Consider the following 53876-nt stretch of genomic DNA (forward strand, 5'->3'; position numbering starts at 1 on the left):
CGGATTTTGCAATGCTTGGTCACATGGAGTAGCCATAGGTGAAAGACGACCATAGCAAAAGGAGAGGTACTTCCCTGAGGGTCAAACCTCTAAAACTGCTTTTCGATATGCCGGCACGGACGCTTCTTGCATGGCGCGGGATGCATCTTACCGCGTTTCATGTGCCGGCATAAAGCAGATTAGACGATGCCCTACAATTCATCTGTACGAGGAGCGAATACTTTTATGACAAGTCAGGAGCGCCATGAAGCACGATACCAGCGCCGCCGGGCAGCACGCCGAGCCAGACAGGAAGCCCGTTGTGCCGCCCTCGGTTCGTTGGAAGAAGTGTTCAGCTACCACACGATGTTCAAATACGGCCGGAAATGCTGCAACGGTGTACGCTGGAAGCAGAGCACGCAGAACTTTGAGCGGCATCTGTTTTCCAACACAGCGAAGCAGCGGCGGCTTATTTTGGCAAAAAGGTGGCGGCCTAAGAAATACGTTCATTTCACGGTCTGCGAACGCGGCAAGATTCGTGGGATTGACGCTCCTCATATTACAGACCGACAAATCCACAAGGTCATCAGCAAGGAAGTGCTGGAGCCGCTTTACGACCCCAGCATGATCTATGACAACGGTGCAAGCCGGATTGGTAAGGGACTGCACTGGCAGATCAAGCGCATCAAACAGCAGCTGGCACGGCATTACCGCAAGTATGGCCGTGCGGGCGGGGTGTTACTGCTCGACCTGAAGAAGTTCTTTCCTTATGCACCCCATTCTATCATCTATCAGCGGCACCAGCGGTATATCCTGAACCCTGATTTTCGGCGGATAGCAGATACCATTATTGATACTGCTCCCGGCGAATTTCCGGGCCGTGGGATGCCGCTGGGCGTTGAGCCGAGCCAACAAGAAATGGCGGCAATGCCCAGTGCTGTGGACAACTGGATCAAATGCCAGATGTCCACGCATAGCGCCGGACACTACATGGATGATTACTGCATCATTCTCCCGGATATCGAAGATCTGAAAAAGCTGGGCCGCGCTATCGTGCGCCAGTTTGAAATCCGCGGCATCCCGGTCAACAAGAAGAAATGCAAGATCATCCCTCTGACAAAGCCTTTCCGCTGGTGCAAGGCTCGTTTTACCTTGACCGAGACCGGGAAAATCAAAGTCAATGGTAGCCGTGACGGCGTGATACGCGCACGGAGGAAACTGAAGCTGTTCCACCGTGAATGGCTGGCCGGGAAACGTACCCTGCAGGAGGTAGCGCAGTATATGAACTGCCAAGAAGCCTACTATAAAAATTTTGATGACCATGGGCGGCTGCTGCGTCTGCGGCGGCTTTGCTATGCAATTTTTGGAGGTAGAGTGCCTTGTTCAACAAAATCATCAAAGCCAGTGATGGCACCGTCCTTGCCTTGACCGAGGACGTGACCTACATCAAAAAAGCCGACAACGGCTGTTATATCCTCTGCCCGGAGCCTGATGCTTCGGGCATTTCTTATGCCGGCACTCCGTACCACCTGTTTGGTCGGAAGCCTCTGGATGATGCAGAGAGCGTCATTCTGGAGCCGACCGACATTGGTGGCTGGATTATGGGGGCGAAAGCTGCCATCGAGGATGCCGACGAGATGAACGTGGATCAGGCTTATCGCCTGACCCTTCTGGAGTTGAATGTCTCCGATACGGATGACACTGAGAATACCTGATAGGAGGAAAAGGCAATGAGCAAAGCAACGGAAATGGTTCTGTATCGCACCTGCAAGCGCATGATCGAGCGCGGCAGTACCGATGGTCTGGCGGAGAAGATCGATATTTTCTACGCCGCCGGCAAACTGACCGATGAGCACTACGCCGAGCTGACCGGTATGCTCGCCGAGAAGAAAGAGCAGGTCTAACCTATGGAGCATGAACGCTTTATCGCCCGCCGTCGGGCCCGCTTCGTCGGGATTGACGGGCGTGTGAACATCCCTTATGGAACCGTCCTGAGTAATCAGGGCGGTTTTCTTATACACCAGAATAAGCGCGTATGCACTGTGAGCAGCCAGAACGCTCTGGACTACTTCGTGCAGGACGACGACAGCGCTGGTGACCTGCGGGGGAAGCTGGTTGACAGCATCCAGCGGTGCCTTGAGCGCCGGGATGCAGCCTACCAGACCCGCTGGAACCGGGTTTGGGCATCGGCACTCTGCCAAAAGTACCGCCGCCCGGAGTCCGAAGACTACTGGCTGTGGGCGAGAGCGTTTTTTGATGCTCCGATTTTTGATTTGCAGGCAATCGCCGCGCTGGTTCAGTGAGGGGGATGGCTGTGAATCTGAAAGAATTGTTCTGGAGCGGTGGCGGGATGGTTTTGGTGCTGCTCTCGCTCATTGAGGTTTCGCCCATCAAGATCAATCCGTGGAGCAGGCTTGCGAAAATCATCGGACACGCCCTGAATGCTGAAGTGCTGGAACAGCAGAAGCAGACCCAGAAAAAGCTGGAGGAGCATATCCAAGTTGATGATGAGCGCAATGCCAATCTTCTGCGTACCCAGATCCTGCGCTTCAATGACGAACTGATTGATGATAAGCACCACACGAGGGAGCATTTTATCGAGATTTTGGCCGTCATTGATGCCTATGAGGACTACTGCCGCAGTCACCCCGACTACAAAAACAACCGCTGCATCTGTGCGGTAGCGAATATCAAACGGGTGTACAATGAGCGGCTTCAAAAGCACGACTTCTCTTGAAGGAGGTTTTCTACATGAGAGTCATCGTCTATCAGGCCAGCGACACATCTGCCCTGAGCAAGAACTTCACCCGCAAGGACTTCAAGTGCCCCTGCGGGTGTACTCGCCAGATGGTCGATTCGGAGCTGGTCGAAAAACTTCAGGCCATCCGGGATAAGCTGGGCAAGGCCATCAAGGTGACCAGCGGATACCGTTGCATCACGCACAATGCCAGCAAAACCGTTGGCGGAAGCCCAAATTCCAAGCACCGCTATGGTATGGCGGCAGACTGGCGCATGGTGAACCGCAGCATCAATCCTGTGGCCTTGGGCATCATCGCCGCCCAGTATTTCAAGGCGGTGGGCATCTACTGGTATGACGGCTGCGCCATCGTACACACCGATACCCGCGATGCAAAGGCAACGTGGCTGTGCGATGCCCCGCGGCACTACCCCAGCACCACCTACCAGAAGTTCATTCTGCCGACCATCCGCCGGGGTTGCACCGGGGATGCAAACCGTGCAGCCACGAAGATGCTCCAGCGGCTGCTGGGGCTGACCCCGGACGGCATTTTCGGCGAGGGCACCGAGAACGCTCTGCTGAAAGCGCAGGAGGCGCACGGACTGGCCGTGGACGGCATCTGCGGCCCTGCCAGTTGGCGGGCAATTTCTGGGGCCAACAAGTATCTGTGACATAGGAGGAAACCATCATGGAAGCTGTTCTGAGTTTTATTCCCGTGCCTGTCGCTGTCATTCTGATGGCGGCGGGTTTTATTTCGCTGGCAGTCGGCGGTATTCGGTTGGGCTACAAGGCCACCGTCAAGGATCTGGCTCTGGAGCTGGTCGAAAAGGCCGAGCTGTCCATCATGGGCAGCGGGCAGGGTGCCAAAAAGAAGAAGCAGGTGTTCGCCGCTCTCCGAGCCAAGTGCCCGGCGGCTATCCGCTGGGCCATCACCGACGAGGTGCTGGATGCTGTCATCGAACACGCCTTTGATGTTATGACCGCAGCACTGGGCAAAAAGTCTTGACTGCTGCATGAGTGCCGTGTAAAATATAGGCACTTGAAAAGCTTCGGCTTTTGTAGAGAGCGGCCCGGCATGGTCCACTCTTGATTTTATATTTGGCTACCTCGGTAGCGCGCAAAAATCCCCCTGCATTGACCTTCGGGCCAGTGTAGGGGGATTTTTTGTTTGTTAGAACTTCATCTGTGCAGCGTCTTCAACACTCACGTCGTCGAAACACCGGGTCAGTTCATCAAGGACTTTGCGCTGTGTTTTCTCACTCAAACCGGCGTTGCGCATCGCCATGACACAGTAGCCGATGCAGGCTGCGTTTGACCACGGTCCATTCAGTGACAGGAGCATTTCTTCCATATCGATTACCTCCGAAGATCTCCATTGTATATGCGAACAAGCACCCAGTCAGACAGGGGCTTGACGTTGCCGCCCCAGTCCCGGAGGGCTTCATCGGTGCCGCAAGCCTCACAGATGTACACGCCATTGGCGTGGCGACTCAGTGCTCCGTGGGTCAGCTTGTCCGGCATCCTCTCGCCGCAGCGGGGGCACAGCGGCCAGCCCTGCTGCTGGTCATAGACCATCTTCTCAATAGCTTTTTCGTCCGTCATTGTACTTCCTCCTCAAACGTCTCGGCTAACCGAGTGATATGCAAACCAGTGACCACGCCGCCGGAACAGATAGAACCAATTCGTGAACTCCTGCCCTGTGCAGTCATAGGGGCTGTTGTAACTCTTCAAATAATGATGGTTAAGAAACCAGTTGGTAGCGTCCATCTCGTGCGCCTCGTCCAGCTTATCGGGCAGCTGAACAAGCTCCAGACGGCCGTCATAGTCGGCACAGATGATATGCACATCAGGGGCGGGGCGGTTATTGTAGGCCCGGATCTCCATCTTAACGGTTGCCGCCAAGTTTTTCACGGCAGCCCTCTTTTCGGCAGAGGCGGGAATGTCGCTCTGCATGAACATCAAGAGTGCGTACGCATCCCGCAGCCTCTCGTTATCGGTAATACTGAACATGGTCACCACCTCCTTACTTCATGTTCTGGCGTTCCCAATCGGACCAGCGGTAAATTTCCTTGCAGGACATGGATTCCGGCTTGCTGGTCTGGATATAGTCCTGCTGGCCGAAGATCTCCAACTGGTCGATGTTGTCCGGGCTCTGGGTGATGATTTTCGCCGGGCGGCCAACCTCACCGCCGGGAATCTCAATGCGGCGCAGATACAGGTTGCTGTCAAAGTACCAATCACTCTTGATGTATCGCTCTTCGGCATCGGTTCCCTCGATGGCCTCAATGTACTTGCCGAGCGCACCGAAGACTTCCAGTCTGGTTGGTGCTTTGTCGAAGTCGGTCACATCAAAGAGTTTGATATAGGAGATTCGGCCGCGTTCAACGGCAAGCTCCTCGATGGTACCGGAGTATTTGTAAAGTTTCATTGTCATATCCTCCAAATGCCCGTATAGCCAGATAGCGCAGCTTTTCGGTTTTTAGGCGGCGGTATTTTCGCTCTCGGCCTCTGTCAAAAATGCAGAGGTGAGATGCAGGCGGGCGGTCTTGAATTCCGGGCCTCTCATGCCAAGACGCTTGGTGAGCACTCGCATCATCAAATCGTGCTTCTGCTGCTGGGTGTAACCGCTGATGGACTTGAAGTGAAGGTTGTCGTGGTCACAGTTGATAGCCCATGCGCTCATTGCCAAGCAGAACTGAACGTATGCTTTGATGCGCCCGGCGTGGGTGGTTCCGTTGAACAGCCGGAACTCCACGGTGCCCTTTGTGAAGAATGCATGGAGGTTGATTCCGTGATACCGGGTGCTGTTGTAGTGGGAAGAATCCACACCTCCATCATATCCGTCATTCACTACGCTGTACCAGATGCGCTCTGCATCGTTCCGGCTTGCTCGGCCGTTCTTCTTCATTTCACGGAACAGGGCAGGGTTGATTTTGTGGCACCAGTGGTCTGCGCGGCTGCCGATCTGCAGGGCTTCGTAGAACAGATCCTGCCGCCCGGTGGCGAAGTTCAGCAGCCGGCAGAGGCTTTCGGGCGTGTGGTTCGCACCGTCAACGTGGACGTGGATACCACAGGAGCTGTTCGCCATGGCACCCTTCTTGACCAGTGCCCGGATGACCTCTTGCAGGTCGGTGATGTCCTCATACTGGAGAATCGGGGTCACGACCTCGCAGCGGTAGGTATCGTCTGCCTCTACGATTGCACCACCTCTGCGCCGCCGAGGAGTGATGGAACCGTCTCTCATGCACTTCCATACGCGGCCTTTGCTATCCTTGGCCTCGTACGTCTGGTAGGTGCCACCTGCAAAGTGGATACCGCCGACACCGAAGTAGTTGGCGATGACGGAGGCGGCTGTTCCGCGGGAAACGCCCGTCATTTCAATCTCAACGCCGAAGTTTTGGCTCTGAATCGTAACCATCTTTGCGCCCTCCCCTTAGTGCAGCTGTGCAGCGTGCTTGTGGTAGGTGACGGTGTAGCGGCCACCGTGCTTGACGACCTTGATGTCGTCCATCTTCACGCGCCGGACACCGAACTTCTCGTGGATGTACTTTTTGACCATCGGAGCGGCCTTTGTGGTCACATCCAGCGCACTGTCATTGCTGCGGCGGCTCTTGTAGCGGTCAAACCGCTTCTCCTCGGCGGCGTTTGCTTCCTCCTCTGTGCCGTAGAATCCATCCTGTGCGCGGTTGTTCAGACGGTAGAACTTCTTGTTGCTGATGACCTCCAGACGCTCATTCCAGACGGTGTTCCAGCGGTCTTCCTGATTGGGCTTGATGTCGTCCTTGACCCGGCCAACAATCAGCTCCACACCCTCGGTGCCAAGGTAGTTGTTGAATGTGGTGAGCAGCACCCGGATGATCTCGGTGCCGTTTGTGAGGTCGATGTGAGCGACCTCGCCCTGGCTTCCGCCCATCGTTCCGGCGTTGATGTAGTAGCCCTGCGCCATGTAGCTGTTGGCTGCTGCGGTGAACTCTCGGTTGATGTCAATGAACTTCATGCTGAAAACCTCCGATTTACTCTTGACAAATCTTCAATAAAAAAATAAAATGGAGGTGCAAGGGGCTTGTGGATAACGGGCTTTTAGCGGTTAGCGGTTCAGGGTGCGATCCTGAGCCGCTTTTTTGTATGCTTCAAAGCGGGCTACCTGCTCGGCTCTGGTGAGCTTTGCAAATTCCTTGCTTGTCATGGAGCATCACCCCCTTTGGGTTGCTCCCTTGCACCTCGTAACCTCCTCTCTATGTCTATATTATACAACGAATTTCGTTGTATGTCAATAGTAAAACAACATTTTTCGTAAATATTTTTACGAAAAGCGTTGCAATTTTCAGGTAAGTGTGATATAGTGAAGAAAAGGGAGGTGCTTACATGATTCGCATCAAGTTGAAAGCCGTGCTTGCCGAAAAAGGCATCAAACAAAAGGATTTGGTCGCAATGACTGGGATTCGCCAGCCCACTCTGTCGGGCATGAACAACAACTCCGTCAAGCATATTCCGTTGGACGTTCTGGACAAGCTGTGCACCGTTCTGGACTGCCAGCCCGCAGATCTTCTGGAATTCGTGCCGGATGAGAACGAAAAAAGCCCGGACGCTTGACGCATCCGGGCAGGAGAGGTTATTTCTTGCGAGACTTGTTCACGGTCTGAGGGATGTGCCGCACCTCTTTGACCCTACGCTCCGGGTTGGGTTCTCTCACGATGAGGTCATCCAGTTCGCAGTCAAGGGCCTCGCAAATGAGGTCGAGATCATCCAGGCTGACTCGCTCTGCAAAATCGTGGTACAGCTCATTGATGGTCTGGGAGCGAATCCCTGTTGCACGTGCAAGTTCGCTCTGTGTCATCCGTCTTTCGCCGAGGCGGGTAGACAGCAAAATCCTAATCATAGCCTTTGGTCTCCTTTGTTGCTGATTTTAGCCGATTCATGGTCGGCTTGTCTGCATTTTGGCAAGAAACCCTCTATTCCGGCAAGTTTTTCCGTATTTCGGAAAAATCTAACAGGAAATAAAACAAAAAAGACCCAAACCTCGCATGAAATGAGGTTTGGGTCTTTTTTACTTACTTTCTTATTTTCGGTAGGGAACAAAACAAGACGAACACTGAACCAACCATCTCGATTGTACTGTGTTCGCCTAGTTCTCTTTTGGTTGGGGATGAGAGAATCGAACTCCCACAAGTAGAGTCAGAGTCTACCGCACTACCACTATGCAAATCCCCAATATTCTGTTGTGTTTTGCGGGGTGAGCCGCTCAACGTGTGCTATTATACGGGAAAAGCCCGGAGTTGTCAAGCATATTTTTGAAAAAAGTTGTACTTTTTTGGAAAATGCCGCAGCAGCGATGAATGTTTTGCAAAATCAGTCGGTGTGTTTTTCACCGTCCGGTTCGTCCGGCAGATAAACGGCAACTTCTTCAAGGGTGCAGTCCAGAATTTTGCAGAGAGTATTAAGCGTATAGGTGCTGACATTCTCATTTTTGCGTAAACGGCTCAGTTGCCCCGCACTAAAATGGTAATCCTTTAATAATTTATATTGGGAGACCCCACGTTTTTTCATTGTCTCCCAAAGCGGGTCGTATCGAATCATAACATATACCATCCTTGGTGGGTTTTCATAATTAAAGAATAAGAAGTTGGCCGCATATTGACAATTAGCGATAATTGGGGTATTATCAATATGCGGGTAATGCTTTGCAAAATAGGGAAGGATGGCGTCATATGACAGCAGCAGAAATCAAAGAATATCTTGGTATGTGTATTGAGCTTGAAAAAGAAGTTTATACACAGAACCGCGCAATTGCACAACTTCGATACAACATTTCCCTGTTGGGAAACTATAGAATAATCAATGAACCGACCGCACCTGGTAAGACGGTTAATGAAAACGGTATAAACACAATGTTTTGGGGAATGATCCTTGCAGTTACCGGTGGGATTTCAATCGTAATTGCATTGCCTATCAGTTCAGACTTTTTTCTCATCAGTGGCGTTTTGGCATTGCTTATTGGTGGTGGATGCTGGTTTTTCGGAAGGATAATATATGACGAAGACTACAAAAAAGCTGTTAGAAACTATAACAAAAAGGCTGAACAATATAAAGTAGAAATACTTAACGATGCAAAACGTGTAGACGCGGAGAGAATAAAAAAAGCAGTGCTTCAATCAAATATGAACACGCTAAGCGAAGCAAACAAAAAATCGAGAAGATGCTTGCAGCAACTCTATGCTAAAGATGTTCTGTATTCTAAATATCGTAACTATGCATGTGTATGTACACTGTATGAGTACTTTGCTTCTGGCCGCTGTACAACGCTGGAAGGCCATGAAGGGGCATATAACATTTTGGAAAGTGAACTGCGCCTGAACCGGATCATCACGCAGAACGATCAAATCTTAGCAAGCTTAGAAGAAATCAAACTGAATCAGGAAATGCTGTACGATTCGATTCAAGATGCAAATCGAAAGGCAGACCAAATCATTCGCAACTGCAATTATATGTCCAACCAGCTGAACGGTATTCAGGCACAAGGCGCAGAGCTGAATGCCCGCATTGAAAGACTGCAAACAACTTCTGACCTGAACCTTTATGTAAATGCCTGCGCAAAACGTGAAATTGAGTACATGAACCGCGCAAATCGCATTTTCTAAGCGCTTTCTTATAGCCGCTCCCCGGCCTGTCCGGCGGGGCGACTTTTTATGCCTGCCCACGCTTCGGCAGGTTCTGCGCACCGCACCGCCTATACTGGAAGGTACAAAACCTTGCAAAGTACCAGAAGGAGGATGCCTATGCCGGAACGAACTACACAAAACGCCCAGACCCTGCTTTCGCCCCGCGTCCCGCGGGACACTGAGCACGAGCGCTACCATCCGGAACTGGAGGAGGAGCTGAAGGAATGCCTGTTCTGTTTGAAGCGCAACGAGATGATGTTTGACATGGAGGTGGATACCGACCTCATCGAGCAGCGCATCTACGAGCGGCAGGCACTGCTGTGCCGTTACCGGTACTTACTGGCGCGAGCCCGGGAGCTGGGGCTGCATACGGTGCTTACCCGCTACCAGCCCATGGGCGGGTGAAAAGGCTTAGCGAAAAAATCTTGACAAAAGGCGCGCTGCGTGATATCCTATTAGAAGATAAAAGCGTACCGGAACTATGTCCGGCGCGATAAATTTTTGAGAGTTAGAGAGGTTTCTATCATGGAGCGTATCAAGACTATTGCTACTCGTGACCTGACCAAGAGCGTTAAGACCGGTGGCTGCGGCGAGTGCCAGACTTCCTGCCAGTCCGCCTGCAAGACTTCCTGCGGCGTGGCTAACCAGCAGTGCGAGAACAGCAACAAGTAATTTCTGCAAACCTTATGCCGCCTTTGCCGGGCGGCATTTTTTTGTGTAATCTGGAATGGAGTGTAAAATGGTACATCAGTATCAATTGAACGGTTATAACATCGTGCTGGACACCTGCAGCGGCTCGGTGCACGTTGTGGACGAGGTGGCCTACGATGTCATCGCCATGTACCCGGAGCATACCGCAGACGAGATCGTTGCCGCCATGCTGGCAAAGTACGGCAGTCGCCCGGATGTGACCGAGGAGGATCTGCGCCAGTGCATCGACGATGTGACCAGCTTGAAAGAAAACGGCAAGCTGTGGAGCCCGGATGTCTATAAGGACATGGCCTTCGACTTCAAGAACCGCAACACTGTGGTAAAGGCGCTGTGCCTGCACGTTGCCCATAGCTGCAACCTGAGCTGCTCTTACTGCTTTGCTTCGCAGGGGCGCTACCACGGCGACCGCGCCCTGATGAGCTTTGAGGTGGGCAAGCGCGCCATGGACTTCCTCATCGAGAACAGCGGCACCCGCCGCAATCTGGAAGTGGACTTCTTTGGCGGCGAGCCGCTGATGAACTTTGACATGGTCAAAAAGCTGGTGGCCTACTGCCGCGAGCAGGAGAAGATCCATAACAAGAACTTCCGCTTTACCATGACCACCAACGGTGTGCTGATCGATGATGATGTCATCGACTTCTGCAACAAGGAGTGCCACAATGTGGTGTTGAGTCTGGATGGCCGCAAGGAGGTCAACGACCGCTTCCGCGTGGACTGCGCAGGCAACGGCAGCTACGACCGCATCGTGCCCAAGTTTCAGGAGTTCGTCAAGAAGCGCGGCGACAAAAACTACTACATGCGCGGAACCTATACCCACTTTAACACCGACTTTACCAACGATATCTTCCACATGGCAGACCTCGGCTTTACCGAGCTGAGCATGGAGCCGGTGGTCTGCGATCCCAGCGACCCCAGCGCCCTGACTGAGGCCGACCTGCCCATCCTGAAGGAGCAGTACGAGATCCTTGCCAAGGAGATGATCAAGCGCGACCGCGAGGGTAGAGGCTTTACCTTCTACCACTACATGATCGACCTGACCGGCGGCCCCTGCATCTATAAGCGCATCTCCGGCTGCGGCTCCGGCACCGAGTACATGGCGGTTACCCCCTGGGGCGATCTGTACCCCTGCCACCAGTTCGTGGGCGACCCCAAGTACCTGCTGGGCGATATCTGGAAGGGTGTCACCAACACCGCCGTGCGGGATGAGTTCAAGCACTGCAACGCCTACGCCCGCAAGGAGTGTCAGGACTGCTGGGCAAAGCTGTACTGCTCCGGCGGCTGCGCTGCCAACTCCTACCATGCCACCGGCAGCATTACCGGCGTGTATGAGTACGGCTGCGAGTTGTTCAAAAAGCGCATGGAGTGCGCCATCATGATCAAGGTAGCCGAGAATCAGGAACTGGCAGCCAAGGGCATTGAGGTGCCCATTGAGCTGGGCTCTACTTGCAACGCCTGCGCTGACGGCGAAGCCTGCGAATGAGCATGACCACCCCCATCGTGGATTTTGTGCGCAGCTATGCACAGTCCGGCACCGCCCGGCTGCACATGCCCGGCCACAAGGGACAGAGCCTTTTAGGCTTTGAGCCGCTGGATATCACCGAGATCTGCGGTGCGGACGAGCTTTACGCGCCGGAGGGCATTATTGCCGAAAGCGAAGCCAACGCCACCCGGCTGTTTGGCACGGCGCACAGCTATTACAGCACCGAGGGCTCGTCCCAGTGCATCCGCGCCATGCTGTTTCTGGCGCTGCAAGGCGCACCGCAAAACGGCAAGCGCCCGGTGCTGCTGGCTGCCCGCAACGCCCACAAGGCGCTGCTGTACGCGGCGGCGCTGCTGGATTTTGACATCTGCTGGCTTTGGCCGTCTGCGCAGGCAGAGGGCGCACTGTGCAGCTGCCCCGTCACGGCCGAAGCGCTGACCGGGGCTTTGCACGCGCTGGCGCAGCAGGGGATAAGCCCCTTTGGCGTGTACGTCACCAGCCCGGATTATCTGGGCGGTGTGCAGGATATCCCGGCGCTGGCCGCTGTCTGCCGGGCGCAGGGCGTGCCCCTGCTGGTGGATAACGCCCACGGGGCCTACCTGCGCTTTCTGCCGCAAAACTGCCACCCCATCGCGCAGGGCGCGGCCATGTGCTGCGACTCTGCCCACAAGACCTTGCCGGTGGTCACCGGCGGCGCGTATCTGCATCTGGCGCACGATGCCCCTGTGCAGGACGAAGCCGCCGTGCGGGGTGCGCTGGCACTGTTTGGCTCTACCAGTCCTTCTTACCTCATTTTGCAATCGCTGGACGTGTGCAACGCGGTGCTGGCAGGGGAATACCCCCAGCGGCTGGCACAGTGCTGCGCCACGCTGGAAAGTCTGCGCCGCAGCCTGAATAAGGCCGCAGCGGCGCGGCAGTGCCCGGTGCCGCTGGCAGTTGCCGGGGCACAGCAGGAGCCGATGAAGCTTACACTGGACGCCGCCGCCCTTGGCTGCACTGGCACAGCGCTGGCAGAAGCCCTGCGCCGCGCACAGCTGGAGTGCGAGTATGCCGACCCCCGTTATGTGGTGCTGATGTTCACCCCGGAAAACCCGCCGCAGGACTTTGAACGCCTGCAAACCGCGCTGGAGCAGCTTTTAGCTGCCGTGCCCGCCGGACTGCCCTGCCCCGAGAATCGGGCAGGGGAGTTTGCCGCTTTGCAGCAGCAGGCGGTGCAGTGCTGCACCATCCGGCAGGCGGTGCTGGGCGCACAGGTGCGCATCCCGGTGCACAAGGCACTGGGACGGGTGTGTGCTATGCCTACGGTGTCCTGCCCGCCCGCCATCCCTGTGGCGGTCAGCGGCGAGGAGATCACCCCGGCGGCCATCGCCCTGATGCGGCGCTACGGCATTGAGGAACTCTCGGTGCTGCGATAAAGATTTTATAAGAAGAGAACCCGGAAGGTCTGCGGACCTTCCGGGTTCTCTATATTTATTCTTAAATATCCGTCCGGGGTGTGGCGCACATCTCCCAGAAGTGCAGCTCGTGCTCCGAGCAGGCGTGGAAGATCGCGCGGCAGCGAGCGGCGCGCTCCGGCGAAAGGCCGGTGCAGGCTGCTTCAGCGCGTTCTGCCCATGCGCGGCAGGCGGCATCGTAGCCGGGGCCGGCGTAGTCCAGCACCAGTGCGCCGTAGTAGGTGTCCTTTACGGCGGGGGAGCGCTGCAAAAGCTTCTGGAACAGCCAGCCGTAGCTCAGCATACAGGGCAAGCAGGCCATCAGGCACTCGGCCTCGCCCTCACCGTTGCGGGCGGCATCGATCATGCAGTCCAGATAAGCGCGGTTCTCCGGCCGCAGGGGCAGGGACTGGATATCGGCTTCCCGCAGACCGTACTCTTCCAGATATCGCAGCCGGGTCAGGTCCTCGTTCTCCTGCACAAAGGACAGCAGGGAATAGTAGGTGCGCATGGCAGCCATGGTGGTGGCCTTGGTCATGCCCCATGCAAAAATTTTGGCGTACTCCCGCAGATACAGGCTGTCCTCTACGAGGTAGCTTTTAAAGCAGTCCTCGCTCAGGGTACCGTTTTCCATCTTTTGCAGAAACTCGGTCTGTAAGCACTGCTCCCACACAGGCAGGTCTGCCTGCACCAGCGCCGAAACAAAGGGCAGGTCAGTCACGGACAAAATCTCCCTTCAGGTTGAAGGTGTGGTCCATGGGCCCGGAGCCGTGCCCCAGATCCAGCATGGCAGACAGACAGCCGGAAATGTAGGCCTTGGCGCGCTCCACAGCAGTATCAAGGTCGTAGCCTTTAGCCAGATTGGAGGCAATGGCGCTGGACAGGGTGCAGCCGGTGCCGTGGGTGTTGGGGTTTGCAATGCGCTTGCCCTTGAACCACTTGCCGGTGCCGCCGCGCCACAGCAGGTCGTCGGCATCGTTGATCTGGTGACCGCCTTTGCACAGTACGGCGCAGCCGTAGCGCTCGCTGATGGTGCGGGCAGCAGCCTCCATGTCGGCGGCGTTGGCAATAGTCATGCCGGACAGGATCTCAGCCTCCGGGATGTTGGGGGTAAGCACCTCGGCCAGCGGCAGCAGCTTTTCGGTCAGCGCCTGCACAGCATCGTCCTGCAGCAGCTTTGCGCCGGAGGTGGCCACCATCACGGGGTCCACCACGATATGCTTTGCGCCGTAGAAATGCAGCCGCTCGGCAATGGTGTCGATGAGCGGGGCAGAGGATACCATGCCGATCTTCACCGCGTCCGGGTAGATATCGGTGAACACGGCGTCGAGCTGCTGTGCCAGAAACTGCGGTGTGGTGTCAAAAATGGCGGTCACACCAGTGGTGTTCTGTGCCGTCAGGGCGGTAATGGCGCTCATGGCAAACACGCCGTTGGCGGTCATGGTCTTGATATCGGCCTGAATTCCGGCGCCGCCGCTGGAATCACTGCCGGCAATGGTCAATGCAGTTTTCATGGATGAAATGCTCCTTTGCAGAAAAAATGCGGATATGCCCGCAAAGACATATCCGCAGATAAAAGCGCTATCTCCCTACGTTGGCATGATCCAAATCAGGTCACAGGTCAGGACAGTACAGCCCACTCTCAGCCCGCTTGCACGGGCTCCCTTTTTATAGTAGAAAGCATACCACAATCGGGGAAAAGATGCAAGAAAAACAGGCTGCGCAAAATGCACCGCTTACTCGCCCAGTGCGGTGCGGATGTTGTCCAGCACCTTTTTGCTCAGCAGCACAAAGGCCTGCTTGGTGCGGCCTGCGGACACATTGGCGCAGCGTACGTTTTCCCGGGCAAAAAAGTCCTCGGCAACGGGGCCTGCGGCGGCGCGGGTGTCGCAGAAGAAGCGGGTGCCGGGCAGGTCAAGCCACTTTTCCAGTGCAGCGGAGTCAAAGCCGGGGCCGATGGAGGTGTTGAATAGCACCTTGCCTGCGCCTAGCTGGGCAAACTCGTTTTCGCCCAGCAGCAGCACGTTCTTGTTCAGGCAGGTGAACACCACCTCGCTGTCCGCCAGCAACTGGGGCAGGGGCTTGAAGGTCATACCGGCAGCCTCGGCGTCCGGCTTTGCGCTGCGGGCAAAGTAGCTGATCTCTGCGCCCATAAATTGCAGCGCATCGGCGATCATCCGGCCGGAAACGCCCAGACCCACAATGCCCACCTTCAGACCGGTGATCTCTACCGGCTCGTCCCGCAGCATGGGCATTCCAAAGCCGTGCAGCAGGCCGGTCAGCTCGTGCAGAACATACTCCACAACGCCGCGGTCGCCGTAGTCCCGGATGCCCAGCACCTTGATGCCCCGGGTGCGTGCGTAGGCGATATCCACGTTGGCGCTCTCCTCAGAGTACAGGCTGCAGCACATGCCGATATAGCGGATGTTGGGGCACTGCGCAATGACTTCCTTGCCCATGCGGGAGGTGTAGCTCAGCAGTACGGCATCGGCGTCTCCGATGCGGCGCACCATCTCGGCGTCGCTGGCGGGTACGTCACGGTACAGCACCACCTCTTTGGCGTAGCGGTGCAGCTCTTCCTCGGCAGAGGGGATCAGACTGACAGGCTCAATGGCAACAAGCTTTTCAAACATGACGGACTCCTCCTTATATTAGTAGAAGCAGACGGGCGAGGACAGATTGCGCAGCAGAGAGACGGCGCTCCAGCCCGCAATGGCGCTGGTGGAAGAGCAGATATCCACCACGGCCTTCACGCCCTCGATCTCGGCGGTGATGCAGTGGTCGTCGCCCACCCAGCCGGGCACAGAGTGCATGGTCACGCCGGTGATCTCGGGGCCGGTAGTAGCCAGAGAGGTAGCCACCGCCACGTTCACCCGGCGGGGGAAGGTAGCAATAGCCTGCTTTGCGTTGCCGGTGAACACGGTGGTCTTTTCGGTGTCGGTCAGCAGGTGCTCTGCCCACACCGGGGTGTTGCGGAAGCCCTTTGCACCGGTATGGGTCTCGATGCCGGCAGTCTCCGGCAGGCCCTGCGCCTGTGCCATCAGGGTGACAGTCTGCAACACGTCAAAGCCGCCAATGGCACCGCTGGCCAGATGCACCTTGGAACCGCCCTCCACGGCAGCTGCCTTGACCTGTGCGTAGAAATCCAGATCCGCAAAGGCACCGATGGATAGAATGACCAGATTGACGCCCCGCTTCAGCACCGGGATGGCCATAGCACGCACCGACTCCACCGAAGCAGCCTCCACGATATACTCCGGCTCAAGTGCCAGCAGTGCGTCCACATCCTCACAGACGGTGCAGCCGACATTGGCGGCGGTCTTTTCGGCCGAGGCGCGGGTGCGGCTGGTCACGCCCACCAGCTCGTAGTCCGGCAGCAGACCCTTCTTCCACGCGTCAGCCACGATGTTGCCCAGAAAACCGCAGCCCACAATACCCAATTTTGTTTTCATACCGTATCCTAAACTCCTTTTTTCTGCCTGTGGCAGCATATTCATAACCAGTATACCATATCGGGTACAAAAAGGAAAATGATGTTTGCAGCAGCCCGGCGGGGCAGGACATAAAAAGTTAACAAAATAAATTACAAAAAAATTACAAAACCCTATTGCAAAATGGTTTCAAAAGAGTTACAATATGGTTACAGCAAGGGCAAAGCCCCAAGGCTGTGTGTGAAATCTTTTTCTTCTTGTTTTTGGGATACTGGGCGCGGATCCTCCTCCTCCGGCTGTTCTCCTTCACAGCTATGATCCATGCGCCGCACAGGCAGTGTCCCGCTTCGTGTGCAAAAGGGCTCGTCCGGTATTCTGGACGAGCTTTTTTGCATTCTGCAAGCCCTGCTTTGCCCGCAAAAGTGATACTTCAAAAATCAAAGTATGACCAATGCCCGAAAACGCTTGGCAATTTGTCTGTTTTTCCGCAAAGGACAATTATAAAGTTTGGCGCGGCAGGGGTTTGTATTCTTGCGGGCTTTGTGGTAAAGTATATACAATCAATTTATAGGCAGCAAACATGAATGATTTTGATGCTGATTTGTATCGGATGCGTTAAGAGAAAAGGAGTTTGATTATGGCTTATTTCTACGAAGAACCCTCCCGCACCTTTGGCGAGTACCTGCTGGTCCCCGGCTATTCCTCTGCGGAGAATGTGCCCACGGCGGTCAGCCTGAAGACCCCGCTGGTCAAGTACCGCAAGGGGCAGGAGGAGTGCCCGCTGCAGATGAATATCCCCATGATCAGCGCCATCATGCAGTCGGTCTCCGGCGATAAGCTGGCCATTGCACTGGCTCGTCAGGGCGGCGTTTCCTTTATCTATGGCTCTCAGAGCATCGAGAACGAGGCCGCCATGGTGCGCCGCGTCAAGAGCTTCAAGGCCGGTTATGTGGTGTCCGATTCCAATCTGGCTCCCACCGCCACCCTGCATGATGTGCTGGAGCTGAAGGCACGCACCGGCCACTCCACCATCGCCATCACTGCCGACGGCACTCCGGGCGGCAAGCTGCTGGGCATCGTGGCTTCCCGCGATTACCGCATCAACCACACCCCGGACGATGCCTGCGTTACCACTTTTATGACCCCCGTTGAAAAGCTGGTCACCGCTCCGGCCAACACCTCTCTGCACGACTGCAACAACATCATCTGGGACAACAAGATCAACACCCTGCCGCTGGTGGATGCCGAAGGCAATCTGGTGTATATGGTATTCCGCAAGGACTACGATTCCCACAAGGCAAACGTCAACGAGCTGCTGGATAAGAACAAGAGCTACGTTGTAGGCGCCGGCATCAACACCCGCGACTACGCCCAGCGCGTGCCCGCACTGGTAGAGGCCGGTGTGGATGTGCTGTGCATCGACTCCTCCGAGGGCTACTCCGAGTGGCAGAGCCGCACCATCGGCTGGATCCGCGAGCACTACGGCGACACCGTCAAGGTGGGTGCCGGCAACGTGGTGGATGCTGAGGGCTTCCGCTTCCTCGCTGAGGCTGGTGCAGACTTCGTGAAGATCGGCATCGGCGGCGGCTCCATCTGCATCACCCGTGAGACCAAGGGCATCGGCCGCGGTCAGGCTACCGCTGTCATCGAGGTTGCCAAGGCTCGTGACGAATACTACAAGGAGACCGGCATCTATGTGCCCATCTGCTCCGACGGCGGTATCGTCCACGACTACCACATCACCCTCGCTCTGGCTATGGGCGCAGACTTTGTCATGCTGGGCCGTTACTTTGCCCGCTTTGACGAGAGCCCCACGAACAAGGTGCGCATCAACGGCCAGTATATGAAGGAGTACTGGGGCGAAGGCTCCAACCGTGCCCGCAACTGGCAGCGCTACGATCTGGGCGGCTCCACCAAGCTGAGCTTTGAGGAGGGCGTGGACAGCTATGTGCCTTACGCCGGTCCTCTGGCGGACGGCGTGCAGACCACCCTGTACAAGGTGAAGAGCACCATGTGCAACTGCGGCGCTCTGTCCATCCCCGAGCTGCAGCAGAAGGCCAAGCTGACCGTTGTTTCCTCCACCTCCATCGTGGAGGGCGGCAGCCACGACGTTGTGCTGAAGAACGCCACCCCCAGCATCATGAACGGCTAAGCCTGTTCTGAGCAAACGATTCCTTTGAACACAGAGACCGCTGCACAGCGTTTGTGCAGCGGTTTCTTTTTGCACAAAAATACTTGCACAGGCAGGGAAATCGTGCTATCATGGTAGAAACGCTCTGTCTTGACAGGGCAGAGAATCCCCCTGCCGGGCAAGCGGCAGGCGGCGCAGTGGGGAAGACCCCCGCGCCGGGCATAAATAGAGAGGAAAACGTTCATGAACGAGATCAAGGTCGAGCCTTATATCCCTGACGAGGACTACGATAACCCCGCGATGGTGGTGGACTTTTACGAATTCACCATGGCGAACTGCCTGTTCCTGCATGGTTTTAAGGATACCACGCTGGTGTTTGATATGTTCTTCCGCAAGAACCCGGACAATCAGGGCTATTCCATCAGCGCAGGCCAGCGCAAGCTGACCCGTTTTTTGCTGGACTATCACTTCAATGAGCAGGATATCCACTGGCTGCGCACCAAGGGCATGAGCGAGGAGTTCTGCGAGTATCTGCGCACCTACAAGTGGAAGGGTGATATGTACGCCCTGCCCGAGGGCACGGTCTGCTACCCCCATGTGCAGATGGTGCGCATCGAGTGCGATCTGGTGGGCGCGATCCTCATCGAGACCTACCTGCTGCAGACCATGAACTTCCATAGCCTGATCGCCACCAAGGCAACCCGCGTTACCGGTCTGAATACCCACACCCCTCGCAGCGTCATGGAGTTCGGCACCCGCCGCGCACAGGGCGAGAGTGCCGGTAACGATGGCGCTTACGCAGCAGTGCTGGGCGGCTGCATCGGCACGGCCAACTGTCTGGCCGAGATGAAGTTCGGTGCAGAGGTCAAGGCCGTGGGCACCGTGGCACACAGCTTTATCGAGTTTTTCCCCACCGAATTCGATGCCTTCAAGGCCTTTGCCGATACCTACCCGGATTCGGTCAGCCTGCTGCTGGATACCTATAATATTATGGAAAGCGGTCTGCCCAACCTGATCAAGCTGGACGATTATCTCATTGAGAAATACCCCAACGATCCCAACCGCCGCGTCAAGAGCGCCCGCATCGACTCCGGCGACCTTGCCCGCGGCTCCAAGCGGCTGCGCAAGGCACTGGATGCCGCCGGTAAGCCCTACATCAAGCTGGTAGCCTCCAACGGTCTGGATGAGAAGAAAATCGCCAACATGGAACTGTACGAGCACGCACACTTCGACTCCTACGGCGTGGGTGAAAACCTCATCACCTCCGCCTCCGACCCCGTGTTCGGCGGCGTATACAAGTTGGTGGCAGTGAAGAAGCCGGACGGCAGCTACACCCCCAAGATGAAGTGCTCGGACTCCGCCAGCAAGGCTATCATCCCGGGCAAGAAGATGCCGTGGCGTCTGTACGATGAAAACGGTCAGGCACAGTGCGACCTGATTGCCATGGACGGTGAGGTCATCGAGGCTGGTAAGCCTGTCACCATGGTCAATCTGGACTCGGACGCCATCGAGCGCACCATCACCTTTACCCCCACCGCTGTGCGCCCGCTGTTGGTGCCGCATATTCTGGGCGGCGAGCTGGCCATTGACCTGCCCTCTATTGCAGAAAAGAAGGCCTATATTGCAAAGCAGCTCACCGAGGAGACTTGGGAAAGCGAGCTGCGTCTGGAGTGCCCCCACAAACACTACGTCAACATGACCCCCGCAGTGGCCGAGTGCCGCTCCCGGATGTACGCCGATCTGCACGGAGGCAAGGTGTAAGCGGCACCGAATAAGCGGTTTTTCTTGACAAAACAGGGAAACTATTGTATCATAAAAGCCGCTGATTTTAATAAAAATGTTAATACCACCAGATTGCGAATAGCAGTGTGGTTGTAATAATTTTTTCCTCACACCTGTTATTCCCGGCTCCCTCTCAAGCCAGAGGGCAGCAGGGCTTTGTAAGCCGGGGTTGCGCCGCTGTGGTGAAATTGGCAGACACGAGGGACTTAAAATCCCTTTCTGGAGACAGAGTACGGGTTCGACCCCCGTCGGCGGCATGTAAAAGCCCAGAATCATTCGTTGATCCGAATGATTCTGGGCTTTTTCTTTTATGCTTTGCGGGGAACGGGCGGGGCGCTGTTGTCCGTCAGGCCAAGGATATAATCGGTACTGGTATGGTAGAGGCAGGCAAGTTGGATCAGTACCTCGGTGGGGATATCCCGCTTGCCGGTCTCGTAATTGGAGTAGCAGACCTGTGTGCATTTCAGATACGCCGCAACATCCTTTTGCAGCAGATCACGATCCTCCCGCAGATCCCGGATACGTTGATACATGGTGTTTACCTCAAAGGCTTTATTTAAGGTAAAGTATAGGCATAACGAAATGTTATATTGACATATAAAACAAAATGTTATATCATAGAATCGCGCCGGGAACAGCCGTGAATCTCCGGCGCAAAAGGGGAGAACATCATGAAACTGGAATTCCGGCAGACGGTGACCTGCAACCATCTTACGCTTGCAAGGGTCTGCAAAACCATCGACTGGCAGCAGCCGCTGCCCCGGTGCGGAGAATATGTGACCGGGCTGGATACGCTGGACGGCGAGCAGGAACTGCCGGTGCGCAAGCTGCTGCACCGGGCACAGGACGGCAGCTGCCTTGCGGAGCTGCCGGGCTTTAACATCGCGCAGCTGCGGCTTTCTTACCGGGAACTGGAGCAGTTGGCAGCACAAAAGGGCTGGACGCTGCAAAAGCTGTAAAAAACTTAAATTTTCCTCTTGCATTCTGCCTGATTCGTGCTATAATAGTAAGGCAATCGTTTCCAAGGCCGCTCGACGGGGTAGCCGATATTGAAGGTTGTGATGGGCACATACATTAAATATGGCCCCAATACGTCAGAACCAGAATTGAGGTGAAAAGAATGAAACAGGGTATCCATCCGAACTACGTTGACTGCACCATTACCTGCGCTTGCGGTAATGTCATCAAAACTCGTTCCACCAAGCCCGAGATCCACGTCGAAGTTTGCTCCAAGTGCCATCCTTTCTACACTGGCAAGCAGAAGCTGGTTGACACCGGCGGACGTGTTGAGCGCTTCAACAAGCGTTTCGGCCGTAAGTAATTATAGGCTATCTCATGCCGCTTCCTTCGGGAGGCGGCATTTTTGCTTTTTGCGTGGGCAAATATTTCGTTTTCCCACACAGGATTGTCTTAATTTAAACACATTTTCCATCTAAACTATAGCAGTTCCAAACCGGAAAGCGCTGGCTCTACGCTGCTTTCCGTAAAACAGTTTCTGAAACAAAGGAGAGTTTGCTGTGATCGAAGTTTCTCACCTGAGCAAGTCCTACGGCAGCCGCCCTGCCGTGCAGGATCTCTCGTTTACGGTGCCGGACGGCCAGATCTACGGCCTGCTTGGCCCCAACGGCGCGGGCAAATCCACCATTATGAATATCCTTACCGGCTATCTTGCCCCCACCCAGGGCGAGGTGAAGGTGGCCGGGTTCCGTCTGCCGGAGCAGTCGCAGCAGGCTAAAGCCTGTGTGGGCTACCTGCCGGAGCAGCCGCCGCTCTACCCGGAAATGACCGTGCAGGAGTATCTGGACTTTGTGGCAGAGCTCAAGGGGGTCAAGCGTGCGCAGCGCAAGCAGCATGTGCTGGCCGCTGCCCGCCGCACCGGGTTGGAGGAAGTGCTGCCCCGGGTCATCCGCAGCCTGTCCAAGGGCTACCGTCAGCGGGTGGGCATCGCGCAGGCGCTGCTGGGCAGCCCGCAGCTCATCATTCTGGACGAGCCCACCGTAGGGCTGGACCCCGCGCAGGTCATCGAGATCCGCAACCTCATCCGGGAGCTGGGCAAGGCGCACACGGTCATTCTGTCCAGCCACATCCTCAGCGAGGTGCAGGCCGTGTGTCAGCAGGTGCTCATCCTGTCTAAAGGGCATCTGGTGGCTGTGGGCAGCCCGGAGGAGCTGGGCGAGACTCTGAATCCCGGCAGTCGTCTGCGCGCTACCGCGCAGGGCGAGCCCGACACCGTGCTGGCCGCTGTGCGCAATGTGCCGGGCATCTGCCGGGTAGAACTGGAAAGCGTCGCAGACGGTCAGGTCACCTTTACCGCCGAGAGCGAGGACGCCGCCGACCGCCGCGCCGCCGTGTCCCGGGCACTGACCGAGGCCGGCTGCACCGTGCTGGCACTTGCCGCCGAGAACCGCAGCCTTGAGGAGGTATTCCTTGCGCTGACCGAAAAAAAGCCGGAGCAGGAAGCCCCGGCAGAAGGGGAGGAGAATTGAGATGCTGGCCATCTTTAAACGAGAGCTCCGCAGCTGCTTTCACGGCATGATCGGCGCGGTGCTTACTGCCTTTATGCTGGCGGCTACAGCTATCTATTTTGTGGCGCTGAATCTGGGCTATGGTCTGCCGGATTTTGGCTACTACACGATGTACCGCACTATTTTTGTGCTGCTGCTCTACATTCCGGTGCTCACCATGCGTTCCTTTGCGGAGGAACGCCACAGCCGCACCGACCAGCTGCTGCTCACAAGCCCGGTGTCGGTGGGCGGCATCGTGCTGGGCAAATATTTTGCGCTTTGCGTCATTTTTGCGCTGCCCTGCCTTGTGGATGTGGGCATGATCCTTGTGCTGAAGGTGCTGGGCGCTACCGGCACCAGTACACTGGCCAATTTTTCCGCGCTGCTGTGCTATTACCTCATGGGCTGCGCCGCCATTGCTATCGGGGTGTTCCTTTCCAGCCTGACCGAAAACCAGATCATCGCCGCCGTGTCCGGTGTGGCGGCGCTGCTGCTGGCCTATATGATGCCCAGCCTGCGCACTATGTTCACCACCGGCAGCGCGGTGGCGCTGGCACTGTTCACCGCCATTGCCGCCGTGCTCAGCGTGGTGGCGGGGCTGCGCAGCAAAAGCTTTACGCTGGGCTGTCTTTCCTTTGCGGGGTGCTGCGTGGCGCTTACGGCGCTGTTTCTGCTCAAGAGCAGCTGGCTGACCGAGGCCTTCAGCGCGGTGCTCAGCGCCCTGTGCCTGTTTACCCCCTTTGAAGAATTTGTCAACAGCAGCTTTTCCATCCCCACACTGGTCTACTACCTGACCGTGGCAGCGGTGTTCCTGTTTTTCACCGCACAGGGGCTGGAAAAGCGCCGCTGGAACTGAGAGGAGGCCACAACGATGAAATGGAACAAGAACGCAGCCTCCCAAAAGGGCAGGGTGTTCCGCAGTGGGCTGCTGTCCACCGCCATGCTGGCGGCAGTGCTGGTGCTGGCGGTGCTGCTCAACCTGCTGGTGCGGGCCATCCCTGCAAAATATACCGAGTTCGACCTCTCCGAGGCCAAGATGTACACCCTGAGCGACAGCACCAAAACACTGGTGGAGGGGCTGGAAAAGGATGTGCACATCTATTACCTCTGCGAAACCGGCAGCGAGGATGCCATCATCACAAAGCTGCTGGATCACTACGCCGCCGAGAGCGGACACCTGAGCTGGGAACAGAAGGACCCCACCCGGTACCCCACCTTTGCCGCCAAGTACGGTGCGGAGAATGTTTCCTCCGGCAGTCTGATCGTTACCTGCGGGGAGAACAGCACTGTACTGGATGCCGCCGACCTGTACGAGTACGACTATACCGATTACTATACCACCGGCTCTGCCAGTGTGACCTTTGGCGGCGAAAAGCAGATCACCTCTGCCATTTATAAGCTTACCGCAGCCGGGCAGAGCCACGCCTACTATACCACCAACCACGGCGAACAGACCCTGACCGACTCTTTGATCGATGCACTGGACGCCCAGAATATCGACGCCCAGCCGCTGGATCTGCTTACAAGCACCATCCCGGAGGACTGCGACCTGCTCATCATCAACGCACCCACCACCGATTTTACTGCAGGGGACGGCCTTGTGGACGAGATCAGCCAGCTGCAAAATTATCTTGCGGCGGGCGGCAAGCTGCTTTTGACCAGCAGCGTCTACGCCCAGACCCCGCAGCTGGATGCCGTGCTGGCGCAGTTCGGCCTTGCCCGCGCAGAGGGCATGGTGGTGGAGGGTGACAGCGGCAAGGCGCTGTATAACTCTGCATGGTCGCTGCTGCCGGACTACGGCACGCCCACCGAGAGCACCGCGCTGAACGGCGTGAATACCGGCACTCATGTCATGCTGTCGGTGGCGCAGGGCATCACGGTCACTGAGACCGAGGATGTCACCGCCGAGCCGCTGCTGAACAGTTCCTCCTCTGCCTATGCCAAAGCCGACATCAACGACCTTACCACCATGGAGCGGGAGGACGGAGACGCAGACGGCCCCTTTGCGCTGGCCGTCTGGGCACGGAACGAAGATACCGGTGCCGAGGTCCTCTGGATCGGCTGTCCCAACATGGATAACGAGCAGCTTTATCAGTCCATGCCCGGCAATCTGACCTTTTTGCAGGGCTGCGCCGCCTCTCTGGTGGGGCAGGATATCCTTGTGGACACTAAGGCGCTGGAAGCCGAGCCCATCACGGTGGCAGGCTCCACTGCCGCAGCACTGGGGCTGACCTTTGTGTTCGTGCTCCCGGCGGCGGTGCTCATTGCCGGGGCAGTGGTGGTGCTGCTGCGCCGCCGCAGATAAGGAGACCGCCATGAAAACAAAACAGCGTGCCCTGCTGGCGCTGCTGGCAGCGGCAGTGCTGCTGGGCGCGGCACTGTGGGCGGTGATGCGCGGCAACGCCAAGGCCGAGCAGAACGCCAGTGCCGCCGCCGAGGGCAGTATCCCGCTTTCCAGCTTTGCCGCCGAGGACTTGGAGCAGATTGAGTACACCTATAACGGCGAGACCTACACCCTGCAGTATTCCGGTGACAGCTGGCAGCTGGCACAGGACCCCGCCTATCATCTGGACGAGAGCGCCTGCAACACCATGCGCACCGCCCTGATGGCACTGAATGCCAAGCGCAGCCTGACACCGCAGGCAGGGGAGGACTACGGGCTGGACAGCCCGCAGCTTACCGTTACGGTAACGGCGGCAGGGCAGAGCACCACTCTGACCTTCGGGGCAGAGAACCCGGTCACCGGGGATCTCTATGTGCAAAAAGCCGGGGACGATGCCATTTATACCGTCAGCGGCAACAAAGCCGCCTGCTTTCAGCTGGATAAGGCCGGGCTCTTCGGCAGCTTCTGCCCCACTGGGCTCACAGCCTCGACCATTACACAGGTAGCCTATACGCTGGCAGACGGCAGCTCCGTCACCCTGAACGCCGTCAGCGAGCCGACCGAAAGCGCCGACAGCGCTTCTTCCGCTGCCTACGAGACGGTGTGGCGGCTGGCCTCTGACCCCGCCGCCAGCCTTGCGCAGGATAAGGTGCAAAGCATGCTGTCTGCCTTGTGCACCTATGCCACCGCCCAGACCACGGACGCAGACCTTTCTGCCTGCGGTTTTGATGCACCGGTATTCACTGCCGCCGTTACCAGCGAGGACGGCTCCACCGTGCAGCTGGCCTACGCCTGCGGCACGGACGGGTGGTATTTGCAGGTGGAAGGGGAACCTTCGGTATACACGGTGGATACCAGCACTGTGCAGGCGCTTCTGCTGACGGAAAACGACCTGAAAACGCAGGAATAATTGCTTTTGTACGCTGCACCGAAACCAAGGTGCAGCGTATATTTTTTTGCAGCTTTTTATAAAGTTGCGGCAAACATCGGCAGAGTGATTGACAATCCGACTGTGATTGTTTATTATAAACCGTGACAGGGTATGTCCGCCGCGCAAGATCATGCTGCTGCGCGGGGCGGAGCATCCCTTATACGCAAAAAAGATGGGGCAGGTTCCCTGTCTTTTTTCGTATCTGAGAACAAGGAGGATAACATATAAAATGGACAACTCGGTGGTCGTTTCACTGCGGGATATCGTAGTGGAATTTGATGGACAGCGCATTCTGGATGGGCTGAATCTGGATATCCATGACAAGGAGTTCGTGACGCTGCTCGGTTCCTCCGGCTGCGGCAAAACCACCACCCTGCGCCTGATCGCAGGTTTTCTGGAGCCAAACGCCGGTAAGGTGCTGCTGAAAGGGAAGGACATTACCGGTGTGCCGCCCTACAAGCGCCCGGTGAATACCGTGTTCCAGAAATACGCGCTGTTCCCGCACCTGAACGTGTTCGAGAACGTGGCCTTTGGTCTGCGGCTCAAAAAGCTGGACGAGGACACCATCCGCCGCAAGGTACGCGATATGCTGGAGGTCGTGGGCTTAAAGGGCTTCGAGCGCCGCAGCATCAGCCAGATGTCCGGCGGTCAGCAGCAGCGCGTGGCCATTGCCCGCAGTCTGGTCAATGAGCCGGAGATTTTGCTGCTGGACGAGCCGCTGGGCGCACTGGACCTGAAGCTGCGCAAGGAGATGCAGCTGGAACTCAAGCGGTTGCAGCGCGAGATGAACATCACCTTTATCTATGTCACCCACGATCAGGAAGAAGCGCTTACCATGTCCGATACCGTCGTTGTCATGAACGGCGGCAAGGTACAGCAGATCGGCACCCCGGAGGATATCTACAACGAGCCGAAAAACGCCTTTGTGGCAGACTTTATCGGCGATTCCAACATTGTGGACGGCGTGATGCACAAGGACTTTCTGGTGTCCTTCTCCGGCGTGGATTTCCCCTGCGTGGACCGCGGCTTTGCCCGGGAGCAGAGTGTGCAGGTGGTGGTGCGCCCGGAGGATATCGAGGTGGTATCCCCGGTGGAAGGCCAGCTTGTGGGTGTGGTGAACGATGTCATCTTCAAGGGTGTGCACTTTGAGATGCACGTCGAATGCGAGGGCCGCGAGTGGCTGATCCACTCCACCCGCGCCTGCACCCCCGGCGAGACCATTGGTATGCGCATCGGCCCCAACGAGATCCATATCATGGCGCGGAGCGAGGGGTGATGTGCCATGAAGATCTATGATAAAAAGCTGGCCTATCCGTACTTTGTATGGATGGTGCTGTTTACCGTTGTGCCTCTGTTCATTGTGGTGTACTACGCCATGACGGACGCCGAGGGTAACTTTACCCTGAATAACCTTACCTCCATCAGCGGCTACGGCTCAGTGTTTGCCCGCAGCCTGCTGCTGGCGCTTATTGCAACCGTTATCTGTCTGGTCATCGCATTCCCGGTGGGATATTTTCTGTCCCGGTTGCGGGTGAACAAGCAGCACATCATGCTTATGCTGGTCATGCTGCCCATGTGGATGAACTTTTTGCTGCGTACCTACGCATGGATGGGTCTGCTCAGCGTCAACGGCCCGGTGAACACCCTGCTGGGCTTTATCGGCCTTGGCCCCTATACCATGCTCAACACCTCCGGCGCGGTGGTGCTGGGCATGGTGTATAACTATGTGCCCTACATGATCCTGCCGCTGTATACCAGCATGACCAAGATCGACCAAAGCCTTGTGGAAGCTGCGCAGGATCTTGGTGCCAACACCACCAAGACCCTTGTGCGGGTGCTTATCCCCATGAGCGTGCCGGGCATCAGCACCGGCATCACCATGGTGTTTGTGCCGGCAGTGTCTACCTTTGTCATCAGCCGTATGCTGGGCGGCGGCTCCAACCTGCTGATCGGCGACCTGATCGAGATGCAGTTTTTGGGTAACAGCTATAACCTGAACGTCGGCTCTGCCATGAGCTTGGTGCTGATGATCATCGTACTGCTGTGCATGAGCTTTACATCCAGCTTTGACGAGGATGAAATGGAGGGCGTATCCTGATGAAAACAAAACATCTGCGCCTGATGCAGCGGGTCTATATCATCCTGTTCTTCTGCTTCATGTATCTGCCCATTGCCTACATGATCGTGTTCAGCTTCAACCAGAGTAAGGGCTATTCGCTGTTCACCGGCTTTACCCTCAAGTGGTACCGCAGCCTGTTCACGAATGCGTCCATCCTCCATGCGCTGTGGGTGTCCGTTGAGGTGGCAGTGCTGTCCGCCATCATCGCCACGGTGCTGGGCACGGCAGCCAGCCTTGGCATCGCCTCCATGAGCCGCAAAAGCCGCCTGCTGGTGACCAACATCACCTATATCCCGGTGGTCAACCCGGAGATCATCACCGGCATTTCCCTGATGCTGCTGTTCGTGGCTTACCAGCGCTTTGCCGCGCAGTCCGCATGGCTGCCGGACAACATCATGGGTCTGCCCACGCTGCTTATTGCGCATATCGCGTTCAATGTGCCCTACGTTATCTTCAACGTAAGCCCCAAACTTAAACAGCTGGATATCAAACTGTACGAGGCAGCGCTGGATCTTGGCTGTGATCCCCGACAGGCTTTCTTCAAGGTCATCCTGCCGGAGATCAGTCCCGCTATCCTGTCGGCGTTCCTCATCTGCCTGACCTATTCCATCGATGATTTCATGATCTCCTACTTCAACTGCGGCACGGTAGAGACCCTGCCCATTGCCATCTATTCCATGACCCGCAAAAAGGTCAGCCCGGAGATCTACGCGCTGTCCACCATCATGTTTGTGGTCATCCTCAGCGTCATTCTGGTGTCCAATGCCATGGAGAGCCGCAGCTACCGCAAGGATCAGAAAACGCTGCGAGGGGAGGGTGCATAATGAAACGCATTGCTGCATTGCTGCTGACACTGGCTGTGGCGCTGTGCGCTGCACTGCCGGTGCTTGCCGCCGATACCATTGAGGTGACCGAGGACGTCTCGGTGTCGGACGATTACGACTGGACCCGCTTCAAGGGGCAGAACGTCACCCTGAACGTCTATAACTGGGGCGAGTACATCTCCAACGGCTCGGATGACAGCGTGGATGTTGTGGCCGCCTTTGAAAAGCTGACTGGCATCAAGGTGAACTACACCACCTTCGACTCCAACGAGTCCCTGTACGCCAAACTCAAGTCCGGCGCAGCCAACTACGATGTGATCATCCCCTCCGACTACATGGTGGCAAAGATGATCAATGAGGGGATGCTTGCACCCCTTGACTATGACAATATCCCCAATTTCCAGAAGATCGATGCAGGCTATCGCAACCCGGATTACGACCCGCAGAACGCTTACACCGTGCCCTATATGCTGTGCACCACCGGCATCATCTACAACACCACTATGGTAGACGAAGCCCCCACCTGCTGGGCAGACCTGTGGGATGAGCAGTATGCGGGCAACATCCTGATGTTCAACAACAGCCGCGATGCCTACGCTATCGCTGCATTTAAGAGCGGCCACAGCATCAACCCCGCCACCCCGGAGGAGGTAGACGAGGTGGTGGAGCAGCTCAAGGCACAGAAGCCGCTGGTGCAGGCCTACGTCATGGACGAGATCTTTGATAAGATGATCGGCGGCGAGGCTGCTATCGGCGTGTACTACTCCGGCGATGCCATCACCATGATCGATGATAACCCAGACTTGGCTTGGGTGTTCCCGGAGGAGGGCAGTGTGCTTTCGGTGGACTGCATGGCTGTGCCTGCCGCCAGCGAGCACAAAGAGGCCGCCGAGATGTTCATCAACTTCATGTGCGAGACCGACATCGGCAAGGCCAACAGCGAGTACATCGGCTACACCACCCCCATGCACGATGTATGGGAGGTACTGGACGAGGATCTGAAAACCAGCGAGATCGCCTATCCGTCTGAGGAGGACGCCGCCCGCGAGAAGGTGTTCACCGCCCTGAGCGATGAGGTGAACAGCGAACTGGACCTGAAGTGGAGCGAGATGAAGAGCTACGATGAAGGCGGCGGCAGCTACCTGTTTTTGCTGCTGCTGCTGGCTATGCTGGCACTTGCCTGCTTCAATATCTGGCGCAAGGTGCGCAGAAAGACCCGCAATCAGTATTGATTGGTCAACCAAGGCTGCCGTCCCGGACGTGGTGCGGCGGCCTTTTTCCGATAGGAGGGAAAGACTATGGAACAGTTTTATTATCAAGGCACCGCCGTGGTAGAAAATGCCGATGCAGACTGCCACAGCCTGCTCAAGGCCAGTGCGCTGCTGCGCTATGTGGAGCAGATCTCCACCATGCACGCCCGCCACTTTGGCATGGACGATAAGTTCTTTGAGGATCACGGCGTAGCGTTTCTGGTGGGCAAGCAGGCGCTGCGGTTCAGCCGCGTGCCCCGCCGTGGCGAGACTTTGACCCTTTGCTCCCGCTCAGAGAAGAGCATTCGCGGCTCTATCAAGCGCGTCACCACCCTTACGGACGAAGCCGGGCAGGAAGTAGCCATGGTGGACAGCCGCTGGATCATGTCCAGCCTTGAGAATGGGCACATCCTGCGCCGGCCGGACTGGACGGTAGAGGGATACTGGAACGAGACGGTGAAAGAGGAGCTACCCCTTTTGCTGCATAAGCGCCGGGACAGCCTGACCAGTGCCGGCCTGTTTACGGCGCGCTACTCCCAGTGCGACCTGCACTACCACATCAACAACGCTTTTTATCTGGATATCGTCTGCGATGCACTGCCGCTGGAGATCATGCGCGATCACGTTGTAAAGTTTGCCTCCATCAATTACCACCGTGAAGTCCCCATGGGGCAGCAGGTGGAGGTGTTCTACGCGCCTTCGGATGATGGCTGGTACTTTATTGCCAAGCGCGCGGACAAAACGGCTTTCGAGTGCTATCTGGAACTGGAGTCGGTCAAACAGTAAGTGCCCGGAGGAAAAATGCCTATGTCCAAGACCAAGGAACTTTTTTGCACCTTTTTCAAGATCGGTGCCTTTACCTTTGGCGGCGGCTACGCCATGGTGGCGCTGCTGGAGCACGAATTTGTAGAGGAAAAACGCTGGCTTACCCGGGAGGAGTTTCTGGATATGGTCGCCATTGCCGAGTCCACCCCCGGCCCTGTGGCGGTAAACAGCGCCACCTACATCGGCTATAAGCTGGCCGGGGTAGCCGGTGCGGCGGCCTCCACCCTTGCGGTGTGCCTGCCGTCCTTTGCAGTCATCTACCTTATTTCACTCTTCTTCGACCGCTTTTTGCAGCTGACGGTGGTAGCCAATGCCTTTAAAGGCATACAGGCCTGCGTCATCTACCTGATCCTATCCGCAGGGGTCAAGATGCTCAAAAATCTGCAGCGCACCCCCTTCAACACGGCAGTGGTGGCGGTGGTGCTGGCGGCCATGGTGGGCTGCTCTGTGCTGGCGGTAAAGTTTTCCTCCATCTGCTGCATCCTGTTTTGCGGCGCAGCCGGGGTGCTGACCTACGCGGTAGGGCAGGGGAAGAAAGGCGGCACAAAATGATCTTGCTGGAGCTGTTCTGGAACTTCCTTGTCATCGGCGCGGTGTCCTTTGGCGGCGGCTACGGCATGATCTCGCTGGTGCGGGAAACGGTGCTGGGGCACGGCTGGCTGACCGAGAGCGAATTTCTCAGCTTTATCGCGGTGTCAGAGTCCACCCCCGGCCCGCTGGCGGTGAACATGGCTACCTTTATCGGCGCTTCGCAGGCGGGACTGGCAGGTTCCTTTGCGGCAACGGTGGGGGTGGTGCTGCCCTCCTTTGTCATCATTCTGCTCATCGCGGCGGCGCTGCACAGCCTGATGAAGTATGCCGGGGTCAACGCCTTTCTGGCCGGGGTGCGCCCCTGCGTGGTGGCTATGATCTTGGCTACCGCCTGCACCATGGGGCTTTCCACGCTGGGGGGCTTTACCACCCTTGCCGGCGGCTTTGCCCCGAATGTGCGTGCGCTGGCGGTGTTTGCCCTTTTAAGCATTTTGCATTTTGCCTATAAAAAGAAAACGCAGAAAGCACCGTCCCCCATTGGGATGATCCTGCTTTCTGCGGTGCTGGGCGCAGTGCTGTGGAGCATCTGACCCGGCAAGAAAGGATACTGCAATGAACATTACCGTGTATCTGGGCGCAAGCCTTGGCAACGACCCTGCACTGCCGCAGGCCGTGCAGCAGCTGGGGCGCTGGATCGGCGAAAGCGGCAACGCGCTGGTGTACGGCGGCAGCAAAAGCGGCCTGATGGGCATTTTAGCCGACAGTGTGCTGGCCGCAGGCGGCAGGGTGACCGGCGTAGAGCCCAAGTGCTTTCTGGACGCAGAGCTGCAGCACGAGGGTCTGACCGAATTGATCGTGACCGAGGATATGCCCGCCCGCAAAACCAAAATGATTGAGCTGGGCGATGCTTTTATCGCGTTTCCCGGCGGCACCGGCACGCTGGAGGAGATCACCGAGGTCATCAGCAAGCTGTCGCTGGGGCAGCTGAACGCGCCCTGTATCCTCTACGATCTGAACGGCTACTACCAGCCCCTGCACCAGCTTTTGCAGCAGATGATCGCCATGGGGCTTTCCACCTCGGCGCGGCAGCGGAATATCACCTTTGCTGCCGACCTTGCCCAGATCCGCGCGATTCTTGAAAAATGATACTGGGAAGCTTGCTTCTCAAACGTAAGGAGACTGCTGTACATGGCTTTGTGCGGCGGTCTTTTTTCATAAAAATAGAATACCGGGGCGTCCGCAGACGACCCGGTATCCCGAAAAAGAAAAAATCATTCCGCTGGTTATGCCCATAGCGCACGCGGAGGGCATTTAAAATCTTTCTGCGCAACCAAAAAGGCCGCTGCACAAAACAATGTGCAGCGGCCTTTTGCTATCCTGTTATGTACGCTGTGCGCGTTAAACTTAGGCGGCAGTGGTGGAAGCAGCCTCAGAAGAAGCAGCCTCGCTGACAGCGGCCTCAGAGGAAGCAGCCTCGGAAGATGCAGCCTCAGAGGAAGCGGCCTCGCTGGAAGCAGCCTCAGAAGAAGCAGCCTCGGAAACAGCGGTGGTGCTTGCGGAAGCAGCCTCAGAGGTAGAGGAAGCAGAAGCGGTAGAAGTACCACCGCAAGCGGTCATGCCAGCAGCCAGAGCCAGAGCAACAACAGCGATGCAAATATTCTTGAGTTTCATATCGATGATCTCCTTAGTCTTCTTGTAAATGTTTAGCAGCGGGCTTTCGGTAACACCTCACTGCGATGCTATATTCTAGTCCATTTTTGAAAAAAATCAAGAGGATTTTGGTCGAAAGTTATAATCCGTGTAAAGAATCTGCATAGTTGTCATAAACTTTCGTCAAATGTCAAAGACTTTTTGGCAAAAATAAAACCCAGAATAGAGCCTGTACCGCCGGGTGGGAAGCACAATAATAGAAATAATTGAAAAAATGCTAATAAAATCCTTTTTATTGGACTGTAAATGTAGATAATAGAGGCACAGCAGGGGACGGACATCCCCCGGAAGGCTGAACGACAAGAATATTTGTGGAGGATAATACAATGAAAGACTTTGATTTTGGCTACTTTGGCACCGGTGACGAGGGCTATGCCCAGTACATGACCGCATTCGAGCGCAATTTCAGCACGGACAGCACCGACAGCTTTGCGTCCAATGACGCAGACTGCGATGCAGACAGCTGCGACAGCACTGAGGGCGATTTCTGAGTCCGCACCCTTTTGCCCGTTTGCGCATACAAAGGGCAAAGGGGGAATGCGGCTTGAACCGGATCGTTTTCACACTTGGGATCTGGCTGTTCCCGGCGGCGTGTACCGCGCTGGGCGCAGCAGGGGTGTTTTTACTGCGCAGGCAGGCAAGACCGGCTACCCGGCGCATTTTGTGCGGCATGGCGGCGGGCATCATGCTGGCGGCCAGCGTGTGGAGCCTGCTGCTGCCGGCCATTGCCCGGTCTCAGGGCAGGGCAGCATGGGTGCCCCCGGCGCTGGGACTTATTTTAGGCGCTGTGGGGCTTTTGCGGCTGGAGGATGCCGCCGGACAGCTGCTGGCGGGCGGTCCCGGGCATTGCGGGCGCATGGTGCTGGCGGTCACCCTGCACAACCTGCCGGAGGGCATGGTGGTGGGGCTGGCTGCGGCGCTGGCGCTGCATGGGGACGCGGATGCCGTAAGCGGAGCGCTGGCACTGAGTTTGGGCATCGGCTTGCAGAATATCCCGGAGGGTGCGGCGGTCAGTCTGCCACTGACCCAGAGCGGGCGTACCCGGGGGCAGTCCTTTGCCGCCGGGGCGGCCTCCGGGCTGGTGGAGCCCTTGGGCGCGGTGCTGGCCTTTGTGCTGGCCGAGTGGGTAGGCGCAGCGCTGCCGTGGCTCATGAGCGCGGCGGCGGGCTGTATGGTGTGTGTGACCGCACAGGAGATGATCCCTGAGGCGGTGGAACCGGATGAAGTGGCCGGTGTCATCAGCATCGTGCTGGGCTTTGCCCTGATGATGGCACTGGATGTGGCCCTATGATATAGTAAAAGCAATGCCGGACAGACCTTTTGGCCTACCCGGCATTGCTTTTATGCAAAAAGGATTTATATCGTCTGCGGCTGCTTCTGGCGCAGCTTACGCCGCACCACCAGCAGGCAGGTCAGGTGCACCAGCGCAGTCAGCGCCCAGCTGATGGGGTAGCTGATGTACAGCATAAAGGGGGTGCGGTTTAGCTGGAAAATGGTGGCAATCCACACCAGCCGCAGCGCACACACGCCGATAAGGCTTACCACCATGGGCAATATGCTGTAGCCCAGCCCGCGCAGGCTGCTGGCCAGCACGTCCATAATGCCGCATAGCAGGTAAAAGCCGCAGATCAGGCGCAGCCGCTCGGCACCGGTGGCAATGACCGCTGCGTCCGAGGAGTAGAAGCGCAGCAGCTGATGTCCTGCCAGCGCTGCGCCGCCGCCCAGCACAAGGCCGGTGACCACCGCACACAGCAGGCAGTTGCGGATCACCCGGTCAAGGTTGTGGTACTTGCGCGCGCCGATGTTCTGGCTGGTAAAGGTGACAGCGGCCTGCGCAAAAGCATTCATGGCGGTGTACACAAAGCCCTCCAGATTGGAGGAGGCAGAGTTGCCCGCCACCACCATGGAACCAAAGGAGTTGATGGAGGACTGGATGACCACATTGGAAAGGCTGAACACCGTGCTCTGCAGCCCGGCAGGCAGGCCGATGAGCAAAATCTGCTTCAGCGTTCCGGCGTGGAAGGCCAGCCGCCGCAGATCCAGCCGCAGTGCGCCCTCCTCCCGGACGAGCATCCCGGTCACCAGCAGCGCAGATACGGTCTGGCTGATGATGGTGGCCAGTGCCACGCCCGCCACGCTCATGGAAAAGCCGATGACAAAGACCAGATTCAGCACCACGTTAATGGCACCGGCAGCCGCCAGACAGTACAGCGGGCGTTTGGTGTCGCCCACGGCCCGCAGCAGCGCACTGCTGAAGTTGTACAGCATGGTCATGGGCATGCCGATAAAATAGATCTTCAGGTACAGGGTGGAAAGGCCGATCACGTCCTCCGGGCAGCTCATCAGCTCCAGCAGGCCGCGCGCAGCGCAAAAGCCCACCACCGCCAGCAGCACGCCGCTGACTAAGCCCAGCGCTACGGCGGTGTGCACCGTATCCTGCACGCCTTTTTCGTCCCGGGCACCAAAGCACCGGGCTGCCACCACGTTGGCACCCAGCGAAAGCCCGACGAACAGGTTGACCAGCAGGTTGATCAGCGCGCCGTTAGAGCCAACGGCAGCCAGCGCCGTGCTGCCCGCAAAGCGCCCCACCACCACAACGTCGGCGGCGTTGAACAGCAATTGCAGAATGCTGGATGCCGCCAGCGGCACGGAAAACAAGATGATCTTTTGCAGCATGGGCCCGCTGGTCAGGTCTGCGGAACGGCTGGTCGTTGCCATAAATTATCTACCTCCTATAATAAGCCTTGTGCGAACATAGCAATTGCCTATTATAGCGCGATATTAGGTAAAAAACAAGAGGTAAAGCGCCCTGTTCTCCCCAAAAGCGGCAAATATCGCCTGCCGGGCACCGCCTGCAATTGAAAAATGCTGCCCATACTGCTATAATAAGGCGGTACACCCGTAGAAAACGGAGGAAGTTCTATTCATGTATCGAAATCGGATCAAACGACTGTTGGACATTTTCCTGTCAGCCTGCGGCATTCTGTGCCTTTCGTGGCTGCTGCTGCTTCTGGCTGTTGCTATCAAGCTGGACTCGCCCGGGCCGGTATTTTTCCGGCAGAAGCGTGTGGGCATCGGCAAGCGGCATTTCCAGATCCTCAAGTTCCGCACCATGCGCATCGACACCCCCCACGATATGCCCACCCATCTGCTGCACGACCCGGAGCAGTATATCACCCGCATGGGGCGATTTCTGCGCAAGACCAGTCTGGACGAGCTGCCCCAGCTGTGGAATATCCTTGTGGGGGATATGGCTGTCATCGGCCCGCGCCCGGCACTGTGGAACCAGTATGACCTGCTGGCCGAGCGGGATAAATACGGCGCAAACGATGTGCGCCCGGGGCTGACCGGCTGGGCGCAGATCCATGGCCGGGACGAGCTGGAAATTGCCGAAAAGGCAAAGCTGGATGGCTGGTATGTGGAGCATATCAGCTTTGGGCTGGATGTGAAGTGCTTCTTTGGCACCATTACCGCTGTGCTCCGGCATGACGGCGTGGTGGAGGGCGGCACCGGCACCCTGCACGATGAAAAATGATCTATTATATGGAGACACCGGGGCCTTGGCTGACGCTCCGGTGTCTCCATTTTTACAGAAAGCACAGCACAGAGCGGCTGAAATTGGCATATCTCTTGATTTATCCCCTGAAAAGCGTATAATAAAACAGTACACAAGACGTTAAAGGAGGATTCCTGTATTATGGAACGCACCTATATCAATGAGGCTCAAAAGGCCATCGGCGGCACGGTGAAGGTGCAGGGCTTTATCGAGAACCTGCGCAACAGCAAGTATATGGCATTTATCGTGCTGAAGGATATTACCGGCAAGCTGCAGATCACGGTGGAAAAGGCCGACCACCCTGAGCTGGTGGATACCATCGACCAGCTCACCCCGGACTCTGTCATCACTGTTACCGGCAAGGTGATGGAGAACGACTACGTCAAGATGGGCGGCGTGGAGATGATCCCCGAGAGCATCGAGGTGGAGAGCACCGCCAATGCACTGCCCATCGTCCGCAAGGAGATCGCAGCCACCAAGAAAAAGAAGGCTGTGGAGCGCTCCAGCATCGACCAGCGCATCGACTACCGCTGGATCGATCTGCGCACCGACGAGAACCAGCTGATGTTCAAGGCGCAGAGCTGCTTCGTCAACGCCATGCGCAAGTTCCTGCTGGACCGTAACTTCATCGAGATTCACACCCCCAAGCTGATCGCTGCTGCCAGCGAGAGCGGCTCTGAGGTGTTCAAGGTGGACTACTTCGACCGCAACGCTTATCTGGCACAAAGCCCCCAGTTCTATAAGCAGATGGCCATGGCTGCCGGCTTTGAGCGCATCTTCGAAACTGGCCCGGTGTTCCGCGCCGAGAAGAGCTACACCAACAAGCACGCGACCGAGTTCTCCGGCTTTGATCTGGAGTTCAGCTACATCACCTCCTTCAAGGACGTGATGAAGATGGAAGAGGAACTGCTGACCGCCGGTCTGCAGGCTGTTAAGGACAGCTATGGCGACCAGATCAAGGAGCTGTTTGGTCAGGAAGTCATCGTGCCCACCACCCCGTTCCCGGTGGTCAAGCTGGCAGACCTGTACAAGGCGCTGGAGGAAGAGTTTGGCTACACCGTAGACGAGAGCGAGAAGGGCGATCTGACCACCGAGGCCGAGCGCCTGAGCTACGACTGGGTCAAGAAGCACTACGGTCACGAGTTCCTGTTCATCACCGATTACTCTGCCGAGAAGCGCGCCTTCTACCACATGCGCGATGAGAACGGCGTGCCGCAGGGCTACGACCTGATCTGGCGCGGTGTGGAGATCACCACCGGTGCCCAGCGTGAGCACCGCTACGAAGTGCTGAAGAAGCAGGCTGAGGAGAAGGGTCTGGCCGAGGACGTCAAGTTCTATCTGGAATTCTTCCAGTACGGCTGCCCGCCCCACGGCGGCTTCGGTCTGGGCATCGACCGCCTGACCATGCTGCTGTGCGGCCTGAGCATCAAGGACGCCGAGTTCCTGTTCCGTGGCCCCAACCGTCTGACCCCGTGATTTTATAAAACCTTCCCGAGAGCTGCTGTGTTTTGCACGGCAGCTCTTTTTTGAGTTCCGTGAAAAAGGCAATTGAGGAAAATCCGCAGATTTTCCTCAATTGCAATTATAAAATATTTTTTCCGCTGATTATGCCCAGAGCAAAGCGGCGGGCGTTCAAAACTGTTCCGGCATAATAAGCGCTCCCTTTTCATACGATACAACGAGCACACCCACCCCTACGGGCGCGGTGCGCAGCGCAACAGGAAGGGGAGAATTGCTTTGGAAAAACAGGAACAGAACAGCATCTGTCGCGAGATCGGCGCACGCACCGGCGGGGATATCTACATCGGTGTGGTGGGCCCGGTGCGCAGCGGAAAATCTACCTTTATCAAACGGTTCATGGAGCAGCTGGTGCTGCCCGCTATGTCCGGCTCTGCCGCTGCCCGGGAGCGTGCCCGGGACGAGCTGCCGCAGTCGGCAGCGGGGCGCACCATCATGACTACCGAGCCCAAATTCATCCCGGAAACGGCCGTGCCCTTGCAGCTGGAGGGCGGCGGGGCGTGTCGGGTGCGGCTGATCGACTGTGTGGGCTACATGGTGGAAGGTGCCATGGGGCACGAAGAGGACGCAAAGCCTCGCATGGTCAAAAGCCCGTGGTTTGAGCAGGAGGTGCCCTTTGATCTTGCCGCAGAGACCGGCACCCGCAAGGTGATCTGTGAGCACTCCACCATCGGGGTGGTGGTCACCACGGACGGCTCGATCAGCGATATCCCACGGGCGGGCTACGCAGAGGCTGAAAAGCGGGTCATCACGGAACTGGAAGCGCTGGGCAAGCCCTATATCATCCTGCTCAACAGCACCCACCCGGACGCGCCGGAAACCCGGCAGCTGGCTGAGGGCATGGCGCGGGACTACCGCCGCACCGTGCTGCCGGTAAGCTGCGTGGACTTGGACGCCGCCATGCTGGGGGAAATCCTACGGCGGGTGCTGTACGAGTTCCCGGTGCAGGAGCTGGATTTTGCCCTGCCCCGCTGGGTGACCATGCTGGAGCCCGGGCACTGGCTGCAAGCACAGGTGTACGCAGCTGCCATGCAGCTGGCAGAGCGGGTGTCCCGCATGAAAGATCTGCCCACTGGAACGGACGCCCCTGCGCTGGAATGCGATGCTGTGCAACGCTCGGCGGTGGCGGGGGCAGACCTTGCCGCCGGCAGTGTGCGGGTGAGCGTGGAGTTAAAGCCGGAGATCTTTTATCAGGTGCTCAGCGAGCAGACCGGGCTGGATATTGGGGACGAGGCGGGGCTGATGCCCTGCATCATGGAACTTGCCCGGGCAAAACGCGCCTACGAGAAGGTGCGCAGCGCCTTGGAGCAGGTGGAAGCCACCGGCTACGGCATCGTAATGCCATCCATCGATGAGCTGCATCTGGAACCGCCGGAGATCGTGCATCAGGATGGGCGCTGCGGGGTGCGGCTGCAAGCCTGCGCGCCCTCAATCCAGATGATGAAGGCCACCATCCACACCGAACTGAGCCCCATCGTGGGTACCGAGAAGCAGAGCGAGGACTTGGTGCAGAGCCTGCTGGCCGACTTTGCGGACGACCCGGTGCAGCTGTGGGAGTCCAACATCTTCGGCAAAAGCCTGCACGAACTGGTGAACGATGGGCTACAGAACAAGCTGCTCCACATCCCGCAGGAGGCGCGCACCCGCCTGCAGGAAACGCTGGAGCGGGTCATCAACGAGGGCTGCACTGGGCTGATCTGTATCCTGATTTAGGGCGTATCTGAAAAAAATCCCCGCCCGCCGTAAGGTTTGCTTACAGCGGGCGGGGATCGTTCTGTCCTATTTTTCTTCCTCGGTCAGCTTGTTGATCAGCAGCTGATAGATCTCGTTGCCCTTCAGGATGAACTGTTTTTTCACCAGCTCGGCACTCAGCCGGTCGGGCGCGCCCAGCTCCAAACAAAACAGCTCGCTGTCCAGCCCCTTTACGGTACAGCGCACAGTGCAGTGACCGTCGGCCTTTTCAGTAATGCGGGCGCTGTATTTGGCCTCCTTGCGGGCCCATGTCTGGCAGCGCAGCACGGCAGCCACCGCCCGCTCCCGCACGGTGCGGGGCAGGTCGTAGGCCAGCTCCTGCGCCACCTTGCGGCCTTTGTCGGTAATGGTATAGCTGTCGCCGGTCAGGGTGACCAGCGCCTGTTTTGTGATATCATCCAGACAGGAGCCTATCTCAAAATAGTTGACAAGGGCTTCCTCCATCAGGGCGTTTTCAATCTCCTGCCGGGTAATGGGGCCGGCGTTTTTCACCAGATAGCACAGCAGCAGCCGGATCTCGGTGCTGCTGGTCAGGCCGCCGGGACGGACACCGGCGGTAAAAGCATCATTGGCGTTCATCGTTCCTTACATCCCCCTTGCGCTTTCACATGGTATCAAAGGTCTGCGCCGCTGCCAAAAGGGCGGGCAGCGGGCAGACAAAAACTCTTTCTATTAGTATAAAGGCTTTCAGCCCGGATTGCAAGCCGCAACGGCAAAATCTGTCTCAATGCGCTTGGGGCATTCCGGTGTGGAGTACACCCACCTGTCCAGATGTCCCTCGGTGATGAAGTACCGCAGCTCAAACCGGTGGGGCTGGCTCAGGGCGTGGTTCACGATGACCAGCTTGATCTTCATCTTTTCCGGCAGGATGTTTTTGATGTAGACACTTACCGCCTGACCGGGCGCAAGGCCGGTGCAGCTTTCCGCAAGGCCGGCAAGGTTCGGTGCGATCTCCACAAAGGTGCCGTATTCCTCCACGCTGCGCACAATGCCAACCACCGTTTCGCCCACGGTGAAGCGGGCGGCGTTCTCTGCCCATGTGCCCAGCAGTTCCCGGATGGTCAGCACAAAGCGCCCCTGCGCGTCCCGGTTCTTGATGGCGCACAAAATCTGCTGCCCTACGCTTACTCGGTCGGCAGGGGAGGAGATGCGGCTTACCGACATACAGTCGATGGGCAGCAGGGCGCTGATGCCGCAGCCCACGTCACAGAACGCACCGAACGGCTCGATGTGGGTCACGGTACAGGGCAGGATATCCCCGGGCGAAAGCGTGTCCAGATACTCTGCCTTGCACAGCCGCTGCGCCTCGGCGCGGGAAAGCCGGTAGCAGGGTGCACCGTCCTCGTCCGTGTCTAGCCCCTCAATGACAAAGCAGGTGGGGCGTCCCACCCGGGTCAGCACCGCAATATCCCGCACGGTACCGGTCTCGGCACCGTCTGCGCACTGGGCAAAGGGCATCACCGCTTTTACGCCGCCCAGCTCAAACCGCAGCTGCCGCCGGGTATCAAAGGCAAGGGCGGTGGCCTGCAAAATTTCGCCGCTGGCCATGGCAGCCCGCAGCTCGGCAGGAGAAAGGCGGGCGGCAGAACGATAACTGTTTTCGGTACGATAAGCTTGCATCATGTTTCATTCCTCTTTCTATATGGTTTTCGGGTCTCTGTGCGATGCTACAACGATATGCAGCAGTGTGCGCAGATATTTGCATTTTGTGCGGCTTTGCATTATACTATATCTGTATGCGCAGCACCCGCTGGGCGGGCGGCGGCACACACTGGCTCTGCCGGGCATCTGCGCGGCAGAAAAGAAGGGAGAGGTCGGATAAATATGGACGTCGCTGTGGGAGATACCATCCTCACCCGCAAGAAGCACCCCTGCGGAGCATCCAGCTTCGAGGTGCTGCGGGTGGGCATGGATTTTAAGATCCGCTGCACCGGCTGCGGACGCGAGGTCATGCTGCCCCGCGCCAAAATTGAAAAGAACATCAAAAAGGTGGTAAAGCCCGGCAGCGCGCAGTAGCGCAGCCAACGCACCCGAACCGGAACGAATTTGTAAGGAGAACTGCAAGGATGCAAGATATTTCTTCCCGGATGGATGCGGTCTGCCGCCGCTTTGAGGAACTTTCCATACGGCTGAACCAGCCCGATACCGCCGCCGACCCGGCACTGTTCCGCAAGTTGATGCGGGAGTACCACGACACCGAGCCGGTGGTGGAGGCTTACCGGGACTGGCAGACCGCGCTGGATCATCTGGCACAGGCCAAAGCCCTGCTGGAGGAGCCCGGTTCACTGGACCCGGACTTCAAGCAGATGATACAGCAGGAAATCAGCGAAAAAAGTCAAGATGTGGCAAAGCTGGAAAATAATCTCAAAATTTTGCTGCTGCCCAAGGACGTGAACGACGGCAAAAACGTCATCATGGAGATCCGCAGCGGTGCCGGCGGCGAGGAAGCTGCTCTGTTTGCCCACAGTCTGCTGCGCATGTACACCATGTACGCCCAGAACCGTGGCTGGACACTGGAAGTGCTCAACCTGAACGAGACCGAACTTGGCGGCGTAAAGGAAGCCATCGTCTCGGTGGACGGCGCGGGTGCGTATAACCGTCTCAAGTACGAGAGCGGGGTGCACCGGGTACAGCGTGTACCGGAGACCGAGACCCAAGGTCGCATCCACACCTCCACCGCCACCGTTGCGGTGATGCCGCAGGCAGAGGAGGTGGACTTTGCACTGGATATGAAGGACCTGCGCATCGATACCTTCCGCTCCTCCGGTGCGGGCGGTCAGCACATCAACAAGACCTCCAGTGCCATCCGCGTGACCCATATCCCCACAGGTACGGTGGTGGAGTGCCAGAACGAACGCAGCCAGTTCCAGAACAAGGATAAAGCATTGGAGATCCTGCGCAGCCGGTTGCTGGCGCAAAAGCAGAAGGAGCAGCAGGACGCCATCAACGCCCAGCGTCAAGGACAGGTGGGCACTGGCGACCGCAGCGAGAAGATCCGCACCTACAACTTTCCGCAGGATCGCTGCACCGACCACCGCATCGGGCTGACTGTCCATAATCTGGAAAAAATCATGGACGGCAATCTGGACGAGGTCATTGACGCCCTTGCCACCCGCGAGCAGACCGAAAAGCTGCAAAGGCTGGGCGGGTAAAACCCGGCTTTGCAGGTGCAAAACCACTCGAACGGATGACAAGCAACTATACTTTACAGATAGAAAGAACGATGATTCGTATGGAAATCAAAACTAGAGTTTTGCCTGCCGATGAAGCAGGCGTAGCCGAGGCCGCACAGCTGCTGCGGCAGGGGCAGCTTGTAGCCCTGCCGACAGAGACGGTCTATGGCATTGCCGCCGATGCCCGCAACGGTGCGGCGGTGCGCAATATCTTTATAGCCAAGGGGCGCCCGCAGGATAACCCCCTCATTGTCCACGTCACTGGGCCGGAGATGCTGCCGGGTCTTGTCAGCGAGGTGCCGGAGCGTGCCCAGCTGCTGATGGCAGCCTTCTGCCCCGGCCCACTGACCATCATCATGCCGCGCGGGCCGGAGGTGGCGGATGAGTGCTGCGCCGGGCTGGATACCGTGGGCATCCGTATGCCCAGCCACCCGGTAGCGCGGGCGGTCATCCAGCAGAGCGGCTGCGCCTTTGCCGCCCCCAGCGCCAACCTTTCCGGCAAGCCCAGCCCAACCAACGCACAGGATGTGTTCACCGATATGGACGGCCGCCTGCCGCTGATCTTGGACGGCGGCGAGTGCGATGTGGGTGTGGAGAGCACCGTGGTGTCGGTGGTGGGGGAGAAACCCACCCTGTTCCGCCCCGGTCACATCACGCTGGAGGACTTGGAACGCGCCCTCGGCGAAGAGGTGGAGGTGTCCAAGGCCATTCTGGAAAAGCTGCCGGAGGGTGCCGTGGTGCGCAGCCCGGGCATGAAGTATAAACACTACGCCCCCAAGGCCGATGTGACGTTGCTCAACGGCACCTTTGAGCAGTTCAAGGCCTATGTGGACGCCCATAAAGACGAGAACCCCAGCTGCCTGTGCTTTACCGGCGAAAGCGCAAAGCTGGATGTGCCCTGCGTGGAATACGGCCGCGAGGGGGACGGTGCCGATCAGGCAAAGCACATCTTCCGCTCCCTGCGGGCGCTGGATGAGCAGGGCGATGGCGTAGTCTACGCTCGCTGCCCGCAGAAGGATGGCCTGTCCATGGCGGTGTACAACCGCCTGATCCGCGCCGCCGCCTTCCGGGTGATCGACCTATGATCACATTGGGCATCACGGGGCGCAGCGGCTGCGGCAAGTCCACAGTCACAGCAGTATTTGCCGCCCACGGCGTGCCGCTGGCGGACGCCGACCAGCTCAGCCGGGAAATCTTGCTGCCCGGCTCGCCGCTGCTGCCGCAGCTGGCGGCGCGGTTCGGCGGGGATATTTTAAAGCCGGACGGTACGCTGGATCGCCGTCTGTTGGCTGACCGGGCCTTTGCCACCCCGGAGGGCAAGGCCGCACTGGACAGCCTGACCCACCCCGCCATCGTGGCACGCATCCGGGCGGCAAAGCAGGCGGCGCAGGTCGCCGGAGCACCTCTTTTTGTGCTGGACGGTGCGGTCATCGTGGGCACGGCGGCACAGGCTGAGTGCGACCGCCTGTGCGTGGTCACCGCACCCTTTGAGACCAGCGTGGCGCGCATTGTGGCGCGGGACGGCATCTCGCCGGAGATGGCTGCCCGCCGCTTGAACGCTCAGACCCCGGAACAAACCCTGACCGCACAGGCGGACTACACCCTGCATAACGACGCCGGGCTGGAGGCGCTGCAAGCCGCAGCCGCCCGCCTGTGTGAGCGGCTGCAGGCAGAAGGGGGCGTGACGGCAGCGCTTTGAACGAACAAAATTATGAAAAAGTCTACGACCCTATCGCCGCCCGGGAGCGCCGCGCCGCGCGGGAAAAACTGCATCGCCGCAAACAGCAGCGCCGCCGCCGGATGGTGCGGCGGCTGGTCGCTTTGTGCTTGGCAGTGGTGCTTACGGTGTGCGTGGTGCCGCCTTTGTGCAACCGGGCAGAGCAGCTTTTGTACCCCCGCAAGTACGAGCAGTTGGTGGAAAAATGGGCGGCAACCTACGAGTTGGACCCCCTGCTGGTCTACGCCTTTATCCGCACCGAAAGCGGCTTCGACCCGCAGGCAACCTCCAGCGTGGACGCCCGGGGTCTGATGCAGATGACTGAGGAGACCTTTCTCTGGCTGCGCAGCAAAATTGCCCCGGACGAGCCGCTGACCTTTGCAGACCTGTACAGCCCCGATACCGCCATCCGCTTTGGGTGCTATTACCTGCACCTGTGTATGGTGCGCTACAAAGGAGATGTATCCACGGCGGCAGCGGCTTACCACAGCGGCTGGGGCACGGTGGATCAGCTGCTGCAAATGGAGGAACACTCCGCAGACGGGGAAACGCTGCAGGGCTTCCCCTATAACCAGATGCACCATTACGTCAACAAGATCACCGCCTGCTACCAGACCTATCAGCGTCTGTACGCAGGTCAATGATAAAAAGTTAAGGAGCGTAAAATTATGAGCGAGAAACTTACTGCAAAAGAGTACGCCGAAAAGCTGCTCTACACCCCCGAATACGCTGCCGACAAGCAGGCAGACGTAAAGGCAAAGGCTGCTGCCTTTGCCGAGGGCTACAAGAAATTTATGGACAGCGCCAAGACCGAGCGCGAGGCTGCCGTTGTCAGCGAGCAGATGCTGCTGGCTGCCGGCTACAAGGCTTTTGAGCCCAAAAAGGCCTACGCCCCCGGTGAGAAGGTCTACTTCATTCAGGAGAACAAGGCTGTTGTGGCGGCTACCATCGGCCAGAAGCCCTATGAGGAGGGCTTCCGTCTGGTCATCGCCCACATCGACTGCCCCCGTCTGGACCTGCGTCCCAACCCCCTGTACGAGTCTGACCACATGAGCTACTTCCGCACCCACTACTACGGCGGTATACGCAAGTACCAGTGGGCTACCATCCCGCTGGCCATCCACGGCGTGTTCACCCGCGCCGACGGCTCCAGCGTCAACTTTGCCATTGGTGAGGACGAGAACGATCCTGTGTTCTGCATCACCGACCTGCTGCCCCATCTGGGTGCCGAGCAGAACGAGCGCAAGCTCAGCGAGGGCATCAAGGGCGAGGAGCTGAACGTGCTCATCGGCTCTGACACCGTGGAGGAAGAGGACGTCAAGGAGGCTGTCAAGCTGAACACCCTCATCCTGCTGAACCAGAAGTACGGCATCACCGAGCGCGACTTCACCCGCGCCGAGATCGAGGTGGTGCCCGCTGCCAAGGCACGCGACGTGGGCTTTGACCGCTCCATGATCGGTGCCTACGGCCACGATGACCGCGTGGATGCTTACCCCGCACTGCTGGCCGAGATCGAGACCAAGGATCCTGTGCACACCACCATCTGCGTGCTGACCGATAAGGAAGAGATCGGCTCCGACGGCGTGACCGGTATGCAGAGCATGTATGTGTTCCACTTTATGCAGCTGCTCTGCCGCGCTGCCGGTCAGGACGACATCCTCGCCTTCCGCAACAGCGTGTGCCTGTCTGCGGACGTGACTGCCGCCTACGACCCCTCTTGGGCAAGCGCCTTTGAGAAGCAGAACGGCACCTACGCAGGCCGCGGCATTGCCATCTTCAAGTACACCGGCAGCCGCGGCAAGAGCTCTGCCAGCGATGCCAACGCCGAGCTGGTGGGCGACATCACCCGTATGCTGGATGCCAACAACGTGGCATGGCAGATCGGCGAGATGGGCCGTCTGGATCTGGGCGGCGGCGGCACCATTGCCAAGTATGTGGCAAACCGCGGCATCAAGGTGCTGGATCTGGGCGTGCCCGTGCTGTCCATGCACTCTCCCTTTGAGGTCATCCATAAGACCGACCTGTACATGGCTTACCGCGCCTTCTCTGTGTTCTGCCAGTCTGCTGACTGATCCCCCGCGCTGACGGATATTTTGCATTAAAAAACCGAGCTGCCTGCACATTTTTGTGCGGCGGCTCGGTTTTTTGCGCAAAAGCCTTGACCTTCAACCGGCTTTAAGGTGTAATGTAAGGGCGGAGGTGAAGCAAATGAACATCAAACAGGCTTCCGAACAAAGCGGCGTGTCCGCCCCGAACATCCGCTTTTATGAAAAAGAAGGGCTTCTCACACCGGCGCGCAGGCAGGGCAATGACTACCGCGATTACACCGCCGGGGATGTCCGCACGCTTAAACTTATCCGTATGCTGCGGATGCTGGATGTGCCGCTGCCTACCATCAAGGCGGTACTGCGCGGGGAACAGCCCCTGCAACAGGCGCTGCAAGCCCAGCAAACCGTGCTGGAGCAGCAGGCGGCGCAGCTGGCGGCAGCCATGCAGTTCTGCGCCGACCTTGCCCGGCAGGCTCCGCAGACGGACACGCTGGACGTGGACGCCTGCCTGATCCGCATGGAAAGCCCCGCCCCGCAGCAGGGCTTCTTCTCCGGCTGGCTGCAGGATTACTGCACGCTGGCGCAGGTGCAGCATCAGAAGCACTTTTTCTTTATCCCGCAGGGCAGCATCAACACCCCGCAGGAGTTTACAGCGGCGTTGCAGGCTTATGCAGAGGAAAAGGGAATGCAATTCACCCTGACCAAAGAGGGAATGTACCCGGAGTTCTCGCTGGATGGCATTCCATATAAAGCCTACCGCAACCCGGGCAAGTATCGCGATGAGATCTGTTGCGATGCCGTGCACCCCGAGCAGCTGGACGCAGGACTGCCGCCCAAGCGGGAGAAACTGCTGCGCATCCTGCGGATCGCTGTACCGCCGGTGTGCACCTTTTCCGCCATTATGGCGGCAGGGTGGGTGGTGACTGGCGGCGCAGGCTGGCTCTGGCTTGCAGTGCTGGCCTCTGCCGGAGTGCTGCTGGGACGCTGCTTTGAAAAGTGGCTATAAGGCGCGTTACCCCAGCGGCAGCGCCTCGGCTACGGTCAAAAAGGTGTAGCCGTTGTCTGTATACCACCGGATGATATTCGGCAGCGCTTCGGCGGTGGTGCGGGTGGTGGCAGAATCGTGCATCAGCACCACGCAATGGGTCTGCTCGCCAGTCTCCCGCACCACGTTGCGGTAGATGGTATCCGCACTGGGGTGCCCGCCCACGGCGTCCTCGGCGCAGACGTTCCAGTCCACCCACTGCCAGCCGCGCTGCTCTACCTCGGTTTTTAGCTGTTGCATCAGCCCCTTGCCGCCGTAACGGCGGCTCACGGTGTTGGTGCTGCCGCCGGGAAAGCGCAGGTACCGGATGTTTTCTGCGTCCACATAGGGGGTAATGCGCTCCTTCAGCAGGGCGATATCCTTCCAGTAGGCGGCGCTGCTGCGGTAGATGTCGCTGTATTCGTGGGAGGCAGAGTGCAGCGCGATCTGATGCCCGGCGGCAGCAGCCTGTGTGAGCAGGGGCAGATATTTCTCGTTGTAGCCGGTGGCCACCACAAAAAAGCTGCCATGCACCCCGGCGGCATCCAGCGCAGCCAGCACTGCCGGAGTGGTCTTGCTGGGGCCGTCATCAAAGGTCAGGCAGACCCATTTTTCCGGCAGGGAAGGGGCTGCGGGCGTACCGGCATCGGATGCAGCCACCACCGGTGCAGCAGGGGAAAAGGGGCTGAAGTCCGGCGCGGCGGTCAGCTCGTTCAGCCTACAGCCCACCGGTGCGCGTACCGGTACCAGCCACCCCGCCGCAAACGCTGCCAGTGCTGCTGCCAGCAGCCCGCCCCATAGTCCGATGCGCCCGCCGGTGCGCCGCACAAAAAGTTTCATACACGAACCCCCTCCTTTGCTCTGGGCGCAGCGCCGCAGGCAGACTTTCTGCACACAAATGACCTGTGTAATTGCCAGAAAAGCTGCCTTTGCGCGCGTGTTGCGCTGCTATTATAGATATGAAACTTAAAAAAACTTATGAGAAACAAAGAAACCACTTGACGAAATGCCGGAAATGTGTTACTATATGCAAGCAGTCCGCACCAACGGTTTTCTACCTCAAAAACCGGAGAACTGTAAAACAAGTATGCGAGGGTGGCGGAACTGGCAGACGCGCACGTTTGAGGTGCGTGTGGTTTATCCTTGGGGGTTCGAGTCCCCTCCCTCGCACCAGAAGGCAAGTCGGTTTTTGACTTGCCTTTTTTCTATGAGCAGAAGTGGTGGAATGGCAGACACGCTGGTTTTAGGCACCAGTTCCTTGTGAGTGAGGGTTCAAGTCCCTTCTTCTGCACCAGTTGAAAGACCCGCAGCAGCCCTGAAGGTTCAGGCGCAGCCTGCGGGTCTTTTTGTCCTTTTGAGCGGCAAAAACAGGGCAAATCTGCGTGAATCGCCCTTGAAACGACACGAATCACCCCGGGGATGTGTTGACAGGCTTTTTTGCGGGATGGTATAATATTATTAGGAATAGTGTCGGTTTATATGGGAGCTGACACGCGGCGCTTGTGCACTTTTGCGGAACTTTGTGCATGGCGCTTCAGGATAAAGCCTTTGGAAGAACGTATTGTGGAGGGGTCTGACTGCGGGGCAGTCGGAGGAAACAGCCTTATGATGAAGAAACAAAAAAATATACTGCTCATAGCAGGGATGCTGCTGGTGCTGCTGGTCGGCATCCTTGCTTACAGTGCCTATACCCAGAAGGAGGTCTATCAGGAAAGCACGGCAAATCTGCTTTCCACCTATGGGCAGTCTGCCAAGACCTTTACCATGTTTGCCCAGCGCAACTGGAACATCCTGATCGACTGGGACAGCTATCTGGGCACCCTTGCGGAGCGGGGAGAGCAGGAGGGGCAGTGGCAGGAGTATATTGCCCAAAAGGCTACCTGGCAGTACACGGATTTTTACCTGTTCAACGAGCAGTGCGAGTTTTGGACCACCGCCGGGCGGCAGGGCACGGCAGAGCATATGAGGGCAGCTTTTGAGGAGCTGTATACTGCAAACGAGCCGGTGATCACCAGCTACACCTCCAGTCAGGGCATCCGTAAGATCATGTTTGCCATGCCTATGGAACAGCCCTTGCAGCTGGGTGACACCACCTATACGGCGCTGGCGGTCAGCTACGACAACGCCGTGCTGGAAAAGCTGCTGGGCAGCATGGTCTATGAGGGACAGAGCGATTGCTATATCGTGCGCTCCAACGGCGATATCGTGCTTTCCACCGAGACAAAGACCGAGATCACCGAGCAGATGGCCAACCTGTTTGATTACTTACAACAGAACGCCCGTGTGGACAAGCCTTATTTTGACACTATGGTGCAGACCCTGCCGCAGGGCGGCGAGGGCTGTGTGCTGTTCACCATGAACAACCAGAAATATTACCTGATCTATCAGCCGCTGGGGCTCATGGATTGGAGCATCATCGGCATCGTGCCCACCGGGGTGGTGGATGCCGGGATGCGCAGTGTGCAAAACGCTACCATTTTAGTCATTGCGCTGCTGGGGCTTCTGATCATGACCGGCGTGGTAAAGATCCAGCGTGACGCGGAGCGCAACCGCCGCCGGGAGCTGGAGCGCCGCCGGGAAAAGAGCGATATGATGTTCGCGGGCATGGCGCGCGTTGTGGAGCGTTTTGCAGTGTGCGATTTGGACCGTGATCGCTACCAGTACCATGAGCGGCACGGAGAGCCACTGTACCCGCCGGAGGGTTCTTACCAGCAGATGCTGGAGCGGATATCGCGCAAGTATGTGGTGCTGACCGACAGCGAAAACGCCAAGATCACCCAGATGCTGGCGCCGGAAAATCTGCGCAGGCTGATCAAAACGGACAACGACTCCCTCAAGCTGGAATATGCCGCCCGCGATAAAAGCGCATTTTTCATGATGACGGTCGTTCCCATGGCGTGGAAGGGTGACCGCCTGACCCGTGTGATGATGATCGTGCAGGATATGGGCAAGCAGCACCTGCTACAAAGCCTTGCCAACACCGATGGCCTGACCGGCCTGCTGAACAAGCGCTATTTTGACCGGGTACTGACGGTGCTGGAGCAGCACAGCCAGCCCTTTGCGCTGTTCTATATGGACTTGGATCGCTTCAAGCCGGTCAACGATACCTACGGCCATGATGTGGGCGATGAACTGCTGAAGGGTGTTTCCCAGCGGCTGCAGGGCTGCATCCGCAGCCGGGACTACGCCTTCCGTCTGGGTGGTGACGAGTTCGCCCTGCTGCTGATCGGCCCGATGGGACCGGAGGCTTGCGCCAGCAAGATGAACCTGATCTGTGAGATGATCGCCGTGCCCTATGAGATCGAGGGCAATACCGTGAGCGTGGGCGCCAGCTGCGGCTACGCTTTGTACCCTGCCGAAAGCGTGGATGTGCAGCAGGTGTGCTATATTGCCGACCAGCGGATGTACGAGAATAAGCAGGTAAACCACGCCAGACAGGACGGCGCGGAAGGCATTTAAAATCGTCTTACATAAAGCAAGGCCGCAGCACGGTATTTTGTGCTGCGGCCTTGCCGTTATATTATGCTATTACAGATGCAGCATATCCCGCTGGGCGGCAGCGCGGTAGCGCAGCGCAGCGGCGATAAAGCCTTTGAACAGGGGATGTGCGCGGTTGGGACGGCTCTTGAACTCCGGGTGGAACTGTGCACCCAGATGGAAGTCGCGGCCGGGCAGCTCCACAGTCTCCACCAGATGGCCGTCCGGGCTTGTGCCGGAGATGACCAGCCCGGCGTCCTGCATCTCCTGCCGGAAGTCGTTGTTGAACTCATAGCGGTGGCGGTGGCGCTCCCAGATCTCGCTCTCGCCGTAGCACTCGGCCATCTTGGTGCCGGGCTTCACCGTGCAGGGGTACTTGCCCAGACGCATGGTGCCGCCCTTGGGGATGTTGCCCTGCTGGTCCGGCATCAGGGAGATGACGTTGTGGGCACCGTCCGGGGTGAACTCGCTGGAATTAGCGTCCTTGTAGCCCAGCACATTGCGGGCAAATTCAATGACCATGATCTGCATACCAAGGCAGATGCCAAAGCAGGGAACACGGTTCTCGCGGGCATACTGGGCGGCTTGGATCATGCCCTCGATGCCGCGGTCGCCAAAGCCGCCGGGCACGATGATGCCGTCCACGTCCGCAAAGGCTTCTTTGCAGGCGGCCTGATCGGTCAGATCCTCGCTTTCCACCCAGTGGATCTCCACCTGACTGTCGTTCTCAAACCCGGCGTGGTAAAGGCTTTCCATCACCGAGAGGTAAGCGTCGTGCAGCTTGACGTACTTGCCCACCAGTGCAATGGTGCAGGTCTTGCTGCGGGTGGCAATGCGGGAGACCACCTGCTTCCACTCGGTCAGGTCGGCGGGGGGAACATCCAAGTGCAGCTGATGCACCACAACATCGTCCAGACCGTTGGTGTGCAGCATCAGCGGGCACTGGTAGAGGCTGGGCATGGTCAGGTTCTCGATGACACACTCCGGCTTGACATTGCAGAAGGTGCTGATCTTGCGGCGGATATCGCTGCCCACGCTGCCGTCTGCGCGCAGAATGATGATATCGGGGCTTACGCCCATGCCCTGCAGCTCCTTGACCGAGTGCTGGGCGGGCTTGGATTTGTATTCGTCCGAGCCGGAGATGTAGGGCACCAGCACCACATGGATGAAGCAGCAGTTCTCCCGTCCCTGTTCCAGACCTACCTGACGGATAGCTTCAAGGAAGGGCTGGCTCTCGATATCGCCGGTGGTGCCGCCGATCTCGGTAATGACCACATCGGCTTCGGTAGAGGAGGCCAGATTGTAGATGTAGCTCTTGATCTCGTTGGTGATGTGAGGGATGATCTGCACCGTCTGTCCCAGATAAGCGCCCTGACGCTCCTTGTTCAGCACGTTCCAGTACACCTTGCCGGTGGTCAGGTTGGAGTACTTGTTCAGGTTTTCGTCGATGAAGCGCTCGTAGTGTCCCAGATCCAGATCGGTCTCGGTGCCGTCATCGGTCACGAACACTTCGCCGTGCTGCAGCGGGCTCATGGTGCCCGGATCCACGTTCACATAGGGATCCAGCTTCTGGCTGGCCACCTTCAGGCCGCGGCACTTCAAAAGCCGTCCCAGAGATGCAGCAGTAATGCCCTTGCCCAGACCGGAGACCACGCCGCCGGTCACAAAAATAAATTTTGCCATAAAAATATACCTTCCTCTGTCGTAAAATAAAACTTTTCTATAAAAGGCTCGCTCCCGGCGCACCCCTTTCCCTGCGGGTGCGTCTCATTCGCTTCTGTCAGCGTACTCCTCCAGCACCTCCTGCGCCACCTCGGCGCGGTCGCGGCGGGTGTCCATAGCCTGTTTTTCAAGGTAGCGGTGCGCTTCGGCCTCGGTCATGTGGGCGTGCTCTACCAGACAGCACTTTGCCCGGCTGACCAGCCGCAGCTGCCCGATCTTGTCCTGCAGGCGGGCGTTCTCCTGCCGCAGACGCTGCAAGCGGTGGTTGCCGGCAGCTGCCATGTGCATAGCCTGCAAAAACAACGGGGTGGTGAAGGGTTTGCTCAGCAGCAGCACCCCCTGCTCGTTCAGGGGGGCAAGCAATTGCTCAGCCTGTGCGGCCTTTACCAGAAAGACCACACCGGCATCGGTCTGCTCCACAGCGGTGATGCATAATTCGTGCCCGAACTCATCGGGCAGGGGAGCGTTG

At 57.8% G+C, this 53876-nt stretch carries 63 protein-coding genes, 4 tRNA genes and 1 riboswitch (2 of these 68 only partly in view); of the genes, 46 read left to right on the plus strand and 21 right to left on the minus strand.

Annotated features, from left to right (window positions below; translation table 11 throughout):
* The 8 genes from WMO44_RS15105 to WMO44_RS01780 all read left to right on the plus strand — a co-directional run.
* Positions 1–55: the final stretch of a DUF6273 domain-containing protein gene (locus WMO44_RS15105; protein WP_353963852.1), read on the plus strand. The gene continues 152 nt to the left of window position 1, outside the view; 55 of the gene's 207 nt are visible here — the last part of the coding sequence; its start codon lies beyond the left edge, outside the window; the stop codon is at positions 53–55.
* A gap of 170 nt (positions 56–225) precedes the next feature.
* Complete coding sequence (locus WMO44_RS01750; RefSeq protein WP_249238475.1) at positions 226–1407, plus strand: reverse transcriptase domain-containing protein; 1182 nt, start codon at positions 226–228, stop codon at positions 1405–1407.
* Positions 1359–1694: a hypothetical protein gene (locus tag WMO44_RS01755; RefSeq protein WP_249238474.1), complete on the plus strand. Its 336-nt coding sequence runs from the start codon at positions 1359–1361 to the stop codon at positions 1692–1694. The genes WMO44_RS01750 and WMO44_RS01755 overlap by 49 nt, the downstream gene beginning before the upstream one ends.
* Positions 1695–1709: 15 nt before the next feature.
* Positions 1710–1883: a hypothetical protein gene (locus WMO44_RS01760; protein ID WP_179859155.1), complete on the plus strand. Its 174-nt coding sequence runs from the start codon at positions 1710–1712 to the stop codon at positions 1881–1883.
* 138 nt (positions 1884–2021) lie between these two features.
* Positions 2022–2282: a hypothetical protein gene (locus WMO44_RS01765; protein ID WP_349151535.1), complete on the plus strand. Its 261-nt coding sequence runs from the start codon at positions 2022–2024 to the stop codon at positions 2280–2282.
* Positions 2283–2293: 11 nt separating this feature from the next.
* Positions 2294–2716 carry a hypothetical protein gene (locus tag WMO44_RS01770; RefSeq protein WP_133300820.1) on the plus strand — a complete coding sequence of 141 codons (423 nt, stop codon included), beginning with the start codon at positions 2294–2296 and terminating at the stop codon, positions 2714–2716.
* 14 nt (positions 2717–2730) lie between these two features.
* Entirely contained in the window at positions 2731–3387 is a 657-nt protein-coding gene (locus tag WMO44_RS01775; RefSeq protein WP_349151536.1) for a D-Ala-D-Ala carboxypeptidase family metallohydrolase, read from the plus strand.
* Positions 3388–3404: 17 nt separating this feature from the next.
* Positions 3405–3722, plus strand: coding sequence for a hypothetical protein (locus WMO44_RS01780; protein WP_349151537.1), 318 nt, complete (start codon positions 3405–3407; stop codon positions 3720–3722).
* Between the two features lie 165 nt (positions 3723–3887).
* Here WMO44_RS01780 and WMO44_RS01785 read toward each other — a convergent pair whose 3' ends face one another.
* From WMO44_RS01785 to WMO44_RS01810, 6 genes are read right to left on the minus strand one after another with little or no spacing between them, the layout of a single operon-like run.
* Positions 3888–4067 (minus strand): hypothetical protein, encoded by a 180-nt coding sequence (locus tag WMO44_RS01785; RefSeq protein ID WP_112121220.1) that lies wholly within the window; start codon positions 4065–4067, stop codon positions 3888–3890.
* Positions 4068–4072: 5 nt separating this feature from the next.
* Positions 4073–4318, minus strand: a complete 246-nt coding sequence (locus tag WMO44_RS01790) for a hypothetical protein (RefSeq protein ID WP_349151538.1) — start codon at positions 4316–4318, stop codon at positions 4073–4075.
* A gap of 12 nt (positions 4319–4330) precedes the next feature.
* Positions 4331–4726 (minus strand): hypothetical protein, encoded by a 396-nt coding sequence (locus WMO44_RS01795; protein WP_349151539.1) that lies wholly within the window; start codon positions 4724–4726, stop codon positions 4331–4333.
* 13 nt (positions 4727–4739) lie between these two features.
* Positions 4740–5144, minus strand: a complete 405-nt coding sequence (locus tag WMO44_RS01800; RefSeq protein WP_112121217.1) for a hypothetical protein — start codon at positions 5142–5144, stop codon at positions 4740–4742.
* Between the two features lie 51 nt (positions 5145–5195).
* Positions 5196–6134 carry an amidoligase family protein gene (locus tag WMO44_RS01805; protein WP_112121216.1) on the minus strand — a complete coding sequence of 313 codons (939 nt, stop codon included), beginning with the start codon at positions 6132–6134 and terminating at the stop codon, positions 5196–5198.
* A gap of 15 nt (positions 6135–6149) precedes the next feature.
* A complete protein-coding gene (locus WMO44_RS01810; protein WP_112121215.1) occupies positions 6150–6713 on the minus strand; it encodes a hypothetical protein in 564 nt (187 codons plus the stop codon).
* 368 nt (positions 6714–7081) lie between these two features.
* On the opposite strand from WMO44_RS01810, the gene WMO44_RS01815 reads away from it, so the two are divergent.
* Positions 7082–7309: a helix-turn-helix domain-containing protein gene (locus tag WMO44_RS01815; RefSeq protein ID WP_097772642.1), complete on the plus strand. Its 228-nt coding sequence runs from the start codon at positions 7082–7084 to the stop codon at positions 7307–7309.
* Between the two features lie 19 nt (positions 7310–7328).
* Here the strand turns inward: WMO44_RS01815 and WMO44_RS01820 are convergent, their stop codons facing one another.
* The 3 genes from WMO44_RS01820 to WMO44_RS01830 all read right to left on the minus strand — a co-directional run bounded on the left by WMO44_RS01820 (position 7329) and on the right by WMO44_RS01830 (position 8293).
* Positions 7329–7595 (minus strand): helix-turn-helix domain-containing protein, encoded by a 267-nt coding sequence (locus tag WMO44_RS01820; RefSeq protein ID WP_097772643.1) that lies wholly within the window; start codon positions 7593–7595, stop codon positions 7329–7331.
* Positions 7596–7853: 258 nt separating this feature from the next.
* Positions 7854–7927, minus strand: a tRNA-Gln gene (locus tag WMO44_RS01825).
* Between the two features lie 138 nt (positions 7928–8065).
* Positions 8066–8293 (minus strand): helix-turn-helix domain-containing protein, encoded by a 228-nt coding sequence (locus WMO44_RS01830; RefSeq protein WP_249248743.1) that lies wholly within the window; start codon positions 8291–8293, stop codon positions 8066–8068.
* Between the two features lie 131 nt (positions 8294–8424).
* Between WMO44_RS01830 and WMO44_RS01835 the strand changes: the two genes are divergently transcribed.
* From WMO44_RS01835 to WMO44_RS01855, 5 genes are all read left to right on the plus strand, one after another.
* A complete protein-coding gene (locus tag WMO44_RS01835; protein WP_249248725.1) occupies positions 8425–9354 on the plus strand; it encodes a PMP-22/EMP/MP20 family protein in 930 nt (309 codons plus the stop codon).
* Positions 9355–9492: 138 nt separating this feature from the next.
* Positions 9493–9780: a hypothetical protein gene (locus WMO44_RS01840; protein WP_015538363.1), complete on the plus strand. Its 288-nt coding sequence runs from the start codon at positions 9493–9495 to the stop codon at positions 9778–9780.
* Between the two features lie 120 nt (positions 9781–9900).
* A complete protein-coding gene (gene scfA / locus WMO44_RS01845) occupies positions 9901–10047 on the plus strand; it encodes a six-cysteine ranthipeptide SCIFF (RefSeq protein ID WP_005926683.1) in 147 nt (48 codons plus the stop codon).
* 67 nt (positions 10048–10114) lie between these two features.
* On the plus strand, positions 10115–11566 hold the full coding sequence (gene scfB / locus WMO44_RS01850; protein WP_044960665.1) for a thioether cross-link-forming SCIFF peptide maturase: 1452 nt from the start codon (positions 10115–10117) through the stop codon (positions 11564–11566).
* Positions 11563–12981, plus strand: a complete 1419-nt coding sequence (locus WMO44_RS01855; protein ID WP_349151540.1) for an aminotransferase class I/II-fold pyridoxal phosphate-dependent enzyme — start codon at positions 11563–11565, stop codon at positions 12979–12981. The genes scfB and WMO44_RS01855 overlap by 4 nt, the downstream gene beginning before the upstream one ends.
* A gap of 61 nt (positions 12982–13042) precedes the next feature.
* On the opposite strand, the gene WMO44_RS01860 is transcribed toward WMO44_RS01855, so the two are convergent.
* The 4 genes from WMO44_RS01860 to WMO44_RS01875 form a co-directional block, all read right to left on the minus strand.
* Positions 13043–13720, minus strand: coding sequence for a thiaminase II/PqqC family protein (locus WMO44_RS01860; protein WP_349151541.1), 678 nt, complete (start codon positions 13718–13720; stop codon positions 13043–13045).
* On the minus strand, positions 13713–14513 hold the full coding sequence (gene thiD, locus WMO44_RS01865; protein ID WP_112091058.1) for a bifunctional hydroxymethylpyrimidine kinase/phosphomethylpyrimidine kinase: 801 nt from the start codon (positions 14511–14513) through the stop codon (positions 13713–13715). The genes WMO44_RS01860 and thiD overlap by 8 nt, the downstream gene beginning before the upstream one ends.
* A 55-nt stretch (positions 14514–14568) precedes the next feature.
* A riboswitch (TPP riboswitch) is annotated at positions 14569–14676 on the minus strand.
* A 59-nt stretch (positions 14677–14735) separates the two neighbouring features.
* On the minus strand, positions 14736–15632 hold the full coding sequence (locus tag WMO44_RS01870) for an NAD(P)-dependent oxidoreductase (protein WP_349151542.1): 897 nt from the start codon (positions 15630–15632) through the stop codon (positions 14736–14738).
* 18 nt (positions 15633–15650) lie between these two features.
* Positions 15651–16451, minus strand: a complete 801-nt coding sequence (locus WMO44_RS01875) for an aspartate dehydrogenase domain-containing protein (protein WP_349151543.1) — start codon at positions 16449–16451, stop codon at positions 15651–15653.
* Between the two features lie 616 nt (positions 16452–17067).
* Between WMO44_RS01875 and WMO44_RS01880 the strand changes: the two genes are divergently transcribed.
* The 3 genes from WMO44_RS01880 to WMO44_RS01890 all read left to right on the plus strand — a co-directional run bounded on the left by WMO44_RS01880 (position 17068) and on the right by WMO44_RS01890 (position 20600).
* Positions 17068–18582: an IMP dehydrogenase gene (locus WMO44_RS01880; protein WP_118657735.1), complete on the plus strand. Its 1515-nt coding sequence runs from the start codon at positions 17068–17070 to the stop codon at positions 18580–18582.
* A 222-nt stretch (positions 18583–18804) separates the two neighbouring features.
* Positions 18805–20322, plus strand: coding sequence for a nicotinate phosphoribosyltransferase (locus tag WMO44_RS01885; protein WP_349151544.1), 1518 nt, complete (start codon positions 18805–18807; stop codon positions 20320–20322).
* A 194-nt stretch (positions 20323–20516) separates the two neighbouring features.
* Positions 20517–20600: transfer RNA gene (locus WMO44_RS01890), tRNA-Leu, on the plus strand.
* A gap of 51 nt (positions 20601–20651) precedes the next feature.
* On the opposite strand, the gene WMO44_RS01895 is transcribed toward WMO44_RS01890, so the two are convergent.
* Positions 20652–20876 (minus strand): helix-turn-helix domain-containing protein, encoded by a 225-nt coding sequence (locus WMO44_RS01895; protein WP_055184716.1) that lies wholly within the window; start codon positions 20874–20876, stop codon positions 20652–20654.
* Between the two features lie 138 nt (positions 20877–21014).
* Between WMO44_RS01895 and WMO44_RS01900 the strand changes: the two genes are divergently transcribed.
* The 14 genes from WMO44_RS01900 (at position 21015) to WMO44_RS01965 (ending at position 32856) form a co-directional block, all read left to right on the plus strand.
* Positions 21015–21302 (plus strand): hypothetical protein, encoded by a 288-nt coding sequence (locus WMO44_RS01900; protein ID WP_349151545.1) that lies wholly within the window; start codon positions 21015–21017, stop codon positions 21300–21302.
* A gap of 161 nt (positions 21303–21463) precedes the next feature.
* On the plus strand, positions 21464–21664 hold the full coding sequence (rpmE, locus tag WMO44_RS01905) for a 50S ribosomal protein L31 (RefSeq protein WP_005926533.1): 201 nt from the start codon (positions 21464–21466) through the stop codon (positions 21662–21664).
* Positions 21665–21860: 196 nt separating this feature from the next.
* The gene (locus WMO44_RS01910; RefSeq protein WP_349151546.1) at positions 21861–22829 is read left to right on the plus strand and encodes an ABC transporter ATP-binding protein; all 969 of its coding nucleotides are present in this window, start codon (positions 21861–21863) and stop codon (positions 22827–22829) included.
* Between the two features lies 1 nt (position 22830).
* Positions 22831–23703, plus strand: coding sequence for an ABC transporter permease (locus WMO44_RS01915; RefSeq protein WP_349151547.1), 873 nt, complete (start codon positions 22831–22833; stop codon positions 23701–23703).
* 15 nt (positions 23704–23718) lie between these two features.
* Positions 23719–25152 carry a DUF7088 domain-containing protein gene (locus tag WMO44_RS01920; protein WP_349151548.1) on the plus strand — a complete coding sequence of 478 codons (1434 nt, stop codon included), beginning with the start codon at positions 23719–23721 and terminating at the stop codon, positions 25150–25152.
* 10 nt (positions 25153–25162) lie between these two features.
* Positions 25163–26140, plus strand: a complete 978-nt coding sequence (locus tag WMO44_RS01925) for a DUF4340 domain-containing protein (protein ID WP_349151549.1) — start codon at positions 25163–25165, stop codon at positions 26138–26140.
* 250 nt (positions 26141–26390) lie between these two features.
* Positions 26391–27437 (plus strand): spermidine/putrescine ABC transporter ATP-binding protein, encoded by a 1047-nt coding sequence (gene potA / locus WMO44_RS01930; RefSeq protein ID WP_044960643.1) that lies wholly within the window; start codon positions 26391–26393, stop codon positions 27435–27437.
* Between the two features lie 6 nt (positions 27438–27443).
* Entirely contained in the window at positions 27444–28259 is an 816-nt protein-coding gene (locus WMO44_RS01935) for an ABC transporter permease (RefSeq protein ID WP_005926516.1), read from the plus strand.
* Positions 28259–29104 carry an ABC transporter permease gene (locus WMO44_RS01940; RefSeq protein ID WP_349151550.1) on the plus strand — a complete coding sequence of 282 codons (846 nt, stop codon included), beginning with the start codon at positions 28259–28261 and terminating at the stop codon, positions 29102–29104. The genes WMO44_RS01935 and WMO44_RS01940 overlap by 1 nt, the downstream gene beginning before the upstream one ends.
* Positions 29104–30336, plus strand: coding sequence for an ABC transporter substrate-binding protein (locus WMO44_RS01945; RefSeq protein ID WP_349151551.1), 1233 nt, complete (start codon positions 29104–29106; stop codon positions 30334–30336). Before WMO44_RS01940 ends, WMO44_RS01945 begins: the two co-directional genes overlap by 1 nt.
* Positions 30337–30402: 66 nt before the next feature.
* Positions 30403–31140, plus strand: a complete 738-nt coding sequence (locus WMO44_RS01950) for an acyl-[acyl-carrier-protein] thioesterase (RefSeq protein ID WP_349151552.1) — start codon at positions 30403–30405, stop codon at positions 31138–31140.
* Between the two features lie 21 nt (positions 31141–31161).
* Positions 31162–31731: a chromate transporter gene (locus tag WMO44_RS01955; RefSeq protein ID WP_249248598.1), complete on the plus strand. Its 570-nt coding sequence runs from the start codon at positions 31162–31164 to the stop codon at positions 31729–31731.
* Complete coding sequence (locus WMO44_RS01960) at positions 31728–32300, plus strand: chromate transporter (protein ID WP_349151553.1); 573 nt, start codon at positions 31728–31730, stop codon at positions 32298–32300. Before WMO44_RS01955 ends, WMO44_RS01960 begins: the two co-directional genes overlap by 4 nt.
* 22 nt (positions 32301–32322) lie before the next feature.
* Positions 32323–32856, plus strand: coding sequence for an LOG family protein (locus WMO44_RS01965; protein WP_349151554.1), 534 nt, complete (start codon positions 32323–32325; stop codon positions 32854–32856).
* Between the two features lie 258 nt (positions 32857–33114).
* Here the strand turns inward: WMO44_RS01965 and WMO44_RS01970 are convergent, their stop codons facing one another.
* Complete coding sequence (locus tag WMO44_RS01970) at positions 33115–33381, minus strand: hypothetical protein (protein ID WP_097780110.1); 267 nt, start codon at positions 33379–33381, stop codon at positions 33115–33117.
* Positions 33382–33746: 365 nt separating this feature from the next.
* Here WMO44_RS01970 and WMO44_RS01975 point away from each other — a divergent pair, with 365 nt between their 5' ends.
* On the plus strand, positions 33747–33911 hold the full coding sequence (locus tag WMO44_RS01975) for a hypothetical protein (RefSeq protein WP_349151555.1): 165 nt from the start codon (positions 33747–33749) through the stop codon (positions 33909–33911).
* A 179-nt stretch (positions 33912–34090) separates the two neighbouring features.
* On the plus strand, positions 34091–34711 hold the full coding sequence (locus tag WMO44_RS01980) for a ZIP family metal transporter (protein WP_005926489.1): 621 nt from the start codon (positions 34091–34093) through the stop codon (positions 34709–34711).
* A 65-nt stretch (positions 34712–34776) separates the two neighbouring features.
* Here the strand turns inward: WMO44_RS01980 and WMO44_RS01985 are convergent, their stop codons facing one another.
* A complete protein-coding gene (locus tag WMO44_RS01985) occupies positions 34777–36138 on the minus strand; it encodes an MATE family efflux transporter (protein ID WP_249248573.1) in 1362 nt (453 codons plus the stop codon).
* A gap of 208 nt (positions 36139–36346) precedes the next feature.
* Here WMO44_RS01985 and WMO44_RS01990 point away from each other — a divergent pair, with 208 nt between their 5' ends.
* From WMO44_RS01990 to spoIVA, 3 genes are all read left to right on the plus strand, one after another.
* Complete coding sequence (locus WMO44_RS01990; protein WP_097780112.1) at positions 36347–36955, plus strand: sugar transferase; 609 nt, start codon at positions 36347–36349, stop codon at positions 36953–36955.
* 162 nt (positions 36956–37117) lie between these two features.
* Positions 37118–38452, plus strand: coding sequence for an aspartate--tRNA(Asn) ligase (gene aspS, locus WMO44_RS01995; protein ID WP_349151556.1), 1335 nt, complete (start codon positions 37118–37120; stop codon positions 38450–38452).
* Between the two features lie 261 nt (positions 38453–38713).
* Entirely contained in the window at positions 38714–40207 is a 1494-nt protein-coding gene (gene spoIVA, locus WMO44_RS02000; RefSeq protein WP_349151557.1) for a stage IV sporulation protein A, read from the plus strand.
* Positions 40208–40273: 66 nt separating this feature from the next.
* Here the strand turns inward: spoIVA and WMO44_RS02005 are convergent, their stop codons facing one another.
* Together WMO44_RS02005 and WMO44_RS02010 are read right to left on the minus strand one after the other, a co-directional pair.
* Complete coding sequence (locus WMO44_RS02005; protein WP_349151558.1) at positions 40274–40825, minus strand: DUF4364 family protein; 552 nt, start codon at positions 40823–40825, stop codon at positions 40274–40276.
* A 108-nt stretch (positions 40826–40933) separates the two neighbouring features.
* The gene (locus WMO44_RS02010; RefSeq protein ID WP_117553516.1) at positions 40934–41869 is read right to left on the minus strand and encodes a S1 RNA-binding domain-containing protein; all 936 of its coding nucleotides are present in this window, start codon (positions 41867–41869) and stop codon (positions 40934–40936) included.
* A 201-nt stretch (positions 41870–42070) separates the two neighbouring features.
* Between WMO44_RS02010 and WMO44_RS02015 the strand changes: the two genes are divergently transcribed.
* The 7 genes from WMO44_RS02015 to WMO44_RS02045 all read left to right on the plus strand — a co-directional run bounded on the left by WMO44_RS02015 (position 42071) and on the right by WMO44_RS02045 (position 48190).
* The gene (locus WMO44_RS02015; protein WP_113992067.1) at positions 42071–42262 is read left to right on the plus strand and encodes a DUF951 domain-containing protein; all 192 of its coding nucleotides are present in this window, start codon (positions 42071–42073) and stop codon (positions 42260–42262) included.
* A 50-nt stretch (positions 42263–42312) separates the two neighbouring features.
* Positions 42313–43398, plus strand: coding sequence for a peptide chain release factor 1 (gene prfA, locus WMO44_RS02020; protein WP_349151559.1), 1086 nt, complete (start codon positions 42313–42315; stop codon positions 43396–43398).
* An 80-nt stretch (positions 43399–43478) separates the two neighbouring features.
* Entirely contained in the window at positions 43479–44504 is a 1026-nt protein-coding gene (locus tag WMO44_RS02025) for an L-threonylcarbamoyladenylate synthase (RefSeq protein WP_349151560.1), read from the plus strand.
* A complete protein-coding gene (gene coaE, locus WMO44_RS02030) occupies positions 44501–45118 on the plus strand; it encodes a dephospho-CoA kinase (RefSeq protein ID WP_113992064.1) in 618 nt (205 codons plus the stop codon). The genes WMO44_RS02025 and coaE overlap by 4 nt, the downstream gene beginning before the upstream one ends.
* On the plus strand, positions 45115–45780 hold the full coding sequence (locus WMO44_RS02035) for a lytic transglycosylase domain-containing protein (protein ID WP_349151561.1): 666 nt from the start codon (positions 45115–45117) through the stop codon (positions 45778–45780). The genes coaE and WMO44_RS02035 overlap by 4 nt, the downstream gene beginning before the upstream one ends.
* 24 nt (positions 45781–45804) lie before the next feature.
* Entirely contained in the window at positions 45805–47208 is a 1404-nt protein-coding gene (locus tag WMO44_RS02040) for an aminopeptidase (protein ID WP_349151562.1), read from the plus strand.
* Positions 47209–47344: 136 nt separating this feature from the next.
* Positions 47345–48190, plus strand: a complete 846-nt coding sequence (locus WMO44_RS02045) for a MerR family transcriptional regulator (protein ID WP_349151563.1) — start codon at positions 47345–47347, stop codon at positions 48188–48190.
* Positions 48191–48196: 6 nt separating this feature from the next.
* On the opposite strand, the gene WMO44_RS02050 is transcribed toward WMO44_RS02045, so the two are convergent.
* A complete protein-coding gene (locus WMO44_RS02050) occupies positions 48197–49048 on the minus strand; it encodes a polysaccharide deacetylase family protein (RefSeq protein ID WP_349151564.1) in 852 nt (283 codons plus the stop codon).
* Positions 49049–49297: 249 nt separating this feature from the next.
* On the opposite strand from WMO44_RS02050, the gene WMO44_RS02055 reads away from it, so the two are divergent.
* The 3 genes from WMO44_RS02055 (at position 49298) to WMO44_RS02065 (ending at position 51667) form a co-directional block, all read left to right on the plus strand.
* A tRNA-Leu gene (locus WMO44_RS02055) sits at positions 49298–49381 on the plus strand.
* 38 nt (positions 49382–49419) lie between these two features.
* Positions 49420–49502, plus strand: a tRNA-Leu gene (locus WMO44_RS02060).
* A 311-nt stretch (positions 49503–49813) separates the two neighbouring features.
* Complete coding sequence (locus WMO44_RS02065; RefSeq protein ID WP_349151565.1) at positions 49814–51667, plus strand: sensor domain-containing diguanylate cyclase; 1854 nt, start codon at positions 49814–49816, stop codon at positions 51665–51667.
* 69 nt (positions 51668–51736) lie between these two features.
* Here the strand turns inward: WMO44_RS02065 and pyrG are convergent, their stop codons facing one another.
* Together pyrG and WMO44_RS02075 are read right to left on the minus strand one after the other, a co-directional pair.
* Entirely contained in the window at positions 51737–53368 is a 1632-nt protein-coding gene (gene pyrG, locus WMO44_RS02070) for a CTP synthase (RefSeq protein WP_349151566.1), read from the minus strand.
* A gap of 84 nt (positions 53369–53452) precedes the next feature.
* Positions 53453–53876: the 3' portion of an ANTAR domain-containing response regulator gene (locus WMO44_RS02075; RefSeq protein WP_055184655.1), read on the minus strand. Its footprint extends 155 nt past the window's final position; 424 of the gene's 579 nt are visible here — the last part of the coding sequence; its start codon lies off the right edge, out of view; its stop codon occupies positions 53453–53455.

The sequence above is a fragment of the Faecalibacterium tardum genome (genome assembly GCF_040096515.1).
GTDB lineage: Bacteria > Bacillota > Clostridia > Oscillospirales > Ruminococcaceae > Faecalibacterium > Faecalibacterium tardum.

Bases quoted from the DNA above. Each gene is read 5' to 3' on its own strand.
- WMO44_RS01795 (WP_349151539.1), bottom strand. From the start codon at position 4,726: ATGTTCAGTATTACCGATAACGAGAGGCTGCGGGATGCGTACGCACTC.
- WMO44_RS01810 (WP_112121215.1), bottom strand. From the start codon at position 6,713: ATGAAGTTCATTGACATCAACCGAGAGTTCACCGCAGCAGCCAACAGC.
- WMO44_RS01840 (WP_015538363.1), top strand. From the start codon at position 9,493: ATGCCGGAACGAACTACACAAAACGCCCAGACCCTGCTTTCGCCCCGC.
- WMO44_RS01975 (WP_349151555.1), top strand. From the start codon at position 33,747: ATGAAAGACTTTGATTTTGGCTACTTTGGCACCGGTGACGAGGGCTAT.
- WMO44_RS01775 (WP_349151536.1), top strand. From the start codon at position 2,731: ATGAGAGTCATCGTCTATCAGGCCAGCGACACATCTGCCCTGAGCAAG.
- scfA (WP_005926683.1), top strand. From the start codon at position 9,901: ATGGAGCGTATCAAGACTATTGCTACTCGTGACCTGACCAAGAGCGTT.
- WMO44_RS01835 (WP_249248725.1), top strand. From the start codon at position 8,425: ATGACAGCAGCAGAAATCAAAGAATATCTTGGTATGTGTATTGAGCTT.
- WMO44_RS01805 (WP_112121216.1), bottom strand. From the start codon at position 6,134: ATGGTTACGATTCAGAGCCAAAACTTCGGCGTTGAGATTGAAATGACG.
- WMO44_RS01960 (WP_349151553.1), top strand. From the start codon at position 31,728: ATGATCTTGCTGGAGCTGTTCTGGAACTTCCTTGTCATCGGCGCGGTG.
- scfB (WP_044960665.1), top strand. From the start codon at position 10,115: ATGGTACATCAGTATCAATTGAACGGTTATAACATCGTGCTGGACACC.
- WMO44_RS01885 (WP_349151544.1), top strand. From the start codon at position 18,805: ATGAACGAGATCAAGGTCGAGCCTTATATCCCTGACGAGGACTACGAT.
- WMO44_RS01920 (WP_349151548.1), top strand. From the start codon at position 23,719: ATGAAATGGAACAAGAACGCAGCCTCCCAAAAGGGCAGGGTGTTCCGC.
- WMO44_RS01875 (WP_349151543.1), bottom strand. From the start codon at position 16,451: ATGAAAACAAAATTGGGTATTGTGGGCTGCGGTTTTCTGGGCAACATC.
- WMO44_RS01990 (WP_097780112.1), top strand. From the start codon at position 36,347: ATGTATCGAAATCGGATCAAACGACTGTTGGACATTTTCCTGTCAGCC.
- WMO44_RS01950 (WP_349151552.1), top strand. From the start codon at position 30,403: ATGGAACAGTTTTATTATCAAGGCACCGCCGTGGTAGAAAATGCCGAT.
- WMO44_RS01820 (WP_097772643.1), bottom strand. From the start codon at position 7,595: ATGATTAGGATTTTGCTGTCTACCCGCCTCGGCGAAAGACGGATGACA.
- WMO44_RS01785 (WP_112121220.1), bottom strand. From the start codon at position 4,067: ATGGAAGAAATGCTCCTGTCACTGAATGGACCGTGGTCAAACGCAGCC.
- coaE (WP_113992064.1), top strand. From the start codon at position 44,501: ATGATCACATTGGGCATCACGGGGCGCAGCGGCTGCGGCAAGTCCACA.
- WMO44_RS01830 (WP_249248743.1), bottom strand. From the start codon at position 8,293: ATGATTCGATACGACCCGCTTTGGGAGACAATGAAAAAACGTGGGGTC.
- WMO44_RS01870 (WP_349151542.1), bottom strand. From the start codon at position 15,632: ATGTTTGAAAAGCTTGTTGCCATTGAGCCTGTCAGTCTGATCCCCTCT.
- WMO44_RS01940 (WP_349151550.1), top strand. From the start codon at position 28,259: ATGAAAACAAAACATCTGCGCCTGATGCAGCGGGTCTATATCATCCTG.
- WMO44_RS01815 (WP_097772642.1), top strand. From the start codon at position 7,082: ATGATTCGCATCAAGTTGAAAGCCGTGCTTGCCGAAAAAGGCATCAAA.
- WMO44_RS01980 (WP_005926489.1), top strand. From the start codon at position 34,091: ATGGCGGCGGGCATCATGCTGGCGGCCAGCGTGTGGAGCCTGCTGCTG.
- WMO44_RS01780 (WP_349151537.1), top strand. From the start codon at position 3,405: ATGGAAGCTGTTCTGAGTTTTATTCCCGTGCCTGTCGCTGTCATTCTG.
- WMO44_RS01935 (WP_005926516.1), top strand. From the start codon at position 27,444: ATGAAGATCTATGATAAAAAGCTGGCCTATCCGTACTTTGTATGGATG.
- pyrG (WP_349151566.1), bottom strand. From the start codon at position 53,368: ATGGCAAAATTTATTTTTGTGACCGGCGGCGTGGTCTCCGGTCTGGGC.
- WMO44_RS01760 (WP_179859155.1), top strand. From the start codon at position 1,710: ATGAGCAAAGCAACGGAAATGGTTCTGTATCGCACCTGCAAGCGCATG.
- WMO44_RS01895 (WP_055184716.1), bottom strand. From the start codon at position 20,876: ATGTATCAACGTATCCGGGATCTGCGGGAGGATCGTGATCTGCTGCAA.
- WMO44_RS01790 (WP_349151538.1), bottom strand. From the start codon at position 4,318: ATGACGGACGAAAAAGCTATTGAGAAGATGGTCTATGACCAGCAGCAG.
- aspS (WP_349151556.1), top strand. From the start codon at position 37,118: ATGGAACGCACCTATATCAATGAGGCTCAAAAGGCCATCGGCGGCACG.
- potA (WP_044960643.1), top strand. From the start codon at position 26,391: ATGGACAACTCGGTGGTCGTTTCACTGCGGGATATCGTAGTGGAATTT.
- thiD (WP_112091058.1), bottom strand. From the start codon at position 14,513: ATGAAAACTGCATTGACCATTGCCGGCAGTGATTCCAGCGGCGGCGCC.
- WMO44_RS01915 (WP_349151547.1), top strand. From the start codon at position 22,831: ATGCTGGCCATCTTTAAACGAGAGCTCCGCAGCTGCTTTCACGGCATG.
- WMO44_RS01855 (WP_349151540.1), top strand. From the start codon at position 11,563: ATGAGCATGACCACCCCCATCGTGGATTTTGTGCGCAGCTATGCACAG.
- WMO44_RS01880 (WP_118657735.1), top strand. From the start codon at position 17,068: ATGGCTTATTTCTACGAAGAACCCTCCCGCACCTTTGGCGAGTACCTG.
- WMO44_RS01900 (WP_349151545.1), top strand. From the start codon at position 21,015: ATGAAACTGGAATTCCGGCAGACGGTGACCTGCAACCATCTTACGCTT.
- WMO44_RS01965 (WP_349151554.1), top strand. From the start codon at position 32,323: ATGAACATTACCGTGTATCTGGGCGCAAGCCTTGGCAACGACCCTGCA.
- WMO44_RS02025 (WP_349151560.1), top strand. From the start codon at position 43,479: ATGGAAATCAAAACTAGAGTTTTGCCTGCCGATGAAGCAGGCGTAGCC.
- WMO44_RS02015 (WP_113992067.1), top strand. From the start codon at position 42,071: ATGGACGTCGCTGTGGGAGATACCATCCTCACCCGCAAGAAGCACCCC.
- WMO44_RS02045 (WP_349151563.1), top strand. From the start codon at position 47,345: ATGAACATCAAACAGGCTTCCGAACAAAGCGGCGTGTCCGCCCCGAAC.
- WMO44_RS02050 (WP_349151564.1), bottom strand. From the start codon at position 49,048: ATGAAACTTTTTGTGCGGCGCACCGGCGGGCGCATCGGACTATGGGGC.
- WMO44_RS02010 (WP_117553516.1), bottom strand. From the start codon at position 41,869: ATGATGCAAGCTTATCGTACCGAAAACAGTTATCGTTCTGCCGCCCGC.
- prfA (WP_349151559.1), top strand. From the start codon at position 42,313: ATGCAAGATATTTCTTCCCGGATGGATGCGGTCTGCCGCCGCTTTGAG.
- WMO44_RS01955 (WP_249248598.1), top strand. From the start codon at position 31,162: ATGTCCAAGACCAAGGAACTTTTTTGCACCTTTTTCAAGATCGGTGCC.
- WMO44_RS01925 (WP_349151549.1), top strand. From the start codon at position 25,163: ATGAAAACAAAACAGCGTGCCCTGCTGGCGCTGCTGGCAGCGGCAGTG.
- WMO44_RS02005 (WP_349151558.1), bottom strand. From the start codon at position 40,825: ATGAACGCCAATGATGCTTTTACCGCCGGTGTCCGTCCCGGCGGCCTG.
- WMO44_RS01800 (WP_112121217.1), bottom strand. From the start codon at position 5,144: ATGAAACTTTACAAATACTCCGGTACCATCGAGGAGCTTGCCGTTGAA.
- rpmE (WP_005926533.1), top strand. From the start codon at position 21,464: ATGAAACAGGGTATCCATCCGAACTACGTTGACTGCACCATTACCTGC.
- WMO44_RS01985 (WP_249248573.1), bottom strand. From the start codon at position 36,138: ATGGCAACGACCAGCCGTTCCGCAGACCTGACCAGCGGGCCCATGCTG.
- WMO44_RS02040 (WP_349151562.1), top strand. From the start codon at position 45,805: ATGAGCGAGAAACTTACTGCAAAAGAGTACGCCGAAAAGCTGCTCTAC.
- WMO44_RS01945 (WP_349151551.1), top strand. From the start codon at position 29,104: ATGAAACGCATTGCTGCATTGCTGCTGACACTGGCTGTGGCGCTGTGC.
- WMO44_RS01750 (WP_249238475.1), top strand. From the start codon at position 226: ATGACAAGTCAGGAGCGCCATGAAGCACGATACCAGCGCCGCCGGGCA.
- WMO44_RS02065 (WP_349151565.1), top strand. From the start codon at position 49,814: ATGATGAAGAAACAAAAAAATATACTGCTCATAGCAGGGATGCTGCTG.
- WMO44_RS01970 (WP_097780110.1), bottom strand. From the start codon at position 33,381: ATGAAACTCAAGAATATTTGCATCGCTGTTGTTGCTCTGGCTCTGGCT.